53 protein-coding genes (1 of these 53 cut by a window edge) are annotated in these 55,948 nt (G+C 64.0%); 24 read left to right on the top strand and 29 right to left on the bottom strand.

From position 1 onward, the window contains the following. The 3 genes from FJW05_RS23825 to FJW05_RS23815 form a co-directional block, all read right to left on the bottom strand. Positions 1–321 carry the start of an LON peptidase substrate-binding domain-containing protein gene (locus FJW05_RS23825; RefSeq protein WP_140636173.1) on the bottom strand. 492 nt of this gene lie to the left of the window's left edge, so 321 of the gene's 813 nt are visible here — the first part of the coding sequence; it begins with the start codon at positions 319–321; its stop codon lies beyond the left edge, outside the window. Between the two features lie 201 nt (positions 322–522). Beyond that, positions 523–912, bottom strand: coding sequence for an SET domain-containing protein-lysine N-methyltransferase (locus FJW05_RS23820; RefSeq protein ID WP_140636171.1), 390 nt, complete (start codon positions 910–912; stop codon positions 523–525). A 103-nt stretch (positions 913–1,015) separates the two neighbouring features. Continuing rightward, a complete protein-coding gene (locus FJW05_RS23815; protein ID WP_140636169.1) occupies positions 1,016–3,127 on the bottom strand; it encodes a S9 family peptidase in 2,112 nt (703 codons plus the stop codon). A 128-nt stretch (positions 3,128–3,255) separates the two neighbouring features. Between FJW05_RS23815 and FJW05_RS23810 the strand changes: the two genes are divergently transcribed. Beyond that, entirely contained in the window at positions 3,256–3,600 is a 345-nt protein-coding gene (locus tag FJW05_RS23810) for an SH3 domain-containing protein (protein WP_246673615.1), read from the top strand. Positions 3,601–4,016: 416 nt separating this feature from the next. Further along, positions 4,017–4,442 carry a MucR family transcriptional regulator gene (locus tag FJW05_RS23805; RefSeq protein ID WP_040991330.1) on the top strand — a complete coding sequence of 142 codons (426 nt, stop codon included), beginning with the start codon at positions 4,017–4,019 and terminating at the stop codon, positions 4,440–4,442. Between the two features lie 80 nt (positions 4,443–4,522). On the opposite strand, the gene FJW05_RS23800 is transcribed toward FJW05_RS23805, so the two are convergent. Continuing rightward, on the bottom strand, positions 4,523–4,951 hold the full coding sequence (locus tag FJW05_RS23800; RefSeq protein WP_140636165.1) for a SufE family protein: 429 nt from the start codon (positions 4,949–4,951) through the stop codon (positions 4,523–4,525). A 172-nt stretch (positions 4,952–5,123) separates the two neighbouring features. Further along, positions 5,124–5,516 (bottom strand): DUF5330 domain-containing protein, encoded by a 393-nt coding sequence (locus FJW05_RS23795; protein ID WP_140636163.1) that lies wholly within the window; start codon positions 5,514–5,516, stop codon positions 5,124–5,126. 555 nt (positions 5,517–6,071) lie between these two features. Between FJW05_RS23795 and FJW05_RS23790 the strand changes: the two genes are divergently transcribed. Next, a complete protein-coding gene (locus tag FJW05_RS23790) occupies positions 6,072–7,808 on the top strand; it encodes a PAS domain-containing sensor histidine kinase (RefSeq protein WP_140636161.1) in 1,737 nt (578 codons plus the stop codon). Continuing rightward, entirely contained in the window at positions 7,783–8,571 is a 789-nt protein-coding gene (locus FJW05_RS23785; RefSeq protein ID WP_140636159.1) for a peptidoglycan-binding protein, read from the top strand. The genes FJW05_RS23790 and FJW05_RS23785 overlap by 26 nt, the downstream gene beginning before the upstream one ends. On the opposite strand, the gene FJW05_RS23780 is transcribed toward FJW05_RS23785, so the two are convergent. Together FJW05_RS23780 and FJW05_RS23775 are read right to left on the bottom strand one after the other, a co-directional pair. After that, positions 8,535–8,882, bottom strand: coding sequence for a type II toxin-antitoxin system RelE/ParE family toxin (locus FJW05_RS23780; protein ID WP_140636158.1), 348 nt, complete (start codon positions 8,880–8,882; stop codon positions 8,535–8,537). The genes FJW05_RS23785 and FJW05_RS23780 overlap by 37 nt on opposite strands. After that, positions 8,875–9,135, bottom strand: a complete 261-nt coding sequence (locus FJW05_RS23775; RefSeq protein WP_181165054.1) for a type II toxin-antitoxin system ParD family antitoxin — start codon at positions 9,133–9,135, stop codon at positions 8,875–8,877. Before FJW05_RS23775 ends, FJW05_RS23780 begins: the two co-directional genes overlap by 8 nt. 141 nt (positions 9,136–9,276) lie before the next feature. Between FJW05_RS23775 and FJW05_RS23770 the strand changes: the two genes are divergently transcribed. Further along, positions 9,277–9,624 (top strand): DUF1491 family protein, encoded by a 348-nt coding sequence (locus FJW05_RS23770; protein WP_140636154.1) that lies wholly within the window; start codon positions 9,277–9,279, stop codon positions 9,622–9,624. Between the two features lie 431 nt (positions 9,625–10,055). Here FJW05_RS23770 and FJW05_RS23765 read toward each other — a convergent pair whose 3' ends face one another. The 7 genes from FJW05_RS23765 to FJW05_RS23725 all read right to left on the bottom strand — a co-directional run bounded on the left by FJW05_RS23765 (position 10,056) and on the right by FJW05_RS23725 (position 16,849). Further along, positions 10,056–10,475, bottom strand: a complete 420-nt coding sequence (locus tag FJW05_RS23765) for a carboxymuconolactone decarboxylase family protein (protein ID WP_140636153.1) — start codon at positions 10,473–10,475, stop codon at positions 10,056–10,058. Beyond that, positions 10,411–10,839, bottom strand: coding sequence for a MerR family transcriptional regulator (locus FJW05_RS23760; protein WP_140636232.1), 429 nt, complete (start codon positions 10,837–10,839; stop codon positions 10,411–10,413). The genes FJW05_RS23765 and FJW05_RS23760 overlap by 65 nt, the downstream gene beginning before the upstream one ends. Before the next feature lie 194 nt (positions 10,840–11,033). Beyond that, positions 11,034–12,038, bottom strand: coding sequence for a DUF2336 domain-containing protein (locus tag FJW05_RS23755; protein ID WP_140636151.1), 1,005 nt, complete (start codon positions 12,036–12,038; stop codon positions 11,034–11,036). Between the two features lie 396 nt (positions 12,039–12,434). Beyond that, on the bottom strand, positions 12,435–12,983 hold the full coding sequence (locus FJW05_RS23745; RefSeq protein WP_140546169.1) for a DUF1254 domain-containing protein: 549 nt from the start codon (positions 12,981–12,983) through the stop codon (positions 12,435–12,437). After that, on the bottom strand, positions 12,976–13,560 hold the full coding sequence (locus FJW05_RS23740) for a DUF1214 domain-containing protein (RefSeq protein WP_140546170.1): 585 nt from the start codon (positions 13,558–13,560) through the stop codon (positions 12,976–12,978). Before FJW05_RS23740 ends, FJW05_RS23745 begins: the two co-directional genes overlap by 8 nt. An 80-nt stretch (positions 13,561–13,640) precedes the next feature. Next, complete coding sequence (locus FJW05_RS23735) at positions 13,641–15,800, bottom strand: penicillin-binding protein 1A (protein WP_140636149.1); 2,160 nt, start codon at positions 15,798–15,800, stop codon at positions 13,641–13,643. A 341-nt stretch (positions 15,801–16,141) separates the two neighbouring features. Next, complete coding sequence (locus FJW05_RS23725) at positions 16,142–16,849, bottom strand: hypothetical protein (protein WP_181165053.1); 708 nt, start codon at positions 16,847–16,849, stop codon at positions 16,142–16,144. A gap of 348 nt (positions 16,850–17,197) precedes the next feature. On the opposite strand from FJW05_RS23725, the gene FJW05_RS23720 reads away from it, so the two are divergent. Together FJW05_RS23720 and FJW05_RS23715 are read left to right on the top strand one after the other, a co-directional pair. Further along, positions 17,198–18,751 carry a trimethylamine methyltransferase family protein gene (locus FJW05_RS23720; RefSeq protein ID WP_140636147.1) on the top strand — a complete coding sequence of 518 codons (1,554 nt, stop codon included), beginning with the start codon at positions 17,198–17,200 and terminating at the stop codon, positions 18,749–18,751. Positions 18,752–18,894: 143 nt separating this feature from the next. Continuing rightward, positions 18,895–19,302: a DUF3168 domain-containing protein gene (locus FJW05_RS23715; protein ID WP_140636145.1), complete on the top strand. Its 408-nt coding sequence runs from the start codon at positions 18,895–18,897 to the stop codon at positions 19,300–19,302. 19 nt (positions 19,303–19,321) lie between these two features. On the opposite strand, the gene FJW05_RS23710 is transcribed toward FJW05_RS23715, so the two are convergent. Beyond that, positions 19,322–19,708 (bottom strand): ester cyclase, encoded by a 387-nt coding sequence (locus FJW05_RS23710; RefSeq protein WP_140636143.1) that lies wholly within the window; start codon positions 19,706–19,708, stop codon positions 19,322–19,324. Between the two features lie 216 nt (positions 19,709–19,924). Between FJW05_RS23710 and FJW05_RS23705 the strand changes: the two genes are divergently transcribed. From FJW05_RS23705 to FJW05_RS23650, 12 genes are all read left to right on the top strand, one after another. Next, entirely contained in the window at positions 19,925–20,224 is a 300-nt protein-coding gene (locus FJW05_RS23705) for a hypothetical protein (protein WP_140636141.1), read from the top strand. A gap of 64 nt (positions 20,225–20,288) precedes the next feature. After that, positions 20,289–20,954, top strand: a complete 666-nt coding sequence (locus FJW05_RS23700) for a response regulator transcription factor (RefSeq protein ID WP_041002188.1) — start codon at positions 20,289–20,291, stop codon at positions 20,952–20,954. Between the two features lie 22 nt (positions 20,955–20,976). Beyond that, entirely contained in the window at positions 20,977–22,365 is a 1,389-nt protein-coding gene (locus FJW05_RS23695) for an ATP-binding protein (protein ID WP_181165052.1), read from the top strand. Between the two features lie 119 nt (positions 22,366–22,484). After that, complete coding sequence (locus FJW05_RS23690; RefSeq protein WP_140546176.1) at positions 22,485–22,922, top strand: hypothetical protein; 438 nt, start codon at positions 22,485–22,487, stop codon at positions 22,920–22,922. A gap of 129 nt (positions 22,923–23,051) precedes the next feature. Further along, a complete protein-coding gene (ccmI, locus tag FJW05_RS23685; RefSeq protein ID WP_140636137.1) occupies positions 23,052–24,185 on the top strand; it encodes a c-type cytochrome biogenesis protein CcmI in 1,134 nt (377 codons plus the stop codon). A gap of 4 nt (positions 24,186–24,189) precedes the next feature. After that, entirely contained in the window at positions 24,190–24,630 is a 441-nt protein-coding gene (ccmE, locus tag FJW05_RS23680) for a cytochrome c maturation protein CcmE (protein ID WP_140546178.1), read from the top strand. A 65-nt stretch (positions 24,631–24,695) separates the two neighbouring features. Then, complete coding sequence (locus FJW05_RS23675) at positions 24,696–26,681, top strand: heme lyase CcmF/NrfE family subunit (protein WP_140636136.1); 1,986 nt, start codon at positions 24,696–24,698, stop codon at positions 26,679–26,681. Further along, positions 26,678–27,142: a cytochrome c-type biogenesis protein gene (locus tag FJW05_RS23670; RefSeq protein WP_140636134.1), complete on the top strand. Its 465-nt coding sequence runs from the start codon at positions 26,678–26,680 to the stop codon at positions 27,140–27,142. Before FJW05_RS23675 ends, FJW05_RS23670 begins: the two co-directional genes overlap by 4 nt. Before the next feature lie 407 nt (positions 27,143–27,549). Continuing rightward, on the top strand, positions 27,550–29,100 hold the full coding sequence (locus tag FJW05_RS23665; protein WP_140636132.1) for a Do family serine endopeptidase: 1,551 nt from the start codon (positions 27,550–27,552) through the stop codon (positions 29,098–29,100). Between the two features lie 199 nt (positions 29,101–29,299). After that, positions 29,300–29,974, top strand: a complete 675-nt coding sequence (locus FJW05_RS23660) for a response regulator transcription factor (RefSeq protein ID WP_140636130.1) — start codon at positions 29,300–29,302, stop codon at positions 29,972–29,974. An 8-nt stretch (positions 29,975–29,982) separates the two neighbouring features. Beyond that, the gene (locus FJW05_RS23655) at positions 29,983–31,464 is read left to right on the top strand and encodes a HAMP domain-containing sensor histidine kinase (protein WP_140636128.1); all 1,482 of its coding nucleotides are present in this window, start codon (positions 29,983–29,985) and stop codon (positions 31,462–31,464) included. A 12-nt stretch (positions 31,465–31,476) separates the two neighbouring features. Next, positions 31,477–34,431, top strand: a complete 2,955-nt coding sequence (locus FJW05_RS23650) for a bifunctional [glutamine synthetase] adenylyltransferase/[glutamine synthetase]-adenylyl-L-tyrosine phosphorylase (protein ID WP_140636126.1) — start codon at positions 31,477–31,479, stop codon at positions 34,429–34,431. 10 nt (positions 34,432–34,441) lie between these two features. On the opposite strand, the gene FJW05_RS23645 is transcribed toward FJW05_RS23650, so the two are convergent. From FJW05_RS23645 to pepN, 4 genes are all read right to left on the bottom strand, one after another. Continuing rightward, positions 34,442–34,879 carry a type II toxin-antitoxin system PemK/MazF family toxin gene (locus tag FJW05_RS23645; RefSeq protein ID WP_140636124.1) on the bottom strand — a complete coding sequence of 146 codons (438 nt, stop codon included), beginning with the start codon at positions 34,877–34,879 and terminating at the stop codon, positions 34,442–34,444. Then, positions 34,876–35,136 (bottom strand): type II toxin-antitoxin system prevent-host-death family antitoxin, encoded by a 261-nt coding sequence (locus FJW05_RS23640; RefSeq protein ID WP_140546510.1) that lies wholly within the window; start codon positions 35,134–35,136, stop codon positions 34,876–34,878. The genes FJW05_RS23645 and FJW05_RS23640 overlap by 4 nt, the downstream gene beginning before the upstream one ends. Positions 35,137–35,216: 80 nt before the next feature. Next, positions 35,217–37,538 carry a PAS domain-containing sensor histidine kinase gene (locus FJW05_RS23635; RefSeq protein WP_140636122.1) on the bottom strand — a complete coding sequence of 774 codons (2,322 nt, stop codon included), beginning with the start codon at positions 37,536–37,538 and terminating at the stop codon, positions 35,217–35,219. 298 nt (positions 37,539–37,836) lie between these two features. Next, a complete protein-coding gene (pepN, locus tag FJW05_RS23630; protein ID WP_140636121.1) occupies positions 37,837–40,482 on the bottom strand; it encodes an aminopeptidase N in 2,646 nt (881 codons plus the stop codon). A gap of 210 nt (positions 40,483–40,692) precedes the next feature. On the opposite strand from pepN, the gene FJW05_RS23625 reads away from it, so the two are divergent. Further along, the gene (locus tag FJW05_RS23625; protein WP_140636119.1) at positions 40,693–41,640 is read left to right on the top strand and encodes a DMT family transporter; all 948 of its coding nucleotides are present in this window, start codon (positions 40,693–40,695) and stop codon (positions 41,638–41,640) included. Between the two features lie 97 nt (positions 41,641–41,737). On the opposite strand, the gene FJW05_RS23620 is transcribed toward FJW05_RS23625, so the two are convergent. The 3 genes from FJW05_RS23620 to FJW05_RS23610 form a co-directional block, all read right to left on the bottom strand. Next, entirely contained in the window at positions 41,738–42,547 is an 810-nt protein-coding gene (locus tag FJW05_RS23620; protein WP_140636117.1) for a helix-turn-helix transcriptional regulator, read from the bottom strand. Positions 42,548–42,775: 228 nt separating this feature from the next. Beyond that, the gene (locus tag FJW05_RS23615; RefSeq protein WP_140636115.1) at positions 42,776–43,702 is read right to left on the bottom strand and encodes a uracil-DNA glycosylase; all 927 of its coding nucleotides are present in this window, start codon (positions 43,700–43,702) and stop codon (positions 42,776–42,778) included. Positions 43,703–43,748: 46 nt separating this feature from the next. Then, complete coding sequence (locus FJW05_RS23610) at positions 43,749–44,405, bottom strand: hypothetical protein (RefSeq protein ID WP_140636113.1); 657 nt, start codon at positions 44,403–44,405, stop codon at positions 43,749–43,751. Between the two features lie 251 nt (positions 44,406–44,656). Between FJW05_RS23610 and FJW05_RS23605 the strand changes: the two genes are divergently transcribed. Then, positions 44,657–46,336, top strand: coding sequence for an electron transfer flavoprotein-ubiquinone oxidoreductase (locus tag FJW05_RS23605; RefSeq protein ID WP_140636111.1), 1,680 nt, complete (start codon positions 44,657–44,659; stop codon positions 46,334–46,336). Between the two features lie 134 nt (positions 46,337–46,470). Continuing rightward, the gene (locus FJW05_RS23600; protein WP_140636109.1) at positions 46,471–47,064 is read left to right on the top strand and encodes a DUF922 domain-containing protein; all 594 of its coding nucleotides are present in this window, start codon (positions 46,471–46,473) and stop codon (positions 47,062–47,064) included. A gap of 506 nt (positions 47,065–47,570) precedes the next feature. On the opposite strand, the gene FJW05_RS23590 is transcribed toward FJW05_RS23600, so the two are convergent. From FJW05_RS23590 to FJW05_RS23570, 6 genes are all read right to left on the bottom strand, one after another. Beyond that, the gene (locus FJW05_RS23590; RefSeq protein WP_140636231.1) at positions 47,571–48,581 is read right to left on the bottom strand and encodes an endonuclease/exonuclease/phosphatase family protein; all 1,011 of its coding nucleotides are present in this window, start codon (positions 48,579–48,581) and stop codon (positions 47,571–47,573) included. A 128-nt stretch (positions 48,582–48,709) separates the two neighbouring features. After that, positions 48,710–50,167: an AMP nucleosidase gene (locus FJW05_RS23585; RefSeq protein ID WP_246673617.1), complete on the bottom strand. Its 1,458-nt coding sequence runs from the start codon at positions 50,165–50,167 to the stop codon at positions 48,710–48,712. A gap of 174 nt (positions 50,168–50,341) precedes the next feature. Further along, positions 50,342–50,536, bottom strand: coding sequence for a hypothetical protein (locus tag FJW05_RS23580; protein ID WP_095766908.1), 195 nt, complete (start codon positions 50,534–50,536; stop codon positions 50,342–50,344). Between the two features lie 66 nt (positions 50,537–50,602). Next, a complete protein-coding gene (locus FJW05_RS27950; protein ID WP_281405785.1) occupies positions 50,603–50,737 on the bottom strand; it encodes a hypothetical protein in 135 nt (44 codons plus the stop codon). A gap of 342 nt (positions 50,738–51,079) precedes the next feature. Then, positions 51,080–51,421 (bottom strand): DUF2147 domain-containing protein, encoded by a 342-nt coding sequence (locus FJW05_RS23575; RefSeq protein ID WP_140636104.1) that lies wholly within the window; start codon positions 51,419–51,421, stop codon positions 51,080–51,082. Positions 51,422–51,489: 68 nt separating this feature from the next. Then, positions 51,490–51,678, bottom strand: a complete 189-nt coding sequence (locus tag FJW05_RS23570; RefSeq protein WP_140636102.1) for a hypothetical protein — start codon at positions 51,676–51,678, stop codon at positions 51,490–51,492. A 178-nt stretch (positions 51,679–51,856) separates the two neighbouring features. On the opposite strand from FJW05_RS23570, the gene FJW05_RS23565 reads away from it, so the two are divergent. Together FJW05_RS23565 and FJW05_RS23560 are read left to right on the top strand one after the other, a co-directional pair. Then, a complete protein-coding gene (locus tag FJW05_RS23565; RefSeq protein WP_027164869.1) occupies positions 51,857–52,123 on the top strand; it encodes a sel1 repeat family protein in 267 nt (88 codons plus the stop codon). 366 nt (positions 52,124–52,489) lie between these two features. Then, positions 52,490–53,611 carry an ABC transporter substrate-binding protein gene (locus FJW05_RS23560; RefSeq protein ID WP_095766910.1) on the top strand — a complete coding sequence of 374 codons (1,122 nt, stop codon included), beginning with the start codon at positions 52,490–52,492 and terminating at the stop codon, positions 53,609–53,611. Between the two features lie 302 nt (positions 53,612–53,913). Here the strand turns inward: FJW05_RS23560 and FJW05_RS23550 are convergent, their stop codons facing one another. Beyond that, complete coding sequence (locus tag FJW05_RS23550) at positions 53,914–55,878, bottom strand: acetyl/propionyl/methylcrotonyl-CoA carboxylase subunit alpha (protein WP_140636099.1); 1,965 nt, start codon at positions 55,876–55,878, stop codon at positions 53,914–53,916. Between the last annotated feature and the right edge of the window lie 70 nt (positions 55,879–55,948).

The raw sequence follows: 55,948 nt of genomic DNA, 5'->3' as shown, positions 1-55,948 counted from the left end.
ATCGCCGGCCATGGCACGTTCAACGGCGCGCCGGGTTTTGTCGCGCGCCACGAACACAGGTGCGACCGTTTGCGGAAACAGCACAAAATCCCGCATGGGAAAAACGGGGACTTCTGTTTGCGTAGGCCCTGAAGGGATCACACCTGACGCCACTCCCGGCGCCGTTCCCTGAATCCTTGCGGCCAGCACATTCCAATCGCGGAGGCCAAGAATCTTGGCGATCAACTCCAGGCTTTCACTGTGGGAAAGAGAAACGGATTTTGCGGCCAGCGCTTCGCTTAGCGTTCGCGCCATAGCCTTGGCGTCGCGGAAATCGCGCATGAAATCATCCTCTGCATAAACGAACGGAAAGCGTCAGGGGCTTGCGTTGCTGACCCGTTCGTTCGGGCAAAGGGGAGCCGAAATTGGCTCGATACATTCACCGTACCCAGGAGGGTGCAAGCAGCAGGTTGTATCTACCGCTCGGGAAGGTGCGCCGAAGGTCTGGTGTTTGTCAATCCTGACCTGGAATTTCAGCGCTCTCTACGGGTGGCGATCGCCCAGGAAGTCGAAGCCGTTCTCGAAAAAATGGTTATAGTCGCAGGTCAGTTCCTCACCGGGCGCGATGTCGCGCAACGCGTAGGCCTCTTCCGGAGAGGAGATATCGCAGTTCGGGTCGTCCGCGTGGTTCATATAGCGGGCGTCGTCCGCCTCGAAGACGATGAATTTGGGATCGCGCCGATCCGGATAGGAATAGCGGTCGAGATAGGACTTCACCGGGCCGGATTCGCCCTCATAGGTCTCTACGGGAATGCGTCGATCGAACCTTGGATCGAGCTTCCAGATCAATGTGCCGCGCGCAATGCGGTGTTTGGCGAAAACGCCGATGCCCTGAATGGGCGATTTGTCGAGATAGACGTCGACGAGCAGCATAGCGAACCTTGCGAATGTATCGGGGCGCGGCCCCAAAATGGCCACGACCAAAAAACGACGGCGCATTGCCTAGCGCGCGAGCCGTGCGATTGCGAGTAGAAAATCAGGCCTTGCCTGTCACTTTCAAGGCATAGGCGTAAATATAGGCGATCTCCTCCAGCCGCGAGAAGCGACCCGAGGCGCCGGCATGGCCGGAATCCATGTTGATCTTGAACAGGACCGGGTTGCCGCCTGCCTTGCGTTCGCGAAGCCGCGCCACCCATTTCGCCGGCTCCCAATAGGTGACGCGCGGATCGGTCAGGCCCGCCAGCGCCAGGATCGGCGGGTAGTCGAGCGCCGCCACATTGTCATAGGGCGAATAGGCCGCGATCGTCGCGTAGTCGGCGGCTGAGGCGATCGGATTGCCCCATTCCGGCCACTCAGGCGGCGTCAGCGGCAGGCTGGCGTCGAGCATGGTGGTGAGCACGTCGACGAACGGCACCTCGGCGACGATGCCGCCGAAGCTTTCCGGGGCCATGTTGGCGATCGCCCCCATCAGCATGCCGCCGGCGGAGCCTCCCTGCGCCACGATGCGGTCGTGCTCAGTGTAGCGCTCGGCAACGAGATGGCGGGCGCAGGCGATGAAATCGGTGAAGGTGTTCATCTTCCTTGTCCGCTTGCCGTCCTCGTACCAACCGTAGCCCTTGTCCTTGCCGCCGCGCACATGCGCGATGGCATAGATGAAGCCGCGGTCGACCAGCGACAGGCAATTGGTATTGAAGGCAGAAGGCACCGTGATTCCGTAGGAGCCGTAGCCGTAGAGCAGGCAGGGCGCCGAGCCGTCGAGGGGTGTGTCGCGATGGTGCAGCAACGAGATCGGCACCAACTCGCCATCGGCGGCGGGGGCCATTAGCCGGCGTGTGACATAGTGCTCCGCATCGTGGCCGGATGGCACTTCCTGCGTCTTCAGGAGCACGCGTTCGCGGCTGCGCATATTATAGTCGAACATTTGCGCGGGCGTCGTCATCGACGAATAGGTGAAGCGCATCACGTCGGTGTCGTATTCGTAGGAGCCGGAGAGACCGAGCGAAAAAGCTTCCTCGTCGAAAGAGATGAAATGCTCCTCGCCGCTGGCGCGCTCGCGCACGACGATGCGCGGCAGGCCTTCCTTGCGCTCGAGCCGGACCATGTGATGCTTGAAGCCGAGCACCGACAGGATCAGCCGGCCGGGCTCGTGCGGCACCAGTTCCTGCCAGTTGGCCCGCACCGGGTTGTCGACTGGCGCGGTCATGATCTTGAAATCCTTGGCGCCGTCGGCATTGGTGAGGACGAAGAAGACGTCGCCGCCTTCTTCCAGATCGTATTGCAGGCCGGTCTCGCGCACCGCCACAAGCTTCGGCTCTGCGGTTGGATCATCGGCGGGCAGCAGGCGGTATTCCGACGTTTCATGATCGTTGATGCCGATCATGATCCAGTCGTTGGCGCGCGTGCCGCCGACATCCATGAAGAAGCCCGGATCGGTCTCCTCATAGATCAACCGGTCGTTTTCGGACCTGTCGCCCAGCGCGTGGAAGAACACTTTCGACGGACGATGGTTGTCGTCGAGACGGGTATAGAAGAAGCCGCCGTCGCCGGCGTCCCAGACCCCGCCACCGCCTGTATCCGGGATCTGGTCGGCAAGTTCTTTGCCGCTCGCAAGATCGCGCACGCGCAGCGTGAAGAACTCCGAACCCTTGTCGTCGAAGCCCCACAGCAGCTTCCCGTGGTCGGCCGAATGATCGACGCCGCCAAGCCGGAAATAGGGCTTGCCCTCGGCTTCCGCATCGCCGTCGAGCAGGATCTCCTCAGTGCCGCCGTCGCGCGGCGTCCGGAAATAGCGCGGCTGCTCGCCGCCCTGCCGGAACGACGATCCGTAGGCATAGCGGCCGTCCTTCATGGGCACTGTCGCGTCATCTTCCTTGATGCGCCCCTTCATCTCCGCAAACAGCCTGGCGCGCAGCTCCGCGGTGCCGGCCATGAGCGCGGCCTGATAGGCGTTCTCGGCATTGAGATGGGCGCGAATGCGGCCGTCGAGCAGGGAAGGGTCGCGAAACACGGCCTGCCAGTTGTCGGCCCGCATCCAGGCATAGTCGTCGCTGCGGGTGATGCCGTGATGCGTGTCGGAAACCGGCTGTTTCTCAGGGGTCGGCGGGCTGGCGGCCGGGAAGGCGGAAGTCAAGGCGGAAGCTCTGGTCATTACGTCTCGCTGCGGAATTTGCTTGAATGACGAATGAACACGCCGCTCAGCGGCGGTTCAACGGGCGCGGTTCAAGGTGGTACAGAAGCTAAGTCGAAGGGGGAAAGATGAAATCCTGCGTTTCTACAATGTCTGTTGCCGTCGTAGCGGCAGGTCTGGGTTTTTCCAGCCAGTCTCATGCAACCGTCTTTGCCGCCTGGCAAGTGGCGGGGGTGCCGTTCGGTGATACGCTCAATGCTCGAAAATATCCGTCCAATACATCGCAGAAACAGGCCGCCTATCCGAACGGCACCGTGCTGCAGATGACCGGCCGCTGCACCGGCGGCGTAAACCTGCTCGATATCGCCCGCCAGCCGCAGTGGAAGCAGCGCCAAGCGATCCGCTATCGCTGGTGCGAGATCTGGCACGACCCGGCGCAGAACGGTCATTTTGTCACCGGCTGGGTCTACGGGAAACATATCGCGCCTTACTGATGGATCTGTCGCGTCGCCTTGCCAGGTCCAGCCGCCAAGGCGGTATCCTTGCGCTTCGCTGTGCCGCAGGATTCGTTGTGCAGGCGAAAGGGCACCCAAGCATTAGCCAAGCATTGAACGTTGTGTCGAGTGGCGATCGGATGTCTAACATGCGGATGACGCCACGTCATGCCATGCTGGTCTGACCAGAAAAATCTCGCGAAGTTACACGGCGCACGAATTTTTGAAGCTGAATCGGCAATAGTTGATGAATATCGACCAATATAAGTCAATATGCGAATTGACTTACTTTCAATGCGGCGTCATTAAGATAACCGACGCGAATCTCAGAGCCTTTCCTGAACGAAATCCGCGCGATGCCCGATCCATAAAAAGGGCGCAGTTATAGAAACAACTCTCGTTGGGGCCTTAGCACTATGGAAATTGTCGAAACACCTTCGAAAAACGGTGACGCGCTGATCGAGCTGACCGCCGATGTCGTCGCCGCCTATGTCAGCAACAATCCGGTGCCGGTTGGGGAACTGCCGAACCTTATCGCCGACGTCCATGCCGCGTTGGGCCGCGTCGGGGGCTCGTCGGAGCAGCCGTCGGCTGAGAAGCAGAAGCCGGCCGTCAATCCGAAGCGCTCGGTCCATGACGACTACATCGTCTGTCTTGAGGACGGCAAGAAGTTCAAGTCGCTGAAGCGGCATCTGATGACCCACTACAATCTCACGCCGGAAGAGTACCGTGAGAAGTGGGGCCTGGACGCCAACTATCCGATGGTCGCCCCCAATTACGCTGCCGCCCGCTCGCAGCTCGCCAAGAAGATGGGTCTGGGCCGCAAGCGCAAGGGCCGTTGATAGGTCTCAGCTCGTCAAGCAGTTCGACGGCGCCCTTGCGGCGCCGTTTTGCTTTCCTGCTGGGAGCGATATCGGCCGGATCAGGCCGTCTGCTTCAGCGCCGCTTCCGCATCGCGCTTGATGCGCTTGACCATCGAACGCAGGCCGTTGGCGCGCTGCGGCGACAGATGCTCGTCAAGGCCGAGCTCCTTAAGGGTCGCTTCGGCGTCCGTGTTCTGGATTTCGCTTGCATGCCTGCCTGAAAACAGCGCCAGCATGATGGCGACGAGGCCGCGCACGATATGGGCGTCCGAATCGCCCTGGAAGCCGATCACCGGATCGGCGCCCGCTCCCTGCCTTGTGGTGAGCCACACCTGGCTCACACAGCCAGGCACCTTGTTCGCAGCCGTGCGCTCCTCCTCAGGGAAAGGCGGCAGGCCCTCGCCGAGCTCGATCACATAGCGATAACGGTCCTCCCACTCGTCGAGCAGGGAAAAGTCGTCGCGGATGGTCTGAATCGAGGTGGCCATTGCCCGCATATAGTGGCCCGACACGGCCGCGTCACGGAAAAAGAAAGACGCCGCGGGCGTCGAGAGGTCAGACGGGCCCGCGGCGTTAGAGCAATCCCAGGAAAAGCACGTAGGCGGTTTTGCGTCAGGAATTACGCTAAATTAAAGTGCCGAGCGAACGGTCGGAAAGAATTCAGTTCTTGGCCGTCAACATCACCGGAATGTTGACCTTGGCCGGCAGCACGATGTCCTCGGCGACGCTGCCGGTGGTCGTGACGGAGCCATCTGCGACCTTCGTTTCGAGCGCGCCTGCCGGCCCGGACTGCTGGTCGTCGATCATGGCTGCGGCGATCTTGGCCGTTTCCTTGGCGCGAACGGTGATGGTGTACATAGCCGATTTGCCGGTCTCGCAGACATCGGGCTTGCGCTCGCAGAGCCCTGCAATGTCGCCGACCGCCTCGCGCGCCGCAAACAGCGCCTGGATCGGCCCGACGCTCTGCTGGCCGTTCTCGCCCGGGCCGACGCCGAGCGGCAGCGCCAGCAGCACCAGCGAAAACCAGAAAGCCATCCTGATCAGAAAGCCCATCTTATTTGCCTCTCATCCGGGATGGAATGATGCATCCATCCGTGACGGATCACGCATCCATCGGCATGACCTCTTTTATGGGCACGATAATGGCACGGTCACGCAAAGGACGGCTTGCATCGAAGCCGCGAATTTTCCTCAAATTTTAGGCAAATTCGAAAGGATCGGTTTTGACATGGGCTTGTGTCGAATCTCATCGACTTCGTTAACTTTATGGTAACCATATATCACATTGTTATTAAACGATTTTATTCCAGGCAGAACTTAGCCGGTTCAAGTTCCGGCCCGTTTTGGCACAGGCCTTGCGGCTAACCCGCCGTTTACCATGGCGCCAACTCGGCATGCTTTGCCGGGCCGGCATCGCAATATTTGCCTTGGCGCGGTCGCCGGCTTCGCCAGCCTTATCCATTCCTTAAACGCTGGATGCGAGTTTCAAGCCAATTGATGAGTCACCTGCCAGGCAGGCGTTTTTCACGACCGGGTACGCGTGCGTTGAGTTCTATTTCAGCCAGATACGTTCAATTGCCTGGCGCGGTTTCCGCCGGCTGCGAACGCATGGTTCACCCGACCGTGACGGGTGAGGCGGAACGCCTGCGCCAGCGCCGCTTCATCGGTGTCATGCTCGCCGCGCCCTTCCTTGCCGCGGGCGCCGCGGTCACGCTGGTCACTTCAAGTCTCGGCGCCGCCGTCACGATAGCCGCGATCTTTGCCGCTTTCGGCCTGTGCTGGTTCGCGGCGCTTCTGGTGGCGGCCACCGGCCATATGGCGCTTGCCGGCCGCATGGCGGTCGTGTTGGGGGGGCTTGCCCTAGCCGGCGCTATCGCCGCGGCGGGCGGATTGGCCTCGCCGGTGGCACTCCTTGCCGTCGCATTGCCGCTTGAAAGCTGGTGGGTCTCAGGGTCGCGGCGCGCCGCGCTGGCGGGCGCGATGGCGGCGCTTGCCGCCATCGTGCTGCAGCCCTTTGCCGGGCAGTTGCTGCCGCTCGGCGAGATCGCCGCCTGGCATTGGCTGCTGCCGCTCGCCTGGGCGCTGACGCTGTTGCCGCGGGCCGCCGCCTTCGCCAACCCGGCCGGCTTGCGGTCGGCGGAGCCTGCCGGCGATCGTCTCGAGGACGTCATCGACGCCGTCGTGCTGCGCCTCGGGCGGCAGGGCGAAGTGGTCGACGCGTCCGCCAAGGCACGTTCGATCCTGAAATTGGCGCCCGAGCTTCTGCTCGGCACCGGCCTGTTCGACCGTATCCATCTTTCCGACCGCGTCGCTTATCTGACCGCTCTGGCCGACATGCGCGAGGGCGCCCCGAAGCGTCGGCTTGATCTGCGCATCCGCTTGCCGCGCGAGGGTTCTGGCGCGGTCGACAATTTCCGCCCGTTCAGCCTCGAGCTGCTGCGCGGCGAAGCCGACCGCGACGTCTTCACCTTGGTTCTGCGCGAAAACGACGATGTTGCAGCACTTCGCGAGGAGCTGGTGGAAGCGAGGGAGGCGGCCGCGACCGCCGAAGTGGCCAAGGGCCGCTTCCTGGCGGTGGTCAGCCACGAGCTGCGCACGCCGCTCAATGCCATCCTCGGCTTTTCCGACATGCTGCTCCATGAGATGTTCGGGCCCTTCAAGGATCCTCGTCAGAAGGAATATGTCGGCCTGGTCAGGGAGTCCGGCCAGCATCTGCTGTCCGTCGTCACCTCGATCCTCGATGTTTCGCGCATCGAGGCGGGCGCCTATGCGACCGAGATGGAGCCGTTCCGCTTTGTCGAGGCCGTCGACATGTGCCGTTCGATGATGCGACCGCTGGCCGACGCCAAGAGCATAGTTCTTGCCACGCAAATTGCCCCGGATGCGGGCGAGATCAATGCCGACCGGCGGGCCGTCCAGCAGATTCTGATCAATCTCGCCTCGAACGCGGTGAAGTTCACGCCCGATGGCGGCAGCGTGGTGATCGGAGCCAAGCGCGTCGGCTCGCACCTGCATTTCTGGGTGAGCGACACCGGTATCGGCATCGCCGAGGAGGACATGGCCAATCTCGGCAAGCCGTTCATGCAGATCCAGAACGACTACACGCGTCGTTTCGAGGGAACCGGACTCGGCCTGTCGCTGGTCAAGGGCCTGGTGGCGCTGCACGAGGGTACGATGTCGATCGAGAGCGCGCCGGGTGAGGGCACCACGGTGACGATCGGCCTGCCGGTGAACGGGCCGAAGCGGCGATCCGGTGCGCCATCCGGCGTGCTGGCCATGCCGGCGGCCAAGCCGAAGGGGGATGCAAATGGGGAGAGGAATGGCTCGCTCCGCAAAACGGCCTAAGGTGGTCGAACCCGAGCGCGGCGTTCTTGCCGAGGGCGCGGTTGCCGTCGGTCAACTGATCGCCAGCAATCCGGTTCTGGTCGGCGGCTCGACCGCTTTTCTGGTGACGCTGTTCTACGTCTCGGCCAACGCGCTCTGGTATCAGCCTTTTCCGCATACCGGCGCCTTCTTCGCCACCCGAAGCATCGAGAACTTCCCGCACACCGTCTCCGACGAACCGGAGACCACCATCAACATCGTGCGCCAGCCGCCGGCGCAGCCGACAGTCAAGCCGGATCCGGTCGTCCAGCAGGTGCAGGGCATCCTGAAGGACCTCGATTTCTATGACGGCGCGGTTGACGGTCTCACCGGGCCGGCCACGCGCAAGGCGATCCAGGCCTACCAGTTGAAAGTCGGGCTGCCGGGGTCGGGCGAGATCGATGGCGCGCTACTCGACCAGCTTGGCGCCCGCCAGACGACGGCGGCCATTCCCCACCCGGCGCCGCGACCGGCCGATGCCGCAGTCGCTGCGGCGGCCAAACCGCAGGTGATCCAGGTCTCTGCTCCGGCCGATGGCACCACGCAGCCGCCCGACGCCCGCATCGTCAAGATCCAGGCCGGCCTCAAGGCGTTCGGCAATGGCGACATGCAGCTCGACGGCAAGGTCGGCGCCCGCACCAAGGCCGCGATCAAGGAATTCCAGGCCTTGTTCGGACTGCCCGAGACCGGCGAGCCGGACGAAGCGGTCTACGCAAAGATGCGCGAGATCGGCCTGACGAACTGAGCGGCAGCGCGCAAAATTGTTATTCGAGCCAAATGCTCCGGGTCCCGCATCCCGTGAACAACAGCTACTGCCAGGATGCCGTAGTCCATGGGCTCGTAGATAACGACATATCGGCCCTCTACGAGGATACGTGCGGTGCTGCTCAACTCTGGCCGGGCGACTCCCATATTGGGATGATTACAGGCGAGTTCCAGCTTATCGAAGATGCGCCCTAGAAGTCTGTCCGCTGCCTGTTCGTTGTCAGCCGCAATGTGGCGCCAGGTATTCTTGAGGTCTTGTTCAGCGCGAGGTGTGAGTCGATAACTAGCCACGTTCCGAGCGCTCGGCCTTCAGGGCGCGAAGAAAGGTGCTGCGATCGACGTCCTTGCCTTCGCCGCTCGCCATCCCTTCGTCGTAAGCCTGCTTGAGCTGTGCGAGCTCGAGCACGCGAAGCTCCTCGCGGCGCTCCCACAACCTGAGGGCCTCCCTGACGATTTCGCTGTTCGAGGCGTAGTCGCCGCTCTCGACCGCGTCCTGCAGACGGGCGGCCTGCTTCGGCGTGAGCGATATGGTGAGGGTGCGCATTGCTTGACTTTTCATTGCTCCTTTATAGCGCGCCCCACAAAGTCTAACAAGATTTGTTAGGCAGGACGTCTTCGACATCCAGGCACTCGCACGCTTAGGTGAATCTCGCTAGACCACATGAATGCCATCCAGGACCTTCCCATGCGCGTGACCACCGATCTCTGGGTCTCGGTCCTTGTGCGCCGCGTGTTCGGCGCCGGCGGCTTCGCCGCTGTCGTCAAGCGCGGCGCGACCGAGGCTGGCGCCGTGTTCGTGTTGTCGCGCGGGCGTCTGGGGGAGGTGACCTTCTACGGGCCGGCGCCGCAGACCAGCTACGATTCGGCCAAGCCCGATGAGCGCTTTTTCACTGTGCTCGGTACGAGCGACGATAGCTCGGCCTTCGATGCGCGGCTGGAGCGGGAGAAGAAATTCGATCCCGACATCTGGGTGGTCGAGATCGAGGGCGGGACCGTTCCCGTCGAGGAGCTTCTTTCCGTGAAGCCCGACTAGTGGCGCTGCACAGGGACTTTGACCGGTCGGCTCTGTTTGCGTTGGCAGGCGGCATGCCTTGGAGATTGGCCAAAACGCCCATCGCGGTCGTCATTCCAGGGCGGAGCAGGAGCGAAGCTCCGTCGCGGAGACCCTGGAATCCATGCCGTTACTTTCGCCAAGGCGTGCAACGGAGCAGAATTCTGCACCGTGGCGGCACTTCCAAGTCACGGAATGGATTCTATGGTCTGCGCGCGTCGCTTCGCTCCTTGCTCCGCCATAGAATGACGAAGTTGGGGCGGCTTCAACCAATCTCCGATCTTGCACCAAGACAAACGCCAACCTTTCAAAATCCCTGTGTCGGGAAACTAGGGCGTTTACCGTTTCATGAGCCGGGAATCGCCATGACAGCAAGATCGCCGGCCGCGGACCAAGGAAGCGCAGAAGGTTCATCACGCCGCTTCCCCGTTCTGGACGGGAAACCGGGCGGCAAAGACTTCTTTGGCCGCAAACAGCCCGTTGAGCGCCGCGGGAAAGCCGGCATAGACCGTCATCTGGATGATGGTTTCGACGATCTCGTCCTTGGTCAGCCCGACATTGAGCCCCGCCTCGATATGGACTTTCAGTTGTGGGGTAGCGGTTCCCATCGCTGTCAGCGCCGCGATGGTCGCGATCTCACGGGCGCGCAGATCGAGGCCGGGGCGGCTGTAGATGTCGCCAAACGAGAACTCGAACACGTAGTTCGCGAAGTCGGGGGCAATGTCAGCCAGGGCGGCAATGACTTTGTGGCCGGCTTCGCCGTCGATTTCAGCGAGCGCCCGCTTGCCGCGTTCCAGCCGGCTTTCGCCGATGTTCGGGGATTGATGCGTCATAGTCCTTCATCCTCTGTTTCACGCCGGCATATCCGGCGATCTTGGTATCGAGGACGAGAAGGCAGGCTTGCAGTTTGGCCACATGCGCACGGACACGCTCACGGTGCCGCTTGAGCAGCGCGCCGCGCTCCGCTTCCGTGTCGGCGCCGCGCTCCCGCAAGGCCGCGTAACGCAGCATTTCCCGAATAGGCATCCCGGTCGTTTTGAGACGGTCGAGAAATTCTATCCAGGTCAGGATTGATGCGTCGTAGTCACGTTGGCCCGATTGGTCCCTGTCGGCGTGGGGAAGCAGCCCGATCCGCTCATAGTAACGGATAGTGTAGGCAGACATTCCCGAACGCTTCGCCAGCTCGCCAATCTTCATCAATGCCATTCTTTCGTCACGACGCGCAGAAAGCTACGGCTTAGAGTGCACTCTAAGTCAAGAGGCGTTGTCACTTTGTCGTGTCGCGGAAATGCCAAGTCTCGCGGCGACATCGGCTCGCTGACTTTCAAGCGAAAACAAACGCTTAAAAGCGCGTCGCCCGGATTCTTTCATCGCGAGGCGCTTTAAACCGATCAGGATGCCTTGAGGCTGGCACTCGCCGCGTCGCTGTTCGATGCCTGATGCTCGACGCCGGACGCGTCGGGAGCATTGTCGCGGATCGCCCGCGAAAGGGTCTCCGCCTTCCAGGCGCGTACCTTGTCGAGCGCCGCCTCGCGGTGCAGCAGCCGGTAGCGGTCGAGGAACAGGCGGATCGCCTGCGGATGCGGGAACTCGCCGGGATAGACCGCGACCGCAATCAGGAAGGCCCTGTCTTCGCTGAGGTCGAGGGCACGCAGCGCCGCAAGCAATGCGGCATAGCCCGATTGCCCGGTCACCGAGCGGGCCGTCGCGAAGTCGATCTCCAGCGCATCGGCTAGCGCGGTCTGGAAAAATGCCGCGTTCCCCGTCAGCGCCGTCTCGCGCAACTTCACATAGGCCGGCTGGCCGAGGAAGGTGTTGACGTCGGCGGCGTCGCCGGTCGGGCGCATCATCGACCGCAGGCGGCGCCGCGCGTTCTCCGCGGCTTCGCCGGAGGTGGGACGGTCGGTGTCCGCCTTGGCCACGGGCTCCGGTTTCGGCGTGAGCTTCGTGACCGTCTCGGGCGGCCGCGTCTTGACCAGCGTTGGTCTTTCCAGCGCGCGGATCAGGTCGGCGATCGTCGGGTTGAGCTCCTTGCGGCGCGCAATGGCGCGCGCGTGCGGCAGCCCGTGCCGGCTGATCAGCGCGATGAGGTCGATATCGCTCAGCGCGTTGGAGCGGGTGAGCAGGGGGGCTGCGATCTCGACCGGCTCTTCAGCCAGACGCCGCACCAATGCCGTCGGTGCGTAATCGCATTCGGAAAGGGCGGCAGCGACGTAGCGGCGCGACTCGATCGAGACCTCGTCGAACAGCGGCAGCGTCAGGTCTTCGAGCTGGGCGATCTCGCGGCGCGAGGGACGCGTCAGCGAGCAGAAGGCTGACACGGCGGCGCGGAACAGCCTTTCGGCCTTTCCCGCTTCGGTCCGGATAGCGATTTGCCTGAAATCGGAAGATGACACGGAGGATACGCCCGATACTCGACACAATCCCGAACCGCGCAAACCGGCCGGGCCGGTTTCGCGTCTTCAGGAAAACTAACATCAAATTAGCCGCGATCCGTTAGCGCTCCGTTAACCCTCTACGCCCCTTAATCAACTTTGGAGGCGTTGCGTTGTGCTCCGGTCAAACCGAGAGGAATGCGCGAACCATGGGCATGGTCCTGTCTTTTGTGCCGCGAGCGGCACCTGTAAATCGAGCAAGTCACGACACCACGACGGCGGCGGCGGTGATCATTTTCCCCGGCGTCCGTTATGAATTGCGTCCGCAGGCCGTCGAGGCGCGGCCCGGCGACAGCGGCTCCGACAGGCCGGGCTCTCCGCCGCCTGCCAAGCCGCATCACTGATCGGGCGCCTTTCTCAGTAGTCCTGCAATTCGCAGGCGCCCTGCTCGAGGAAGCGTGACACGATCGGCTTCCAGCTCCCGTCCGGCACGAAGGCGCGGACGACGAAAATGCCTTCCTCGATCGGCGCCTCGACAAAGATCGCGCCCTGCAGATCCTCCGGAAGGTCACGCCGCACATCGATCATCTGCGCCGGCGTCAACACCACCGCGTCGAGCTTCTCGCCATTGGCGTTGTGGTCGTTGAAGGAATAGATGTTGTGGCCGTTGCGGTCGTAGACCGAGGCCGACCAGAACGGCACGTCGCCCGGCGCCCTGATCCTGACCAGCCCGTCGGCAAGGTTGAAGCGGCAGGCGGCCGCATAAAACAATGGATCCACCGATTTCACCACCGGCGCGCCGCCGGCCTCGGCGTCTAGCCGCGTCATCTTGTAGAGGTCGGATGCCATCGCCAGGCGCGACCAGGCATCGCGTTCGGAAAATTCCGGCACCAGGAACAGCACAACGATATGCACGATGCCGGCGCCGAGCAGGCCGAGGATCAGGGCATGCAGCAGTCTACGCATTGCAGCCCGCCTTCAGGATGCGCGGCAGTGTCACGTCCGAGAGGCCGGTGCTCGAGGCGATCGGCGTGTCGTAGAAGGTCAGCACGAAATACATCTTGCCGGAGCCGCCGGTCAGCAGCCAGTTGCCGGGGGCAGGGCGGCTGCCGACGGAGATGACGACGGAATTGTCCGGCTGGCGCAGCACTTCGTAGGATTGCAGCGCCGACTGCCTCGGCTTGCCTGTGTCGATCACGCCAAGCGACTGGTCGGCGGCATAGAGCGTCCAGAAGCGGGCGGTCGGATAACCGCCTTCGATCGTATAGTTGCATTCGCGTTTCAGCGGCTCGCCGGCATCGTCGCGCTCGGCGACGAAGGCAAGTCCCTCGGCCTGGCCGAGCGCCAGCACGCCCTCGCGAGCCACGCGCGCCTTGGAATAGGGGTCGGCGGCCAGTGTCCCGACCTCCGGGAAAGCGGTCCATTGGCCGATGCGGATCGCGCCGACGCCGTCCTGCGCATTGAGCGCATACCAGACGCTGTAACCGCCAAGCCCGATGGCTATGGCAAGCGAAAGCAGCGTCAGGATGGCGTTCTTGAGCATGAGAGCCGCAAACAGAGGAGGTTGCCCGGGATATCGCGGCGCGGGGTGCCGTGGCAAGCCGGCTTCACGCCAGCGCCGTCCTAAAGCGCCGAAAGCGTCTCCGGCATGGTGGGCGCTTCGATTGCCGGCGCGGCCTGGAACGCCTTGGTCATGTCCCGCAGCGTCTGGCTCGTGCGGCTGGAAAGCACCGGCGGGCGTTCGGCCTCGGCTTGCGCCGCCGCCGCGTCGGCTTCCTTCTTGGCCGCTTCCTCGGCCTTGGCCGCGACCTCCGGATCGACCCAAGGATGATCGAGCCCGGGGATAGGCTTCAGATCGATGTTCTCATGCGCGTAGACCATCAGCCGCTGCCAGACCATCGCCGGCAGCGAGCCGCCGGTCATCTTGTTGGTCGCCGTGAAGTCGTCATTGCCGAGCCAGACGGCGGCTGTGTAATTGCCGGTGAAGCCGACGAACCAGGCGTCGCGGTAGGATTGCGTTGTCCCGGTTTTGCCGGCAACGACGATGTTTGGAAGCTGGGCGCGTCTCGCGGTGCCGATAACCGGCACCGCCGCCAGCATGGTGTTCATGTATTTCAACGCCTTTTCCGACAGCACGCGGTGCGGTGGCGGCGCATCCTTGGCCCAGTCGTAGACCACGTCGCCGGTGCGGGTGACGAGCTGGGTGATGCCGTGGCGCGAGCCGACGAAACCGTTCTGCGCAAAGACGCTGTAGCCCGTCGCCTGGTCCATCACCGTCATGCCGGATGTGCCGAGCACCATGGTCTTGTGCGCTTCCAGCGGCGATTCCACGCCCATCGATTCGGCCATCGCCTTGATCGGGCCGATGCCGAGGTAATCCTTGGCGAGCCGCACCGGCACCGTGTTGATCGACTTGGCGATCGCCGTGAGCAGCGTCACGTTGCCGGCCGATCCGCCGCTGTAATTATGCGGCGACCAGCTGCCCCAGCTGATCGCGCCGCCGGAAACCACCGAGTCCGGCGTGAACCCGTGCTCCATCGCCGTGGCGTAGACATACGGTTTGAAGGATGAACCCGTCTGGCGCAGAGCCTTGGTGGCGCGGTTGAACTGGCTGGTGCCATAGTCCCGTCCGCCGACGATGGCGCGCACCGCGCCGTTGGTCTCGATCACCACCACCGCGCCTTCGGTGACATTGTATTCCTTGCCGAACTGGCGAAGATGGAACTCGACCGACTCCTCGGCCGCCTTCTGGATGTTGGCGTCGAAAGTGGTGTGGGCGACCAGCGAGTGCTGGCCGGGCTTGGCGATCTTCTTGACCTCGTCGAAGGCCCAGTCGAGGAAATAGTCCGGGCTCTTCTGCTCGCCGCGATCGACGACGTCGGCCGGATGCAGACGCGCCTGCAGCACCTGGCCCTCCGTCATGAAGCCGGCATCGACCAGGTTTGACAGCACGACATTGGCGCGGGCACGGGCCGCCGGCAGGTTGATGTGCGGGGCGTATTTGGTCGGCGCCTTGAACAGGCCGGCCAGCATCGCCGCTTCGGCGAGGCTCAGATCCTTGACGCTCTTGCCGAAATAGAAATCCGCCGCCGCCTCGATGCCGAAGGTGCCGCCGCCCATATAGGCACGGTCGAGATAGAGCTGCAGGATCTCTTTCTTGGACAGGTTCGCTTCCAGCCATAGCGACAGGAAAGCTTCCTTGATCTTGCGCTCGAAGGTGCGCTCGTTGGACAGGAACAGGTTCTTGGCGAGCTGCTGGGTGATGCTGGAGCCGCCCTGGACCACGGAGTTGGCGCGCACATTCTCGAAGATCGCGCGCGACAGGCCGAGGACATCGATGCCGTAATGGTCGAAGAAGCGCCGGTCCTCGGTCGCCAGCACCGCCTTGATGACGATGTCGGGCATCTCGTCGACCGGCACGGAATCGCGCTGGATGATGCCGCGCTGGCCGATCTCGTTGCCGTAGCGGTCCAGGAAGGTCACGGCGAAGTCGCCCTGGCTGCGCCAGTCGCCGGTGGTGATGTCGAAGGCGGGCAAAGCGAGCGCGAGCAGCACCACGAAGCCGCCGGCGCCCATGGTGAACCCTTCGCTCAGCACCTCGATGATCGTGCGGCGCCAGCCATGCACCCGGAAACGGCGGGAAAAGATGGTCGCCGCTTCCCAGAATTCGCGGGCCTTGAAGCCGATCTCGTAGAGCGAGGTATCGAACCAAGCGTCGGCGCCGAGCAGCGCCGAAGCGATGCGGCCTCTTCTCCTCTTGCTTGGTTTCGAAGGACTTGCCATTCCGACTTCCGCCCCAACGCGCTTTCGCCCGAAAACAGCATGCGGGCAGTTTCAGGGTGGCACCCTGTCAAACTATTCGACCATTTTATCACTGCTCACAAGGGCAGCGAAGCCACAGCACGAGCTTTGTTGATTAGAGGTGTGCTGGCCGTCAACAGCCGATCGATATCACCGCGCCGCGATGAATCGCATAAAATGCACCACATCCGCCTCGGTCGGTTCCTGGCCGATGAAGGAGCGCAGATAGGCGGCGAGATAGCTGACGCGCGCCTTGCCGCATCGAGGCGTCTCTCACGCGCGGTTGGCCCATTCTTGCCGCGCGAATTCATAGACTTGCACGATCATGGTCCGGGGTGCTCTCGACCCCGTTCATCTGAACGGCCGGCGTCACGAGAGGCAGCTGTGGTGCTTGGGAACCGCACGTCCAGCATATGTTCGACAGCATTCCATCTAGCCTCTTGGTATCGACGAAGGGCGAAGACGCTGACGGCGAATACCAACATGCCAATTCCGGTTGCCGGAACCATACCCAGGACTGCGACGGCTTTCGCCAGCACGCCGGCGAAAACACCTGCGATGACACTGGCGATGACACTCACCATCCCCGCTGTGCTCATGAATGACTGCCAGTGCGAGGAATGAAGGGCTTTGCTGACGAGCAATGCCTCCTCGTCATCGTGACGGGAGTGGATCAAGTATTTCTCCACGCCTGGAGCCGTCTCCACGAAATAGTGTCGGATGCGAGCCATGCCACGTGCGAGGACCATGTCCTCGATTGCGACTTGGACCGCCCGAACGAAGGTGACGATGCCGATGAAATACAGGCAGGGAAGCAGGATCAGGCTGAAAAAAACGAATGGCTGCCCCATGCGCGTTACTTGAGCGACGAATGCCAGCGCGACGGTTGCGCTGGAAACGGCGGTCAGGAAAAGGTCTGCGCGCGAATTGGCTTCCTGGATGGTGGCCGACCGCGCCGTCTGCAACACGAAATGTTCGGTCGTGAGGCATTGCAGGGTTTGATCACTGGTTTTGTCCTCGCCCGTCGCCATTGGATGCCGTCAACTCACTGCCTTGAAATGACGTGGCTTTGTGATGCACGTTGAACTGAAACAATCTGTAATTGTTCCAAAATGCATCCGATTCTTCGTAGAGTCGCGAGACGTGGGTGTCCGACGATCGCTGGCTTGAACGAACAGATGGGAACCTCCGCGCCGGCAGGGTGCATTGCTGCAAGGTCGCTAAGAGCGTCGCCCTGGCGTTGCTCGATGACGGTTTAGCCGGGGAGGGGACCGAGCTTTCCGTACACATTGTCGGGGTCGAACGGCCGGCGCGCGTCATCGCGGCCTCGCCCCTACGACGCCGAAGGCAAGGCGATGCGGCAATGAGGAGGAACCGCCATGATTGAGGAAGCCGCACGCGATCTCAGGCGCGAGCGCCGCCGGGGACGCACCGGGGAGGCCGGCAGCGAGTCGAGCCGCCATCCGAATTACCGGTCGCTGAAGAACCCGTTCCTGCCGCAGCCGATCTTTTCCGACGATGAGGTCGCGGCCATCCACGCTACCGCGCTGCGCGTGCTGGAGGAGCTAGGCATCAAGGTGCTGCTGCCCGAGGCGCGGACGATCTACGGCAAGGCCGGTGCATTGGTCGACGAAGACAGCCAGATGGTCAGGATCGGTCGCGACATGGTCGAAGCCGCGCTCGCCTCGGCGCCGCGCGCGATTCCGGCACTCGGCGGCGACCGCTCCCGCGACCTGACGCTCGAGCTCGGCTCGATGACCTTCCTGGCCGGCTCCGGGGCCCCTAATGTCACCGATCTCGAGCGCGGCCGCCGGCCGGGAACGCTCACCGCCTTCGAGGAATTCATCAAGCTGGTCCAGCATTTCGACGTGCTGCATATGCTCGGGCCTTGCGTCGAGCCGCAGGAACTCGACAACCGCTTCCGCCACTATGCCGTCAACCGGGCGCAGCTGACGCTGTCGGACAAGTTCCCCTTCGTCTTCGCGCGCGGCACGCCGCAGGTCGAGGACGGCTTCGAGATGATCCGCCTGGCGCGCGGCCTTTCGCAGGATGAGTTCCGCGCCGGTGCCTATTGCTACACCGTCATCAACACCAACTCGCCGCGCCAGCTGGACATCCCGATGGCGCAAGGCATCATCGACTTCGCCAAGGCCGGTCAGGTCCTGGTCATCACGCCATTCTGCCTGGCCGGCGCAATGGCGCCGATCACGGTCGCCGGCGCGCTGACCTTGCAGCATGCCGAGGCGCTCGCCGGATTGACGCTGGCCCAGATCGTGCGGCCTGGCGCGCCGGTGGTCTATGGCTCCTTCTCGTCCAATGTCGACATGAAGTCGGGCGCTCCGGCCTTCGGCACGCCGGAGCACATCAAGGCGACGCTTGGGGCGGGGCAGCTAGCTCGCCACATCGGCCTGCCCTGGCGCTCCGGCGGCGGCAGCGCCGCCAATGTCTCCGATGCGCAGGCCGCGCACGAGACCCAGTTCGCGCTGTGGGGCTCGGTGCTGGCCGGCGCCACCGTCTGCATCCACGCCGCCGGCTGGCTGGAAGGCGGTCTCAGCGTTTCCCTGGAAAAGCTGATCACCGACGTCGAGGCGCTGCAGACGGTGGCCGAGCTTTGCGCCACGACGCCGGGCGACGAGGATGCCATTGGCTTTGAAGCGATTGCCGAAGTGCAGCCCGGAGGTCATTTCTTCTCGGCCGCCCACACCATGACGCGCTACCGCAGCGCCTTCTACGAGCCGCTGGTGGCCGACTGGTCGAATTTCGGCAATTGGACGCAGGCCGGCGGCAAGACAGCCACGGAGCGCGCGACCGGCATCTGGAAGCGGATTGTCGCCGACTTCCAGCCGCCGGCCACCGCTGCCGCCGCCGCGGGAGTGCTCGACGAGTTCATTGCCAGGCGCACCGCAGAAGGCGGGGCGGCTCCAGTCTCATGATTTGACGAAAACGTAATAAATTCGAGACCTTCGCCCTTCACGCTATACTCAAATCGATTTGCGATCTGGCATCGGATCGCGAGCGCGGCTACGCTGCCGGAATTGGCTGCGGCGCGGAGACATGTGTTGGCGATGGACGGTAGATGACGGCGCCTGGCGATTTGATGCAGGCCTTGTTCCTGAGGCTGAAGACCGATGCGTCGCTGTCGGCGCTGCTCGGCGGCGCGGGCCTGCTCGAGCAGGCGAGCGACAAGGCCGCCTTTCCGAACGTCACCTACGGCCGCACCAGTGCCTTCGACCTCGAGACCGGCGTCGACAACGACAATGACCAGCTGGTCACCTTGCACGTCTGGTCGAAAGCCCAGGGCGAGGCCGAGACACGCCTCATCATGGACAGCATCAAGGCGAGCCTCGATGGCGCGGCGCTGTCCATCGGCCCGCGCGGCCAGACGGGCCTGTCCCTGGAATTCGCCGAGGCGCGCTATGACGAGGATCTTGCGGTCTATCATGGATTGCTGCGCTTCCGCGCCTTGACGCAGGAAGGCGCCTGAGGAATTGCCGGTCCCCAATTCAGAGCTGCGCCTGGATCGCGGCCTTATCGATGACCGACCAGACCTCCCTTATGCGGCTGTCGTGGAATTCGTAAAAGACATTTTCGGCAAAGCTGACGCGCCTGCCGTGGACCGGCAGGCCGAACAGCACGCCTTTGGGATGGCAGTCGAAATGCAGGCGCGCCGCCACGCGCGGCGGCTCCGAGATCAGAAGCTCTATGTTGAAACGCAGGTCGGGAATGGCCTCGAAATCGCCTTCCAGCATGCGCCGATATCCGGACAGCCCGATCGTCTCGCCATTATACTGCACCTCCTCGCCGACGAACCGGCCGAGATTGCCCCAGTCCTGCTCGTTAAGGCAGGCGATGTAGCCCCGGTAGAGATCGGCAATATCCTCACGCGTCATCGCATCTTCCCATGGCCGGCCGGCATTTCTACACTAGGTAGCGCGGTGCGCGGAATCGGCAGGCCGAAAAGCGTAGCGGACCGACTGATTTTCCGGCTATGAATTTGCACCCGGGCTTGAGGGAGCGTTGGCGTCCATAGGGGGTATGGCGGGCATGGATTTTCGATCGTTCACCGTTCATTTCACGTTCAGCCCATATGCGTTAGAACCGTGATCATGAAAAGGTTTGGCCCTCATCTCCGCAAAGCAGTGCTGGCGCTTGCCGCAGCCGGCCTCTTTGCGTCGCAGGCGATTGCCCTGCCGGTCACCGAGCCGTCGGTCGATCGGCCGGTGGTGCTCGCCGCCAGCGATTGCTACGCCATCGGCCAGCAGGTCGCCGCGCAGAATGGCGGCACGCTGGCCAAGGCCTCGCAGGCGACGCGGGGCGGCCAGCAGGTCTGCGTGATCGTCGTTCTGGTTCCCGGCAAGGAAGGCCAGCGTCCCCGCCGCTCGGAAATCGTCGTTCCGATGGGCTGACCCTGTCGTTTCCCAGGCTGGCGGAATCGGCCTATAGGTCTACCCAACAACAGGCTTCAACCCCATGCGCGTGCTCGTCGTCGAGGATGACAAGGATCTCAACCGGCAACTGGCCGACGCGCTGGTCGACGCCGGCTATGTGGTCGACCGCGCCTATGACGGCGAGGAGGGGCACTTCCTCGGCGACACCGAACCTTACGATGCCGTCGTCCTCGACATCGGCCTGCCGCAGATGGACGGCATCAGCGTCGTCGAGCGCTGGCGTCGCGGCGGCCGCAAGATGCCGGTGCTGATCCTGACCGCGCGCGACCGCTGGAGCGACAAGGTGGCCGGCATCGACGCCGGCGCCGACGATTATGTGACCAAACCCTTCCACATCGAGGAGGTGCTGGCGCGGGTGCGGGCGCTGATCCGCCGCGCGGCCGGCCATGCCTCGTCGGAACTCACCTGCGGGCCGTTGCGCCTGGACACCAAGGCGTCCAAGGCCGACGTCAACGGCGTGCCGCTCAAGCTCACCTCGCACGAGTTCCGGCTGCTCGCCTATCTGATGCACCACATGGGTGAGGTAGTGTCGCGCACCGAGCTGGTCGAGCATCTCTACGACCAGGATTTCGATCGCGATTCCAACACGATAGAAGTGTTTGTCGGCCGGCTTCGCAAGAAGATGGGCATCGACATGATCGAAACTGTGCGTGGCATGGGCTATCGCATGCGTGAGCCGGAGGCGTGACGCGGAACCGCTGAAGCCAACCATGGAAACGCGGCTTTCGAAGCTGCGGCTCTGGCCGCGCTCGCTGACCTTTCGCGTCATCGCCTTTTCCACCATCTGGGCGATCCTGACTCTGGTCGTCATCTTCACCCTCATCACCACGCTTTACCGCCAGGCCAGCGAGCGCGGCTTCGACAGCCTGCTTTCGGCGCATTTGTTCAACCTGATCGGCTCCGTCGGCATTTCCGACAACGGCGCGCTGACCGGCTCGCCCGACCTCGGCGACCTTCGCTTTTCCGAGCCGAATTCCGGCTGGTACTGGTCGGTGGAGCCTGCCTCCGAAGGCGTGCATGGCGAAATCCATTCCTCCTCAATGACGACCTCGCTCCTGTCGCCGAGCGTCGCGGACGTCCCGTTCAATGCGAACTTCCAGCGCAGCTACTCGATGGAGGGCATAAAGGGCGAGCGGCTCGAAGTGTTCGAGAGCGAGTTCGTGCTCGACGCCAAGAACCGCGCCGCGCGTTTCCGCGTCATGGGCAACCACAGCGAACTCGAGCAGGAGATCGCGAGCTTCCAGCGTCGCCTGCTCACCTATCTCTCGCTGTTCGGCGTCGGCATGATCGCCATCAATGCCATCGCCATCCTGCTGGGTCTCCAGCCTTTGCGCCGGGTCCGCAATGCGCTCGCAATGGTGCGCGAGGGCACCGCGCAGCGGCTCGACGGCAGCTTCCCGGCCGAGATTGAGCCGCTGGCCAGCGAGACCAATGCGCTGATCGAGAACAACCGGCGCATCGTCGAGCGCTCGCGCACCCAGGTCGGCAACCTTGCCCATTCGCTGAAGACGCCCTTAGCCGTGCTGATCAATGAGGGCCGCGCGCTCGGCGGCGCCAAGGGCCAGTTGATCGCCGAGCAGGCTACTTCCATGCAGAAACAGGTCGACCACTATCTGCAGCGCGCACGTGTCGCCGCGCAGCGCGACAGCGTCGTTTTCCGCACGCCGGTTTCGCCGCTGGTCGAGCGCATAGTGCGCGTGTTGCGGAAACTCAATCCGCAAATCAGGCTGACGCTGTCGCTGCCGCCGGCGGAGATCGTCTTTGCCGGCGAGCGCGAGGACCTAGAGGAACTGCTCGGCAACCTGCTCGATAATGCGATGAAATGGGCAAAGAGCGCCGTTGCCGTTTCGGTCGCGCTTGCACCGGGAATGAGCAACGTGTTCGAAATCGTTATAGAGGATGATGGCCCGGGCATTCCCGAGGACAGCGCGCGGGAAGTTTTGAAACGTGGCAAGAGACTCGACGAGACGAAGCCGGGAACAGGGCTCGGGCTGGCCATTGTCGCCGACCTCGTCAACGAGTATGGAGGCTCGCTGGCGCTGGAACGGTCTGGCATGGGCGGCTTGAGGGCGGCGGTGGGATTGCGGAGCCTTCAATGATGTTTTTTATCGATTTGCGAGCAGCGGCCGACGGCCAAATTTCCGACAAATATCAACACTATGGGCTCGACATCCTCCCCGATGACGCGGCCCCCCGCTCAAGAGAACCGGTTATTGGCATGAAGATCCGCGTCGTGCTCGTTTCCGCCCTGCTTGCCGTTTCCGGCTGCACGACGCTGGACAGGGGCGGGCCAAGCTCTGCGGTCACACCTGTTTCCACGCCGCCCGCCGGCGGCAAGGTCTCGACCGGCATCGTCTCGGCCATGAATGGCGGGCTTATCGGCGGGTCCGTCGGCTCGGGCCTCAGCGATGCCGAAAAGCGCAAGGGCCTGGAAGCGGAGTATAAGGCGCTGGAATACAACACCAGCGGCCAGAAGGTGACGTGGAAGAGCGACAACTCCTCGCATTATGGCGAGGTCGTTGCTGCCCAGCCTTACAGGGTCGGCTCGCAGGATTGCCGCCAGTACACCCACACCGTCTATACGAGCGGCGCGGGTGTCACCGCGCGCGGCACTGCCTGCCGCAATGCCGACGGCAGCTGGACGCCGCTGACCTAGAAAGGAACCCGGCCGGCCCGGTTATTCGGTCGGATTGACCTCGATCAAGGTCGGACGGCGCGTCTGCCGTCAAAGCGTCGCAGTACGTCCGTGTTGGCAGGGCACGGCTCTGCCTTTATTGGAAGGGCCATGCTGTTCTGGGTCATAGCCGCAATCCTCACGCTGGGCGCCAGCCTGGCCGTGCTGTTGCCGCTTACCGGCGGCATGAAAGGCGCGTCGCCGGCCGGCGATCACGATCTCGAAGTCTATCGCGACCAGCTGTCCGAGCTCGACCGCGACATGGCGCGCGGCCTGATCCAGCCCGGGGAGGCCGAGGAGGCGCGTGCCGAGATCGGCCGGCGCATCCTGCGCCTGGGCGCGACCGTGCAGCCGGACGCGGCAATACTCAAGCCTGCGCGCAGCGCCAGGTGGGTCGCCAGCATAGCCGTGCTAGCGGTTCCCCTGCTGAGCTGGGGGCTCTACGGAATGCTCGGCTCTCCCGATCTGCCTTCGCAGCCGCTGGCCGAACGTCTGGCCAAGAACCCGGCCGATGCCTCGGTCGACGAGCTGGTCGCCCGCGCCGAAGCCCATCTCGCCGCCAATCCTTCGGACGGCAAGGGCTGGGACGTGCTGGCGCCGATCTATCTTCGGCTGCAGCGCTTTCCCGACGCCGTGACTGCCTATCGCAACGCCATCCGCCTCGACGGCGACAGCGCCCCGCGTCAATCCGGTCTCGGCGAAGCGATCGCCAGCGCTGCCGGCGGCATTGTTTCGGCCGACGCTCAAAAAGCCTTCGAGGCAGCCCTGAAGCTCGATCCGGCCAACGCCAAGGCGAATTTCTATCTGGCGGTGGGCCTGGCACAGGAAGGCAAGAAGGCCGATGCCGTCGCCGCCTGGCAAAAGATGCTCGGCCAGCTCGCGCCGGATTCGCCCTGGCGCAGCGCCGTCCGGCAGGCGCTTGCCGAGGCGGGCGGCCCGGCTGTCGCCGATGCGCCGGCCAGCGGCCCCGACGCGCAGCAGGCGGAAGCCGCGCAACAGATGTCGCCGCAGGACCGGCAGGCGATGATCGAGACCATGGTCGCCGGTCTCGACGACAAATTGAAGCAGAATCCCCGCGACGAGGAAGGATGGATGCGGCTCATCCGTTCCTATGTCGTGCTTGGCAAGGCCGACCAGGCGCGCAGTGCGCTCGGCCGCGCTGTCGCCGCCTTTGGCGCGGACAGTGAACAGGCCAGGAAATTCACCGCCTTCGCCGCCTCGCTCGGCGTGACGGCGACGGAGTAAGGCAATGACGCGCAAGCAGAAGCGATTGTCGGTGATCCTGGCGGGGCTGGCTTTCCTCGGTGCCGCTGCCGGCCTCACCTTCTATGCGCTGGGACAGAAGGCCTCCTATTTCTACATGCCGGCCGATCTCGCCACGGCAAGCGTGCCGCCCGGCCAGCGCATTCGGCTCGGCGGTCTCGTCGAGAAGGGCACCATCATGCGCGGGCAGGGCGCAACCGTCGCCTTCTCGGTCACCGACAAGCAGAAATCGGTCAAGGTCACCTATACCGGCATCCTGCCCGACCTGTTCCGCGAGGAGCAGGGCGTCATCACGGAGGGCGCTTTCGGCCCGGACGGCGTCTTCGTCGCCGACAGCGTGCTGGCCAAGCATGACGAGCGCTACATGCCCAAGGAAGTCGCCGACGGCCTGAAGGCCAAGGGTGTCTGGCAGGAAAGCACGAACTGATGAGCAGGTTCCGCAAAAGTGCCATGCGGTTTTGCGATCAGAACCTGCGGGAGAACAGGTAACCAATGGTCGAGACCGGACATTTCGCGCTTGTGCTCGCCTTCGCGCTGTCGCTGGTGCAGATGCTGGTGCCGCTCGTCGGCGCCCGCACCGGCAACCAGCGGCTGATGGCGGTCGGCGGTCCGGTCACGGTCACCGGCTTCGCGTTGACCGCATTGTCCTTCGCCGCCCTTGCGAGCGCCTATGCCGGCTCGGACTTCTCGGTGGCGAGCGTGTGGGAGAATTCCCATTCGCTGCAGCCGATGATCTACAAGATCACCGGCACTTGGGGCAACCACGAAGGCTCGATGCTGCTTTGGGTGCTGATCCTGACCTTCTTCGGCGCGCTCGTCGCAGTCTTCGGCAACAATCTGCCGTCGACGCTCAAGGCCAACGTGCTGGCCGTGCAGGGTATGATCGGCGCCGCCTTCTTCCTGTTCATCCTGGCGACATCCAACCCGTTCATCCGCCTCAATCCGGCGCCGATCGAAGGCCGCGACCTCAATCCGATCCTGCAGGACCTCGGCCTCGCCATCCACCCGCCGATGCTTTACCTCGGCTATGTCGGCTTCTCGATCTGCTTCTCTTTCTCGGTCGCGGCGTTGATCGAAGGGCGTATCGACGCCTCCTGGGCACGCTGGGTGCGGCCCTGGACGCTGGTCGCCTGGATGTTTTTGACCGGCGGCATCGCCATGGGTTCCTATTGGGCTTATTACGAGCTCGGCTGGGGTGGCTTCTGGTTCTGGGATCCGGTCGAGAACGCTTCCTTCATGCCCTGGCTCGCCGGCACCGCGCTGCTCCATTCGGCCATCGTCATGGAGAAACGCTCGGCGCTGAAGATCTGGACACTGCTCTTGGCCATCCTGACGTTCTCGCTGTCGCTGCTCGGCACCTTCCTGGTGCGTTCCGGCGTGCTCACCTCCGTGCACGCCTTCGCCACCGATCCGGCGCGCGGCGTCTTCATCCTGTGCATCCTGACGCTGTTCATCGGCGGCTCGCTGGCGCTGTTTGCGCTGCGCGCCTCGCGGCTGACGGCGGGCGGCCTGTTCCATCCTATCTCGCGTGAGGGCGCGCTGGTGCTGAACAATCTCTTTCTCACCACCGCCACGGCAACGGTGCTGGTCGGCACGCTTTACCCGCTGGCGCTGGAGGCGCTGACCGGAGGCAAGATCTCGGTCGGCGCACCGTTCTTCGACCTGACCTTCGGACCGCTGATGCTGCCGTTGCTGGCGATCGTGCCGTTCGGCCCCTTGCTCGCCTGGAAGCGCGGCGACATCATTGCCGCCTCGCAGCGCCTGATGGCGGCCTTGGCCGTGGCGATCGCCGCGATGCTCGTCACCGGCCTGTTCATCGACGGCGCCTCGGTCTTCGCAGCGCTCGGCGTCGGTCTTGCCGTCTGGCTGGTCGCCGGCGCGCTGACCGACCTTGCCGTCAAATCCGGCTTCGGCTCCGTGGCGCCGGCCGCCATGCTTCGCCGCTTCGCCGGCCTGCCGCGCTCCGTCTTCGGCACGGCATTGGCCCATCTCGGCCTCGGGCTGACTTTGCTCGGCATCGTCGGCACGCTCTGCTTCGGCACGGAGAAAATCCTCAGCATGCATCCCGGCGAGACGGTGGAACTCTCCGGCCATACGCTGCGCTTCGAAGGGCTCTTCCCGCAAAAGGGTCCGAATTTCACCGAGGATCGCGGCCGCTTCATGCTTATGGGCGCCGACGGCAACGCCGATGGCGCGATCGCCTCCGCAAAACGTTTCTACCCGGTGCGCCAGACGATGACGACGGAGTCCGGCATCAGGACGATCGGCTTGAGCCAGCTTTATCTGTCGCTCGGCGACGAGAACAAGGACGGCTCCGTCGTCGTGCGCCTCTGGTGGAAGCCGCTGGTGACGCTGATCTGGGGCGGCGGCCTGGTGATGATGGCGGGTGCCGCCATGTCGCTGCTCGACCGCCGCCTGCGCGTCGGCGCGCCGGCAAAGCGGCGCAAGCCTGCAGTAGCGGCAGCGGCCTTGCCATGAAGGCAAGATTTTCACTCGCCTCGCTGATCCTGCTGCTGGCGCTGTTCTTCGCCGGCGCCGCACAGGCGGTGAAGCCTGACGAGGTGTTGCAGGACCCGGCGCTGGAGGCGAGGGCGCGTGCGCTGTCGGAAGGCCTGCGCTGCATGGTCTGCCAGAACCAGTCGATCGACGAATCCGACGCCGATCTTGCTCGCGACCTGCGAGTCCTCGTGCGCCAGCGCCTCGTCGCCGGGGATACAGACCAGCAGGTAATGGACTATATCGTCTCGCGCTATGGCGAGTTCGTTCTGCTAAAACCGCGCTTCAACCTGCGCAACGCGCTTTTGTGGGGCACGCCGGTGCTTCTGCTTCTGGCCGGCGGCCTGTTCATTGTGCTGGGCAGCCGCTCGCGCCGCCCGGCATCGGACAGCGTTCTCAGCGTCGAGGAACAGGCGACGCTGGATAAGCTGCTTAGCGACTAACATGAATTGCGGACCTCGGAGTTGGCCGAGACCCCTGTGTCGTCGTCATCCACGGGCGAAGCAAGGAGCGAAGCGACGCGCGCAGACCCGAGGATCCATTCCGTGACTTCGAAGCGTCGCGGCCGTCCAGAATTTCTGCTCTGCTGCAACCCTAGCGCGAGGTAACGGCATGGGTTCCAGGATCTTCGCGACGGAGCTTCGCTCCTGCTTCACCCTGGAATGACGAAGTCTCGGGTGTTTCCGCCAAGCCTTCGAAGCGCGGCATGCCTGCGGTCATCGTCGCCGATCCCCAACATTACAAAACTTTCATGTACCGGAAATGGCGCCGTAATGTGCGGCTCTCTAATCCTCTTGCCCGAGGATGCTTCGCCTGAGTGCATCCACGTCGATAGAGGATAGGAAACCCCATGAATAATGCCCCCAATTCATTTGCATCCACCCGAAAGCGCCTGATGGCGGCTGCAGCGTCCCTGGCCGTTATCGGCGCGGTCGGCACGGGCGCGCTTGCCACCGGCACCGCCCCCGTGCTGGCCGATGCCGTGCGCGTCGAAGCCCCGCAGGTGCCGAGCTTCGCCGATGTCGTCGAGCATGTCTCGCCGGCGGTCGTCAGCGTGAAGGTCAAGGCCAAGATCCAGCCGACGGCCGACGATGGTTCCGACGATCAGGACGGTTTCGACAACCTGCCCGACAATCCGCAGCTGCGCCGCTTCTTCAAGGAATTCCGTGGCTTCGGCGACCAGGGTGGCCAGTTCGGCATGCGCCGCTTCGACCACCGCAACCATGGCAATGGCCAGCCGCGTCCGATCGCTCAGGGCTCGGGCTTCTTCATCTCCGAGGACGGCTATCTCGTCACCAACAACCACGTCGTCTCGGAAGGCTCGGATTTCAGCGTCGTCACCAATGACGGCAAGGAACTCGACGCCAAGCTGATCGGCACCGATCCGCGCACCGATCTCGCCGTGCTCAAGGTCGATGGCGGCGGCAACAAATTCACCTATGTCGACTTCGCCGACGATTCCAAGATCCGCATCGGCGACTGGGTGGTCGCCGTCGGCAATCCCTTCGGCCTTGGTGGCACGGTGACCGCCGGCATCGTCTCGGCCCGCGGCCGCGACATCGGCGCCGGCCCCTATGACGACTTCATCCAAATCGACGCTTCGGTCAACCGCGGCAATTCGGGCGGCCCGACCTTCAACCTCAACGGCCAGGTGATCGGCATCAACACCGCCATCTTCTCGCCGTCGGGCGGCAGCGTCGGCATTGCCTTCGACATCCCGGCCTCGACCGCCAAGCAGGTCGTCCAGGACCTGATGAAGAGCGGCTCGGTCCAGCGCGGCTGGCTCGGCGTCGAGATCCAGCCGGTCACCTCCGATATCGCCGAGTCGCTCGGCCTGAAGTCGGACAAGGGCGCGCTGGTCTCAAGCGCCCAGGATGGCGGGCCGGGCAAGAAGGCGGGTATCGTCGCTGGTGACGTCATCACCCAGATCGACGGCAAGGATGTCGCCTCGCCCAAGGAACTTGCCCGCATGATCGGTGCATTCGCGCCGGGCAAATCGGTCGACGTCACCGTCTGGCGCAATGGCAAGGACGAGACGGTCAAGGTCGATCTCGGCACGCTGCCGGCAAGCGACAAGCAGGCCTCGAACGACGACAGCAACAAGCAGTCGGCGCCGGCGGCCAAGGCCGACACGCTTGCCGATCTCGGCCTGACCGTCACCAAGGCGGAAAAAGGCAAGGGCCTCGTGGTCACCGACGTCGATCCCGACAGCGACGCGGCCGACCGCGGCATCCAGCCCGGCGACGTCATCACCTCGATCAATTCGAACGACGTGAACACCACCGACGACGTGTCCAAGGCGATGACGGATGCCGCCAAGGCCGGCCGCAAGGCCGTGCTGATGCAGATCACCCGCGACGACTCGAACCGCTTCGTGGCGCTGCCGGTCGGCAAGGGCTGACATCGACTTTCAGCTTCCCCATGGCGGTATCAACACCCCCGAGCCGCCGTGGGGAAACATGGGGCCGAGCACGTAAGTCAGTCACCGTGTTTCGCTCCTGGCGGCAGCGGGTTTCCCATCACCCGCTGCCGTTTTAACTTGAAGGCAACACGATATGGCTGCCCCTCAACCTTCCAGTGAAATCGCGTATAACGGTCCCATGAAGATTCTCGTCATGGAAGACGATCGCGAGGCGGCGGACTACTTGCAGAAAGCCTTTGCCGAAGCGGGCCACACCGCCCATGTCGCTGGCGACGGCGAGACCGGCTTCGCGCTCGCCGATGCCGGCGACTATGACGTGATGGTGGTCGACCGCCTGATGCCGCGCCGCGACGGCCTGTCGGTGATCGCCGCGCTTCGCTCGCGCGGCAACACCACGCCGGTGCTGATCCTTTCGGCGCTGGGCGAGGTCGACGACCGGGTCACGGGCTTACGCGCCGGCGGCGACGATTACCTCACCAAACCCTACGCCTTTTCCGAATTGCTCGCCCGCGTCGAGGTGCTGAACCGCCGCGCCAGCGCGCGCGAGTCCGAGACGGTCTACCGCGTCGGCGATCTCGAGCTCGACCGGCTGTCGCATTCGGTCAAGCGCGCCGGCCGCGAGATCACGCTGCAGCCGCGCGAGTTCCGCCTGCTCGAATATCTAATGCGCCATGCCGGCCGGGTGGTGACGCGCACCATGCTTCTGGAAAATGTCTGGGACTATCATTTCGATCCGCAGACCAACGTCATCGACGTCCACGTCTCGCGACTGCGCGGCAAGATCGAAAAGGGCTTCGACAAGCCGATCCTGCACACGATCCGCGGCGCCGGCTACATGCTGAAGGGCGGCTAGAACCCGTTATGGCGTTATCCCTGCCGGCCATCATGAAGACGACGGCGGCCCGGCTTTCGGCGCTTTATCTTCTGCTTTTCGCGCTCTGCGCGGTGCTGCTCGTCCTTTACATGACGTCGCTCTCGGCGCGCATGCTGACCGCGCAGACGCAGGAGACCATAAACGACGAGGTGCTGGGCCTGGCCCGCGCCTATCAGCGCGGCGGCCTGCCGGTGCTGGTGCGCGTCGTCGAAGCCCGCTCGCGCCAGCCCGGCGCCAATCTCTATCTGATCGCCGACGCCAACGGCCAGATCCTGACCGGCAATGTGCAGAGCCTGGAGCCCGGGGTCATCGAGACCGAGGGCTGGACGACGGACCCGTTTTCCTACCAGCGCTTTGGCGAGGGCGAGCTCGATCGGCTGCGCAGCGGCGGTTCGGACCAGTCCGCGCCCCAAGCCGGCGACAGCGCCAACATTCCTCAGTCGACAGGGGAAAAGGGCCACAACGCCATCGCGCTGGTGCTGAGGCTGCCCAACCAGATGATCATGCTGGTCGGCCGCGACCTCGGCGAGCCCGAGCGCTTCCGCGCCGTTATCAGCCGCGCGCTGACCCTGGCGCTCGGTATGATGGGTCTTGGCGGCATCCTGATCTGGTTCTTTGTCGGGCGCGCCGCGCTGAAGCGCATCGACAGCGTCTCGGACGCCAGCCGCCGCATCATGGGGGGCGATTTGTCCGGACGGCTGCCGGTCACCGGCGCCGGCGACGAATTCGACCGCCTTTCGGAAAACCTCAATTCGATGCTGGCCAGGATCGCCATGTTGAACGAGGGGCTGAAGCAGGTCTCCGACAACATCGCCCATGATCTGAAGACGCCGCTGACCAGGCTGCGCAACCGCGCCGAGGCGACGCTCGCCGGCAGGCACAAGACGGAGGAGTACCGCGAGGCGCTCGAGGGCACGATCGCGGAGTCCGACCAGCTCATCAAGACGTTCAACGCCATCCTGATGATCTCGCGCCTGGAGGCCGGCTACTCCTCGGAACAGACCGGTCCCGTCGATCTCGCCGAGACGGTGAGCGATGTGGTCGAGCTCTACGAGCCGGTGGCGGAGGAGGCGGGGGTTGCGCTGGAAACGACCGTGTCCGAGGCCTTCACGATCAACGGCAACCGCGAGCTGATCGGCCAGGCGTTGTCCAACGTCGTCGACAACGCCATCAAATATTCGACCGATGCTGCCGAGGCGCCGAAAGTACGGGTGGTGCTGGAGCGCGCCGGCAACGAGATCAAGCTTGCCGTCACCGACAATGGCCACGGCATTCCGGACGACGCCGATCGCGCCCGGGCCACCGAGCGCTTCGTGCGCCTGGAAAAGAGCCGCTCGCAACCGGGCTCGGGCCTCGGCCTCAGCCTGGCCAAGGCGATCATGACTTTCCACAACGGCAGGCTTGATCTTTTACCCGCCAATCCCGGATTGTCCGTGGCCATGAGTTTTCCGTTGCGGGAGACGCATTGACAGCGCGGACAAATGGCGAAGAAGAAAATCGAATCCGAGTTCCGGCTTAGCCCGACAGTGGCGCTCCGCCCCCTCGATGCGGAGCATGCCCGGCGTGAACTGTCGGAAATCGCCGATGCCGCCGAGGAAGAGGGGCTTTCGCGCCTCGCTGCGTTCCTGGCGGGCGAGGGGCCACTGCAGGAGCTGCTGGCGGCCGTCTTCGACCTCTCGCCCTTCCTGCGCGATGTGGCGCGCCGCCGGCCGGCCGTTCTCGACACGCTGTTCGACCGGACGATCGAAGCGCGGCTCGGCGCCGTCGGCGAAGCGATAGGCGGCGCGGCCAGGGTTGATGACGCTTCGGAATCGAGCCTGATGATGGCGCTGCGGCAATGGAAGACCGAAGCGCATTTCCTGATCGCGCTGGCCGACCTTTCAGGCGAAGCGGAGACCGCGGTGACGGTGCGCCGTCTCAGCGATCTCGCGGATGCCTGCACATGCGCCGCCGTCGATTTCCTGCTGCTCGATGCGAACCGGCAAGGCAAGCTCAAGCTGCCGGATCGGGCCGAACCGGCGAAGGATTCGGGCTGGATCCTGCTCGGCATGGGCAAGCTCGGCGCGCATGAGCTGAATTTTTCCTCCGACATCGATCTTGTCGTCTTCTTCGATCCGGAGGCGCCGGCCGTTATCGATCCGCTCGACGCGACCGAGCTGTTCTCGCGCCTCACCCGCCGGCTCGTGCGCATCCTGCAGGACCGCACCGAGCACGGCTATGTGTTTCGCACCGATCTGAGGCTCCGCCCCGATCCGGGCTCGACGCCGCTGGCGATCCCCGTCGAGGCGGCACTTCGCTATTACGAGGCGCGCGGCCAGAACTGGGAACGCGCGGCCATGATCAAGGCGCGGCCGGTTGCCGGCGACCTCGCCGCGGGCGCGGCCTTCCTCAAGGAATTGCAGCCCTATGTCTGGCGCAAATACATGGACTACGCGGCGATTGCCGACGTCCATTCGATCAAGCGCCAGATCCATGCCCACAAGGGCCATGGCGAGATCGCGGTGAAAGGCCACAACGTCAAGCTCGGCCGCGGCGGTATCCGCGAGATCGAGTTCTTCGTCCAGACGCAGCAACTCATCGCCGGCGGCCGCTTCCCGGAGCTACGCGGCCGCGAGACCGTGCCGATGCTCGCAGCGCTCGCCGCGCGCGGCTGGATCACCGTCGACGCGCGCGACGCGCTCACCCGGCAATACTGGTTCCTGCGCAGAGTCGAGCACGCCATCCAGATGGTGGCGGACGAGCAGACGCATATCCTGCCTGAGGAAGACGAGGAGCTGAAACGCATCGCGCTGATGCTGGGCTTTGCCGGCGAGGCGGAATTCACGCAGGCCTTCCGCGCCTCGCTACAGCAGGTCGAGCGTCATTATGCGGCGCTGTTCGAAACCGCGCCCGAGCTTTCGGCCGGCGTCGGCAATCTGGTCTTCACCGGCGATGTCGACGATCCCGACACGCTGCAGACGCTCGATCGCTTGGGCTTCCAGCGGCCGAGCGACATCTGCCGCGTCATCCGCGGCTGGCATTTCGGCCGCTACCGCGTCACCCAGTCGGCGGAGGCGCGCGAGAGGCTGACCGAACTGACGCCGGCGCTGCTGAAGGCCTTCGGCCAGACGCGGCGCGCCGACGAGGCGCTGATGCGCTTCGACGAGTTCCTCGCCGGCCTGCCGGCCGGTATCCAGCTTTTCTCGCTGCTGCAGTCGAACCCGGCGCTGCTCAAACTGATGGCGACCATCATGGGGGCCGCGCCCCGGCTTGCGGCGATCATCACGCGTCGCCCGCATGTCTTTGATGGCCTGCTCGATCCGGCATTGCTCACCGAACTGCCGGATCGCGCCTATCTCTCGGCCCGGCTTGCCGCCTTTATCGAAGGCGACCGCGCCTATGAGGATGTGCTCGACCGGCTGCGCATCTTCGCCTCCGAGCAGAAATTCCTGATCGGCGTTCGCCTGCTTGCCGGCTCGATCGATCCCGCGCGGGCGGGGCGCGCCTTCTCGGATCTCGCCGATCTCACCATCGAAGCGGCGCTTCAAGCGGTGATCGCCGAATTCGCGCTGCGCCATGGCAGCATCGCCGGCGGCAGGGTTGCCCTGCTCGGCATGGGCAAGCTCGGCAGCCGAGAGCTGACCGCCGGCTCGGATGTCGATCTCATCCTGCTCTACGACCATTCAGATGCCGAGGACTCCGACGGCGAGAAGCCGCTGGCGCCTTCGCATTACTATACCCGCATGACGCAGCGCCTGATTGCGGCCGTCTCGGCGCCGACGGCCGAAGGCGTGCTTTACGAGCTGGACCTGCGCCTGCGTCCATCAGGCAACAAGGGGCCGGTCGCCACCCATATCGACGCGTTCAAGAAATATCAGCGCCAGGATGCCTGGACCTGGGAACACTTGGCGCTGGCAAGGGCCCGCGCCATCGGCGGCGACGCCGAACTCTGCGCCGAGCTCGACATGGAAGTGGCGGTGGTACTGGCGCAGCCGCGCGATGCCGCCAAGGTCAAAGCCGAGGCCTCGGAGATGCGGGCGCTGATCGAGAAGGAGAAGGCGCCGCGCGATCTCTGGGACATCAAGCTGATCCCGGGCGGGCTTATCGATCTTGAATTCATCGCCCAGGTCGCGGTCATTACCGGCGCGATCGAACCTGGCCGCCGGGTCACGGCAACTGCCGACATTTTGGCCCGGCTTTCTCCGGACTTCGCCGCAGCCGATATGCGTGAAGAGCTTGGCGAGGCCTATCGGCTCTTTCTGGCGCTGACCCAGATGATCAGGCTTTGCCTAACCGGCGAATTCCAGCGCGACGATGTCCCGCCAGGGCTTTCGGATTTGTTGCTGGCGGTCACCGACCTGCCGGATTTCGCTGTGCTGGAGGCACATCTCAAGGAGACGTCGCGGAAGGTCAGGCAGGACTTCGACCATCTTCTGCGGGGTACAGGAGGGTCCTGAGATCGCGGGGCTAATCGGTGCGTTGCACGCTGCGGAGCTTGCGGCGCGCATGTGCCTGCAGAAGCCGATCGCGCAGATGAGCGTAGAAGCGTGGCGGCAGCATGCCATAGTGGAAGCGGGAGGGACTGCTTCCGGGAATTGGTCTAAGATCGGGGCCCGGCCAAAGGAAATCGTTGGTTTCACTCACCACGACCCATGACGGCATATCGTCGAGCCCAAGGTAAGCCTTGAGAGGCGCAGGCATTTCGACGGCATCGGCAGGATCGGCCGGAAGGGAATGCGTGATCGGAACCACAGTCACGACTTCGCGCCCTTCCACAATCCGGCGTGCGGCGACAATCGCACACGGGCGGTTCTTCCGACCCTCTTCGACGCCTTGCCTGTGCTCGTCCAACCACAGGTAGGAATAGCAGATCACCAGGCCTGGAACAGGCTTGGGCAGGCTCACGGCACCCAGTCTTTGAGCATCTGGTTCAGTTCGTCATGCAGGGGCGGGACCGCGCTTTCGGCGATGGCTTTCAGCGTCTCGTCGTCAAGTTCTTCGACGGGGCGGGCGACCCGCCCCTTGACCAGCACTTCGAACATCGCCGCCGAAAGAAGCACTGTGTGAGTCCGGCCGTTTTTCGTTATCGCGACCGGCGCCCGCTGAGCGGCATCCTGGAAGCGGCCCACATTCTGCTGGAACTCAGTCGATGTCACGCGCATTGAAAAATCACCTCTTATCCAAAATAGATAAAATGGATAACTTTTTCAAGTTTGCTTCAGCCACTGCCGGTCGTTTCTGATCAGGCCGCAACCCTCACCGCCGCCGGCGCCTTCTTCAGGGGAATGCGCACCGACACGATGGTGCCGACGCCTTCGGTCGAGCGGATCTTTAGCGCGCCGCCCTGCAATTCGGCCAGCGAGCGCGAGATGGCGAGCCCGAGGCCCGAGCCTGTGTGGTTCTTGGAGAACTGGTTCTGCACCTGCTCGAACGGCCGGCCGAGCTTGCTCAGCGCTTGCTTGGGGATGCCGCAGCCATTGTCCTCGATGGTGAGCAGCAGCGCGCCCGACGTGTTGCGCGCCCGGACCGTGATCTTGCCGCCCTGTCCGGTGAACTTCACCGCGTTGGAGAGCAGGTTGATGGCGATCTGCTTGATCGCGCGGCGGTCGGCATAGAGCCGCATCGTATCGGCGATGCGCGTCTCGACATTGATCGACTTTTCCGCCGCCTGCAGCGAGATCACCCGCACCGTTTCCTTGATCAGCGGGCAGAGGTCGATCTCCTCGTGGTCGAGTGAGAACTGGCCCGCTTCGATCTTCGACATATCGAGGATGTCGTTGATGACGCCGAGCAGGTATTTGCCGCTGCCGTTGATGTCGGTCGCGTATTCCTCATAGCGCTCCGAGCCGAGCGGTCCGAACAGGCCCTGCTGCATCAGCTCGGAGAAGCCGATGATGGCGTTGAGCGGCGTGCGCAATTCATGCGACATGTTGGCGAGGAATTCCGACTTGGCGCGATTGGCCGCCTCGGCGCGCTCGGTTTCCTTCATGTATTTGCGGTTGAGCTCGACCAGTTCGCTGGCGCGTTCCTCCTCGGCGCGCCGCGCGAGGCTGAGATCGTGGATCGTCGCCATCAGCCGGCGCTCGCTGTCGACCAGCTTTTCCTGATGCAGCTTGATCTGGGTGATGTCGGAGCCGACCGAGACGACGCCGCCGTCGCGGGTCCTGAGCTCGTTGACCTGCAGCCAGCGGCCGTCGGCAAGCTGGCGCTCGAGCGTGATGCCGCCATGCGGCCCGTTGGCATTGGCCAACCTGCGCTCCGAGGCGAAGGCCAGCATGCGCTGCTCCAGCATATCGCGGGTCGCGCCCGGTACCACGTCGCGATCCGACAGCCCGTTGTCCTTCTGGAACTTCGAATTGCACATGATCAACCGTTCGGCGGCATCCCACAGCACGAAGGATTCGTTGATGTTCTCGATCGCTGTCCTGAGCCGCATGTCGGCCGCTTCCGAACGCAGCGCCAGGTGCCGCTGCTCGGTGACGTCGACGGCGATGCCGATCAGCTGGATCTCCGGCGCCTCCGGGTCGATCACCTGGGCGCGGGCTCGCATCCACACCCATTGTCCGTCGGCGTGGCGCATGCGGAAGACCTGGTCGATATGGTCGATCTCGCGTTCGATGATGCGGTTGGCGAGCTCGAACAGGTCGCCGTCTTCCGGGTGGATGATCTCGTCGACCTCGCCGAAGGAGAGCATCGTATCGCAGGGCTCGTAGCCCAGCATGTCGTACATCGAGCGCGACCAGTACATCTTGCCGCGCACCATGTCCCAGTCCCACAAGCCGCAGCGGCCGCGCACCAGCGCCATGTCGATGCGCTGATGCGCTTCGAGATAGATGCGGTCCGCCGCCTGGGCGCGCGCCGCCTGGCCGAAATAGGCGTAGAGGATGACGATCAGCACGCCCGCCGTCAGCACGAACAGCGTGACGTTGAGCGACATCGACTTGCGCCAGCTGTCGAACACCGCTTCCTGCGGCACCAGCACGGCGGCCGCGTGTTTGCGGTCGCCGCCGAGGCTGACGGCGGCAAACCAGTCCTGTCCTGAGATGCTGACATCCATCACGCCGGCACGGTCGCCGAACATGAACAGCGGCTGGCCACCCAGTACGAGGCTGTCGAGTGTGCGGCCCTGCCAGCCCGTGGACAGCGGCGAGACGGCGATGACCTTGAAGTCGGCGTCGGTGATGGCAAGCACATGGGCGCGGCTCATGGCGCCCTGGTGGCTGATGTTCTCCAGGAGACTTGTGGCATTGACGCCGGCCACGCTGGAGTCCGCGGTGATCGCCTGCGCCATCTGGCCGGCGGCCAGCGCCAGCACCGCCTTGGCGTCGCGCTCGATCTCGTCATGCTCGTTCATCAGCGACAGGAAGCGCAATGCCGCGATGACGATGAGGAAAACGACGATCAGCGCCGGGATCGACCGGCGCAGCAGCGGCTCGGCGGCCAAGAGCCGCTGATAAGTGGGTTCGGCGATCAGGCGCGCATTGCCGGCAAGTCCGTCGCTCCTTGCCTTGCGACGCGCAAAAGCCTTCCCTCCGGGCGCGCCCCACGCGTCCGCCTTGGCCATAAATGGCACTCCCCGATTTGCCGCATACTTGGATGATCCGGCTACGCCGCACGCCCCGAATCGCCATTAAAGAATCAAAGCCGATTCGCCTTGTCCAGAGGCGCGGGCGAAAAAGATTAAAAGTTGATTGAAATTCGTCTTTTTCCCTTCTCCCCTTGTGGGAGAAGGTGGATCGGCGCGATGCGCCGAGACGGATGAGGGGTGTTCCAGCGGAGTGAGACGCTGGTTTTCCCTGGAGCACCCCTCATCCGTCGCCTTCGGCGACACCTTCTCGCACAAGGGGAGAAGGCAAAAGGCGCTACGCCAGCGTTCGCTCCACAATATCCCGCAGATCCGCCGACAGGTTCTCAACCTTCGCCATGTCGAGCAGCGCCTGCCTGGCCTTGGCCTGACGTCCAGGCTCCAGCGAGCGCCAGGAGCGTAGCGCCGTGGCCAGCCGCGCCGCCACTTGCGGGTTGCGCTTCTCCACTTCCAGCACCGTCTCGGCGAAGAAACGGTAACCTTCGCCGTCGGGGCGGTGGAAGCCGGTCTGGTTGGCGCTGGAGAAGGTGCCGATCAGCGAACGCACCCGGTTCGGGTTGGCGATCGAGAAAGCCGGATGTTGCATCAGCTCGCGCACCTTCTCGACAGTCCTTGCGCCGGGCACGCCGGCCTGGATCTGGAACCATTTGTCGAGCACCAGCGCGTCGCCGCGATAGCGGGTCTCGAAGGCGGCCAGCGCTTCTTCAGCCTCGGCCGTGCCTGGATGGCGATGCGCCAGCACGGCGAGCGCCGCGGCGCGGTCGGTCATATTGGTGGCGGCGGTGAAGTGCCGCGCGGCGAGGCCCGCGCCGCCCGGCAGCAGCGAAAGATAGTCGAGCAGGGTGTTGCGCAGGGCCCGGCGTCCGGCGCTCGCCGCGTCCGGACTGAACGGCCCGTTGTCGGCAAGCCGGTCATGGAGCGCCGCGAAGGTCTCGCTGTTTGCCTCGGCGATCGCCCGCGCCAGCGCCTCGCGCGCGGCGAAGATGGCGTCTGGATCGATGCCCTTGCCGATGTCGCGGGCGATGTCGGCTTCGCCGGGCAGCGACAGCGCCAGTGCCCGGTAGGCCGGCTCCAGCGCCTCGTCGCCGGCGATCCTGCCGGCAAGCTCGGCGAGCCGTGCCGCGAAGGCCGGCTCCCTGCCGCCGAGGATCTGGCGGAAGGCGACGATCAGCGCATCGGTCAGCAGCGTGTTGAACGCCTGCCAGCGCGCGAAGGCGTCGCTGTCATGCGCCGCAAGGAAGAACTGGTCGTCGGCCTTCTGCTGCACGGAAAGCGTGATCGGCGCCGAGAAGCCGCGATTGAGCGACACCGAAGGCCGTTGCGAAATACCCGAGAAGCGCACCGTGTGCCGGCGCTTGCGGATATGGATGACACCGTCATCCACCGTTGCGCCCTCGACGGCCGTCCAGGTGACGGGCTTGCCGTTGGCGCCGACCAGCCCGAAGGCTAAAGGGATATGCATCAGCCGCTTGCGGCTTTCCGACGGCGTCGGCGGCACCGACTGCTCGATCTCCAGGGTGAACTCCTTCGCCGCCGCATTGTGCGTGGAACTCACCGTCAGGTTCGGGGTGCCGGCCTGGTGATACCAGAGCGCGAATTGCGCGAGGTCTCTGCCGGAGACGTCCTCGAACACCTTGAGGAAATCCTCGATGGTCGCCGCCTCGCCGTCGTGCCGCTCGAAATAGAGGTCCATGCCGGCACGGAAGGTCTCCGCGCCGAGGATGGTGCGGATCATGCGCACCACTTCCGAGCCCTTCTCGTAGACGGTCGCCGTGTAGAAGTTGTTGATCTCGCGGTAGCGGCGCGGCCTGACCGGATGCGCGAGCGGCCCCTGGTCTTCCGGGAACTGGTGCGCGCGCAGCGTGCGCACTTCGGCGATGCGCTTCACCGCCCGCGAGCGCTGGTCGGCCGAGAATTCGTGGTCGCGGTAAACCGTCAGCCCTTCCTTCAGGCAAAGCTGGAACCAGTCGCGGCAAGTGATTCTATTGCCTGTCCAATTGTGGAAATACTCATGCGCGATGATCGCCTCGATATTGGCGAAGTCGGCATCAGTCGCGGTCTCCTCGTCGGCCAGCACATATTTGTCGTTGAAGACGTTGAGCCCCTTGTTCTCCATGGCGCCCATGTTGAAGTCGGAGACGGCGACGATGTTGAAGACGTCGAGGTCGTATTCGCGGCCGAAGGCTTCCTCGTCCCATTTCATCGAGCGTTTCAGCGCGTCCATCGCGTAGCCGGCAAGCCGTTCCTTGCCGGGCTCGACATAGACGCCGAGCTCGACCTCGCGGCCGGACATGGTGGTGAAGCTGCCAGCCACCTTGCCGAGCGCGCCCGCCACCAGCGCAAAAAGGTAGGAGGGTTTGGGGTAGGGGTCGTGCCAGACCGCATAATGGCGTCCGTCGGCGAGCGCGCCGCGTTCGACGGGATTGCCGTTTGAAAGCAAGAGCGGCGCCTCGTTGTGCGGCGCTTCGATGCGCACGGTGTAGACCGACAGGATATCGGGACGGTCGAGAAAATAGGTGATGCGGCGAAAGCCCTCGGCCTCGCATTGCGTGCAATAGACGTTGCTGGAGCGGTAGAGGCCCATCAGCGCCTCGTTGCGCGAAGGCGCGATCTCCGTCTCCAGGCGGAGCTCGAAGCGCTGCGCCGCCGGCGGCTTCAGGATCGTCAGCCGGTCCGGCGTCGCCTCATACTCGCCGGCTGCGAGCACATGACCATCGATGTCGACGCCGAGCAGCGTCAGCCCGTCGCCGTCGAGCACCAGCGGCGCCGAGGCGGCGACGCCCTCGCGTCGCTCGATGGTGAGCAGCGCGGTCACATGGGTCGCGTCCGGCGACAGGCGGAAGTCGAGGCTGGTCCTCGGGATGAGATAGTCGCAGGGGCGATAGTCCTCGAGCTTGAAGACATGGCCGGTATCTGTGCGCATTCGTTGAGCTTTTCCTGTCGAGGCGGCCAGCCGGCCTGGCTGGTCCAAGAATTTTGAGGGTGCGCGCTCTTTACACGAAACGGCCACTCGACAAAACTGCGGCATAATTTGTGTTTCGCAATTCCGGACGGAAAACCGTTACACACTTTTCCTGGAATTGCTCTTGGCCTATTTCGCGGCTTCGTTTCCCGACCATCCTTACGAGGCAAGATGACCGTCGATCATGCCGTCGGCCACAACACGCTGCGCGGCATCACGCTGAAGATCGTCTCGGTGACGGTCTTCGTTGGCATGCAGACCTGCATCAAGGCGGCCGGCGACGTGCCCGCCGGACAGATCGTCTTCTTCCGCTCCTTTTTCGCCATTTTCCCGATCATCGCTTTCCTGGCCTTCAAGGGTGAGCTCGCCACCGCGTTCACGACCAGGCGGCCGTTCAACCATATCGCGCGTGGCGTCGTCGGCGTCGGCGCCATGGGGCTCGGCTTCTTCGCGCTGACCAGGCTGCCGCTGCCGGAGGCTATCACGCTAAACTACGCCCAGCCGCTGCTGGTCGTGGTGTTCTCCTCGGCCTTCCTCGGCGAGACGATCCGCGTCTACCGCTGGAGCGCGGTTGCGGTCGGTCTTGCCGGCGTGCTGATCATCTCCTGGCCCGAGCTGACGCTGCTCAATTCCGGTGAAGGCCTCGACGACCAGGAGCTGCTGGGCGTCATGGCCGCGCTGATCGCCGCCGCGATTTCGGCGGTCGCCATGCTTCTGGTGCGCAATCTCGTGCAGACGGAGAAGACCGCGACCATCGTGCTGTGGTTCTCCTCGACGGCTTCGGTGTTGTCGCTCTTCACGCTGCCCTTCGGCTGGCAGGCCCTGACGCCGATGCAGGCCGCGCTCCTCGTCGTCGCGGGCTTCTGCGGCGGACTCGGCCAGATCCTGATGACGGCGGCCTACCGCCACGCCGAAGCCTCGGTCGTGGCGCCGTTCGAATACACCTCGATGATCCTCGGCGTCGTCGTCGGCTATTTCGTCTTCGGCGACGTCACCTCGCTCAACACGCTAATCGGCGGCGTGATCGTGGTCGCCGCCGGCATTTTCATCATCTGGCGCGAGCGGCAGCTCGGCCTGGAGCGCACGCGCACCAGGACGGTCACGCCGCCGCAGGGGTGAACTGTCCCAAAGAGTAGCTTCGAAGCCGAGTTCCGTCACACTCCTCTCTGGCAGGCAGGACAGAGGGGGTGCTGTCCCTCGGCCTTTCCAATTTGAGCTATTGAGAGTTTCGCTCCTTCGCCAGCCGCACCAGCACCGCCCGGGTCTGCTCATCCGCAGGGAAGAAGGATTCGATCGCCAGCTCCGAGAGCGTGACGTCGAGCGGCGTGCCGAAGACGGTGATCGTGCTGATGAAGGACAGCACCTGATCGCCATGCGCGAGCCGTAGCGGATGGACGATGCCGCTCGGCTCGGCCGGTGCGGGCCGGCTGCTCCTCAGGCCCGACGGATAGGTGCGCAATTCGCGCTCCAGCTCAATCAGCACCGGGTCGCCGGTGGCGTCGTTCTGGTGCTTCAGCCGCTCCAGAAGATGTGCGCGCCACTCCGCCAGATTGACGATGCGCGGCGCCACGCCGCCCGGGTGCAGGCTGAGCCTTAGCACATTGACCGGCGGCGAGAGCAGGGACGGCTCGGAAATATCGGCAAGGAACGGGGCAATCGCGCCATTGGCGCAAACGAGGTTCCAGTGCCGGTCCACCGCCAGTGCCGGAAAAGGCTCGTGGCCCTTGAGCACGGTCTCGACGGCGGCAAGCGCCGGCGCCAGCGTCGCATCGGTCAGCGGCTTTTCGCTGAAGTTCGGCGCGAAGCCGGCGGCAAGCAACAGTTGATTGCGCTGGCGCAGCGGGATCGACAGCTGCTCGGCCAGATGCAGAACCATGTCGCGCGAAGGCTGGGCCCGACCGCTTTCGACGAAGGAGAGATGCCGCTGCGAGATATCGGCCTCCATGGCGAGGTCGAGCTGGCTCATGCGCCGCCGCGTGCGCCATTCGCGGATCAAGCTGCCGGCGGAAGGATCGGATGCGGTCATGGGAGAGGAGTAGGGCGGCGAGGGGCGCAGTTCAATTACCTTGGAGGTTATTGGTGGAGGCGCCGGTGCCGGCCAATCTCCCCCCTTGCGGGGGAGATGTCCGGCAGGACAGAGGGGGGCGCTGTCCCGCCGACATGTCGATCTTGCGGCGCTCCGCGAATTTCAAAGGCAGGCGATCCTTCGCGCCCCCCTCTGCCTTGCCAGGCATCTCCCCCACGAGGGGGGAGATTAGCCAATCGCCTTCAACCGCGCCTTCACCTCGAGAAAATCCCGCCAGGCCAGCTTCTTATGCGCCGGTGTCCTGAGCAGATAAGCCGGATGCAGCGTCGGCATTGCCGGAATGGCGATCCCGGACGCGGTCGTGTGCACGCGCCAGTTGCCGCGCAGGCGCAGGATGCCCTCGCTCGTGTTGAGCAGCGTCTTGGCCGATGGACCGCCGAGATTGATCAGCACCTTGGGATTGACCAGCTCGATCTGCCTTTCGATGAAGGGCCGGCAGATTTCGGTCTCGTGCGGCGTCGGCGTGCGGTTGCCCGGAGGCCGCCACGGAATGACGTTGGCGATATAGGCCGAGTTGCGGTTGAGGCCGATCGCGGCGAGCATGCGGTCGAGCAGCCGGCCGGAGCGGCCGACAAAGGGCAGGCCTTCAAGATCCTCGTCTCTGCCCGGCGCCTCGCCGACCAGCATCAGCTCGGCTTTCGGATTGCCGTCCGCGAAGACGAGATTCTTGGCAGTGAATTTGAGATTGCAGCCGTCGAAGCCGGCCATGTGCTGGCGCAATTCCTCGAGCGTCGAGGCGTTTGCGGCCAGTTGCCGGGCAAGCAGCGCCTGCGCCTCGTCGGGAACGGTGGCGGCCGGCATCCGCGCCGGAGCGTCGGGAATATTGCGCGCGTCGAGGCCGGATGATGGCGTTGCCGGCACGGGCGCCTGGGGCCGCTCCGGGACCTGCCCGGATGCCGGGCGGCTCTCGGGTCTTGGGTCGCGAGGCGGCGCGGCTGGCGCCCGCTCGGCAGGCCTGCGTTCGGCCGACTTCGCCGCCGCTTCGGCAAATCGGTTGACCGGCGCATCTTCAAGCGCCTCGTCGACGCCGGCGCTGGCATAGAAGGCGAGCAGTTCGGCGATCTCGGCAAGTGTGCTGGGGGAGGCGGCAGTCATGGCACCACCATTGTCCGCGCGGCGCCGATTTGCAACCGGGATCAGGTCAGCCCGTCGGTATGCGCGGGTCCTGCACGATATAAAACGTCCAACGCGGCGTATAGTCGGTGACCAGGAAATCGAAGGTCGCCGTCTTCAGCGGGTCGACCTTGCCGTTTTTGAACAGCAGCTGGTCGTAAGGTTCGAACTTACGCTCGAAATCGGCGAAATTGCTCGACCAGATGTTGTCGGGCGTCTTGTTGCGCTGGTCGAAGGACAGGCCGTCGCCGAACACGCTCGGCTGATCGAGGATCTCCTGCAGCTCGAACTGGAACTCCACCCAGGGCAGCGCGCTGTTGTTGAGCACGTCGATGCGCATATACATCACGCCGTTGGCGACCTCGCCTGCCCTGCCGAAGGGCTCGATCGGCTTGGTCGCGCGGATCGTCAGCGTTACCGGCGTTGCCGTGTTGAGCTCCTCCTTGATGATCAGCGGGTCTTCCTTGGTGCCGATGCCCGAAGCGCCGGTGATGCGGAAGCCGCCCAGCTCGTCGGAGAAGGAATAGGCGCCGGTCGCCCAGACCTTCACTGGATCGGCCCAGACTGGCGTGGTCAAAAAGGCCGGCAGGGTCAAAAAGAGGAGCGGAAGAACCGCGCGCCAGGCCATGCCTGGCGTGAAGAGTAAGCGCTTCGAGGGAAAGCCGGCTGGCTCTGGACTGCGCATGGTGCAAAGTATTGCCGATAACCAAGCCGTCGAACAATTAAAAACATGCGGATGCGGCCTGGCCTTCCATCCAATTGGCGTTGGCCTATGCTTGGCCATGGCCTGCGCGGCGGCCGTTTCGTAGGGAAAACCGCGACTTTTTGTCGAAATCGCTGTTGTCACGTCAGCGCCGGTTTCGCGTCGCGAATTGATGCGCTATGCAGCGCATGAGCCAGCACAATGCGAGAACATGGCGAGCCAGTGAGGGACCGATGAGCGAAATCGAACGCGAGAGCATGGAATTCGACGTGGTGATCGTCGGCGCTGGTCCCGCCGGCCTTGCCGCCGCGATCCGTCTGAAGCAGCTCAACCCGGACCTTTCCGTCGTCGTCCTGGAGAAGGGCGGCGAGGTTGGCGCCCATATCCTCTCCGGCGCCGTCGTCGACCCGATCGGCATCGACCGGCTGCTGCCCGGCTGGCGCGAGGAGGAGGGCCATCCGTTCAAGACGCCGGTGACGGAGGACCATTTCCTGGTGCTCGGCCCCGCCGGCTCCTTCCGCCTGCCGAACTTCCTGATGCCGCCGCTGATGAACAACCACGGCAATTACATCGTCTCGCTGGGCAATGTCTGCCGCTGGCTCGCGACCAAGGCCGAGGCGCTGGGCGTCGAGATCTATCCGGGTTTTGCCGCGGCAAGCCTCGTCTACAACGAGGCCGGCGCCGTCACCGGCGTCATCACCGGCGACATGGGCGTCGAGAAGGACGGCACGCATGGCCCGGCCTATGCGCCCGGCATGGCGCTGATGGGCAAATATCTGCTGATCGGCGAAGGCGCGCGGGGCTCCTTGGCCAAGCAGCTCATCGCCAAATACAAGCTTTCGGAAGGCCGCGAGCCCGGCAAATATGGCATCGGCCTCAAGGAACTCTGGCAGGTCAAGCCCGAGAACCACAAGCCGGGTCTCGTGCAGCATTCCTTCGGCTGGCCGCTCGACATGAAGACCGGCGGCGGCTCGTTCCTCTACCATCTCGAGGACAACCAGGTTGCAGTCGGCTTCGTCGTCCACCTGAACTACAAGAACCCGTATCTGTCGCCCTTCGAGGAATTCCAGCGCTTCAAGACCCATCCGGCGATCGCCGGCACCTTCGAGGGGGCCAAGCGCATCGGCTACGGCGCACGCGCCATTACCGAGGGCGGTTGGCAGTCGGTGCCGAAGCTTTCCTTCCCCGGCGGCGTGCTGATGGGTTGCGCGGCAGGCTTCGTCAACGTGCCGCGCATCAAGGGCTCGCACAATGCGGTGCTCTCCGGCATGCTGGCGGCCGAGCATGTGGCCGGGGCGATTGCCGGCGGCCGCGCCAATGACGAGCTCGCTTCCTATGAGGAAGCCTGGCGCGGCACCGACATCGGCAAGGACCTGAAGAAGGTGCGCAACGTCAAGCCGCTGTGGTCGCGCTTCGGCACCATTGTCGGCGTCGGCATCGGCGGTCTCGACATGTGGCTGAACACGCTGTTCGGCTTCTCGCCTTTCGGTACGCTGAAGCACGGCAAGGCCGACTATGCGACGCTCGAGCCCGCCGCCCAGCACCGGAAGATCGCCTATCCGAAGCCGGATGGCGTGCTGACCTTCGACCGGCTGTCCTCGGTGTTCCTGTCGAACACCAACCATGAGGAAAACGAGCCGGTGCACCTGATCGTCGGCGACATGGCGCTGCAGCAGCGTTCCGAGCACGACGTCTTCGCCGGTCCCTCGACCCGCTACTGCCCGGCCGGTGTTTATGAGTGGGTGGACAAGGACGGCAACGCCGCAGCTGACCCGTCGGCCAAGGATGTGCGCTTCGTCATCAACGCGCAGAACTGCGTGCACTGCAAGACCTGCGACATCAAGGATCCGAACCGGAACATCAACTGGGTGCCGCCACAAGGCGGCGAAGGCCCGGTTTACCAGGGCATGTGATCCGCTCCGACCGGGCCGTCTCGACCGCCGCTCCAACAGGCCGGCGAAGGTCGGGTAGCCGCGCCTTATCGGCAGAGACCGTTGAAGCCGGGCGCCGAGTATGGTCTGCTTGGCCTTCAAACGAGGAGGCGGACATGCGGCGCATCAGCCTGGCGATTTTAGCCGCTGCCGGCGTGCTTTCTTGCGCGACTGCCTCCGCCGGCACCAAGCTGACCGTGCATGTGCGCAGTTACGACGTCGCCGGCAGGACCGGGGCTGAACTGATCGAGGCGATGGATGGCCTCGGGCCGCGGCACGGTCATGCCACGCGCGCCATTGCCGAGACCGGCTATACCGTGCATTGGAATCTCGACGTGAAACGGGACAATGGCATCTGCCGGCTGCGTCAGGCCACCGGCACCATCGACCTGACCTACACCTTTCCGCGCCGCACGTCTCCGTCCGGTCCGGTCCTGCGCAAGCGCTGGGAGCGCTTCATGGCCGGCGTGCGCCAGCATGAACATACCCATGGCCGCATCGCAAAGCAGATGATGCGGGCAATCGAGACGGCGCTCGCCGGGCTCGAGCGGCAGGACAACTGGTTCTGCACCGGTCTTCGCTGGGACGCCAGGCGTCGCATCGACACGATCTATACCGACTACGAGGCCAGGCAGAATGCCTTCGACGCGCGCGAGCACCGCGACGGCGGCCATGTCGAAAAACTGGTCAATGCGTTGATCAAGAAATAAGCCCAGAAGCGACTTCTAAACTATCTACTTGGCCGGACGCGCAACTGCAGACGTCCAGTGTATTGGGCTTCTCGGCCTTCAGGTCCGGTCGGCACCCGAAGCATCCCCCAAGGTCGCAATGTAGTGTATTCGGCTGCCGCTCGCGTAGACGGTGAAGCTTTTGTTGCCCCGTCTGTCATTCTTCACTGTAAGCGAGGTCGTGTAGCGCGGTGCGTTTCGTGGCAATGTCGCGGCAGGTGGCAGGTGACTTAAAACTAGCCGCGAGAGAAGCACAGCTAGCTGGCCTTCGGGCAGCGACTTTTCTGGGATGGAGTCTTCCCATTCGTCGGGCGCTCCATGGCGTACAATCTTCCAAACCCGCGCCATATCACCGGCCAATGATTTTGCGGCAAGGATACACAAGTTCGGCTCGTGATGCGACAGGCGGTTGATGCTGGCTATCACCCGGTCAAATCTCGAACTGAGACACTGCACAGGCCGACCGACTTGGAACCTGTCGAGGTAGTCTAGCCACGTGTCCCGGTTGACGAGGTATTCGCCGCCAGCGCCGACTTGTGGTCGTCGTCAGGCGCGTTGCCGTCGGACCGCAGCGTGAATTCGACCAGCACCGGCAGATGGTCGGAGCCGGTGTCCTCCATTCGGGCCGACGAAAGGATCGTCACCCCGCCCTTGCTGAACACCTGGTCGATCGGCAGGCCCGCATAGCGGCGCAGGAAGTCGGGCAGCGTGCGGTGGATCCAAGTCGGACCGATCGAAGGCATTAGCGTCATGCCGCTGAGCCGCGCCACCCGCCGCGCCGCCACACTCCACGGCACGGCATTGCAGTCGCCGGCCATGATGGCGGTTTCTCCGAGCGCGGCCAGCGATTGCGCCAGTTCGCCAATCTGCCAGTATTGCTCCTGCGGCCACGGCCAGCTGAGATGGATCGCGGCGACATCGACCGGAATGCCGCCGAAATCGATCGTGGCGGTGGCCATCGCGCCGCGCGGCTCGCAACCTGGCGCGGTGCCGGCGGCGAAGGGACGGCGCGAGAGCAGCGCGACGCCGAATATGCCGTTGGGATAGTCGCACAGGATGCGATAGGGGTAGGCGCCGGCAATATAGCCGAGCTCCTTCGCCCACATGCCGGACACTTCGTCGAGCGTGATGACGTCCGGATTGGTCCTGCCGATCAGCGACAGCACTTTCTTCGGCGTCGGGTTGTTGAAGCGCAGGTTCATCTGCAACAGGCTGTAGGTGATCCGGTCGGCCGGCTTTGCGACCGCCTGCTGCGCCGACAATCTGGGAAGCGCGCCCGTCGTCGTAGCGAAGCAGGCGATGGCGAAGACCAGAACGGCGACGGCCTGCAGCCGGTAGGGACCGGCAAGCAGCAACAGCGCAAGCAAGGCCGTCAGCAGGCTCAGATGCATGCGGAAATGCGAGAAGGAATCGAAGGCCGGATGCAGCGCGCCGAAGAACCCGGCCAAGAGCGCAGCCGAGCATGCCATCATCGCCAGGACTATCAGCTGAGCTATCATGCTCAAGCGCGCGCCGCCCGTTGTCATTTTCTCCGAAGCCCAGTCTTCCGTTCGGACCGGTTATCGGCCAAATTGCGGCCCAAGCAAGACGACCGATTGCCTCGCCGGTCGCTGGCAGGCGTGCGGCTCTATTGGAACGCGGTTTCGGAAAAGCTTCTGAGCTTGCGCGAATGCAGCCGCTCCATCGGCATTTCGGCCAGCTTCTCCATCGCCTTGATGCCGATGGTGAGATGCTGCGCCACCTGCCGCTTGTAGAACTCGGTCGCCATGCCGGGCAGCTTCAGTTCGCCATGCAGCGGCTTGTCGGAAACGCACAGCAGCGTCCCGTAAGGCACGCGGAAGCGGAAGCCGTTGGCGGCGATGGTGGCCGATTCCATATCGAGCGCGATGGCCCGGGACTGCGACAGGCGCTGCACCGGTCCGCGCTGGTCGCGCAGCTCCCAGTTGCGGTTGTCGATGGTGGCGACGGTGCCGGTGCGCATGATGCGCTTGAGGTCGTAGCCCGACAGTCCCGTCACTTCGGCGACCGCCTCCTGCAGCGCCACCTGGATTTCGGCCAGCGGCGGGATCGGCACCCAGACCGGCAGGTCGTCATCGAGCACATGGTCCTCGCGCACATAGGCATGCGCCAGCACATAGTCGCCCAGCGCCTGCGTGTTGCGCAGCCCGGCGCAGTGGCCAAGCATCACCCAGGCATGCGGCCTCAGCACCGCTATATGGTCGGTGATGGTCTTGGCGTTGGACGGGCCGACGCCGATATTGACCATGGTGATGCCGCCATGGCCCGGCTTCTTCAGGTGGTAGGCCGGCATCTGGGGCAGGCGGTGCGGCGGCGTTCCTTCCGGGACCGTCTCCCCGTTCCTGGTCACGACATTGCCGGGTTCGACGAACTCGACATAGCCGCTGTCGCCATTGGCCATCAACTCGCGGGCGCGCGCGACGAATTCGTCGATGTAGAACTGGTAATTGGTGAACAGCACGAAGTTCTGGAAATGCTGCGGGCTGGTCGCCGTGTAATGCGTCATGCGGTGGAGCGAATAATCAATGCGCTGCGCGGTGAACGGCGCCAGCGGCCGCGGCTCGCCGAACGCCACCTCGAAGGTGCCGTTGGCGATCTGGTCGTCGGTGCCGTCGAGATCGGGCACGTCGAACAGGTCGCGGATCGGCCGCTTGATGCGCTCGGCGGCGGCGCCGTCGACATAGGTGCCTTCCAGGAAGGCGAAATGCAGCGGGATGGGTGTCGTCGATTCCGAGACCGTCACCGTCACGCCGTGATTGCGCATGATGAGCCGAAGCTGCTCGATGAGATAGTTCTCGAACAGTTGCGGCTGCGTGATCGTGGTGGCGAAATGGCCGGGCGTCGGCATATGGCCATAGGCCTGGCGCGAGTCGACCTGGCTGAACGAGGTCGTGGTGACGCCGATCTGCGGATAGAAGGCCCGGTAGCGCTTGCTTTCATCTCCGCCCGCGGCAAGGGCTGAGAAAGAATCGCGCAGGAATTTGGTGTTGCGGTCGTAGAGCGCCTGCAGCGCCGCGACGGCCTTTCTGGCGTCGTGGAAGTCCTGCTTGCCGAAGGGCTCCGGCATGACGACCGAGTCGATGGCTTGGGGGTAGATTCGCTTTTCCATGGCTCAATATAGAGACTCAGGAGAGCGCTTGGGAGGGGTGAGCGGACAGGAACCGCTACCCAGCTGGAGATTTTTTGTTATCGCTCCGATTCAAGGTGTGACGAGATTCAGGTCACCTGAATATCGTCACATCTACCCGCGCTGCAGGCTGATCAGCAGCACGAAGCCTACGCTGGTGTTCTTGTGCGGCGGCGCCTCGATCCTATGGCTTGTATCGGCCCGCATCATCGGCACCGCCAGCACCGGGGCTGCCAGCAGCATCAGGATAAGCATCGCCCGCGGCAGCAGCCGGAGGATCTTCGTTGCATTGTCGGCGATGCGGTTCATTTTGGTGGTATCCCGATTTCCAGCTTGGTCGATTCTAAGCTTTGTCGTTTCAGAGCTCGATTTGGTTCACGAGGCCGACAATGCGGGCACCGGCCGTTCCCACGAGCGAACGGGGTGGCCGGCCTCCGCCACGAGGATGGCGAAGAGCATGCCGAACAGGCTCATCAGCAGGCAAACGATGGTGAAGCGACGGGCAAGCATTTCTCTCTCCTTCAATGCGGGAGAAAATGCCTGACGGCCTCTGAACCGGTTCTGAGACCGGTATTCATCTGCGGTTCAAATTGATTGACGAGGGTCTTGCACGCGTGCCGGTGCCACAGCGCGGCGGAGCGCTGTCGCTCCAAAAAACGGGCCGTGTAGAGCAATTCCAGGAAAAGTGTGGGCGGTTTTCCGTCTGGATTGCGTCAAACAAAGACGCAATTCCAGGAAAAGTGTGAGCGATTTTCCGTCCGGAATTGCGTCAAACAAGGAAATCGGGCGTTTCACCGTTTCGCAAAACGGTGAAACGCCCTTGGCCGTCTCGTATGGTCTGGAGTTTGGCGCTCAGAGCTTGTGCCACGTCTGGCTTTTGCAGATCAGGCCGCCGAACACGCAGCCGCTCATCTTGAGCGCGGTGCCCGAGAGCGTCGCCTTGCCGGAATAGGTCTTGTCGTTTGCCGGGTCGGTGATGCTGCCGGCATATTTGTTGTCGCCGGCCGCCTTCAGCGAGCCGATCGTCTTGCCGGCGTATTTGCCGGTCTTGAGCGTGATCGAGAAAGAACCGCTCCCGCCGATCGCCGCGGTGTCGCCGGCCTGCGTCTTCCAGTTGCCTTCGATCGGGTCGGCGCATGCGGCGCCCGCCATGATCAAGGTGGCCGCCAGGGCCAGAGTCAGCTTTCGAGACATCTTGTCCACCTCCCTATGGGGTTGCGGCGGCTCCAGTCCGCCTTCCTGCCCCTTACGCAAAGGTAAAGCTAATCCAGCCGCCGCCAAAACGAAAGCGGTGCCGCGACGGAAGGTTGCAAGGATTTTCGCCGCGCGGTCGATTGAAAATAAACGCGACCGAAAAACGCTTCGGTTTCCGTGGTTAGCGAAGTCTTGATTCCGCCACCGGCAATTTTCATCGAATTTGACGCAAAATGGCTGAAACGCTGGATTCCCATGCTTAACGGTTTTCCGCGTTTACCTCTTGTTTTAGCTTTGTTTTCCTCAAATTAAGCAAGCCATTTAACGACGGATTCAAGGCCAGCCGTCATCCTCGAAAGCATCGAAAGAGCGGCTCGCCCCGAGGGATACCAAGGGAAAAGGAGGCAGCTCTCGGGAGCCAGACAGGGGATTGAAATGGCACGCTTTGAAATGCTTGAGGACGGCTTCGGCGCCATGGGGGCAACTGCCCAGGCCGACATTCTTTTCGAGCTGGGCATGATGTATGCGACCGGTCGCGATTGCGAGACCGATGTCGTTGCCGCCCACAAATGGTTCAACATCGCCGCGATCAAGGGCTCGGCCCGCGCCGCCGAGCTGCGCTCGGAACTGTCGGCCACCATGTCGAAAGTCGAGATCGCCACGGCGCTGCGCGAAGCCCGCGAATGGATGACGATGCACTGATCCTCAGCGCGCAGCGCTCAGCTCATTGGGACAAGGCCGCGGAAAGACGGCCGGTCAAGAAGAACGAGAACGTGGCGGGTTGAGACAACCGAAGCCACGCGAAAAAACAGGGAAGCGAGCGGGTTTCAGGCGCGGGGGCGTCTGGGGAGCTCGACTGCAAAAGCCGCGACCGACCGAAACAAGGTCGGCGCGGCTTTTTGCATTACGCCTGGCAATCAGGCGCGTGGCCCAAGAAATCCTCGTCGGAATGAACCAAAACCGGCCTCACTGTCCTCTCGACAGTTTCGGCGAAGGGTGAAATTGTCCCGGCTCTGTGGAAGAAGCGCGGCCGGATCGGCACGCGCAAGTGGAGGAGTTCTTATAGTCATGAAAAAATTGGGTATTTTGAGCGCGGCCGCTTTTGGCCTGATGATGAGCGCCCCGGTTGCCTTTGCCGACGACATCACCATTTCGGTGGTCGGCCCCATGACCGGCCAGCTCGCCACCATCGGTGACCAGTTCAAGCAGGGCGCGCAGGCCGCCGCCGACGCGATCAATGCGGCTGGCGGCGTCAACGGCTCCCAGATCAAGCTCGACATCGAGGACGACCAGTGCGATCCGAAGCAGGCGGTCTCGGTCGCCAACCGCATCGTCGCCAACGGCGTCAAGTTCGTCGATGGCCATGCCTGCTCTGGCTCCAGCATTCCGGCCTCGGCCGTCTATGCCGAAGCCGGCACGCTGATGATGAGCCCCGCCTCATCCAACCCCGTGCTGACCGACGCCGCCGCCAAGGCCGGCTGGCCGACCATCATGCGCCTCTATACGCGTGACGACGCTCAGGGCGCCTTCATCGGCCCGTGGATCGCCAAGAAATACGCCGGCAAGAACGTCGTCGTCCTGCACGACAAGAGCGCCTACGGCCAGGGCGTCGCCGACGCCGTGAAGGCGACGATGAATGCCGGCGGTCTCAAGGAAGTCGACTACGAAGGCATCAATGCCGGCGAGAAGGATTATTCGGCCCTCGTCACCAAGCTGAAGGAACTGAAGGCCGACGTCGTCTATTTCGGCGGCTATCACCCCGAGGCGGGTCTGATCCTGCGCCAGGCGGCCGAGCAGAACGTCAAGTTCCAGCTGATCATGCCGGACTCGATCGCTTCGCCGGAATTCTGGCAGGTTGCCGGCCCGGCCGGTGAAGGCACCATGTTCGTCTTCCCGTCGGACCCGCAGGCCAAGCCCGAAGCGAAGGACGCGGTCGCCAAGATCAAGGCCGGCGGCTTCACGCCCGAAGGCTTCACGCTGTTCTCCTATGCGGTGATCCAGGCTGTGGCCGAAGGCGTCAAGCGCGCGGGCACCGACGATCCGGCCAAGGTCGCCGAGGCGCTCAAGGACGGCAAGCCGATCAGCACCGTGGTCGGCGACGTCATCTTCGACGAGAAGGGCGATCTGAAGAACGCCAGCTACGACATCAACCAATGGCACGACGGCAAATACGCGCCGATCAAGCCGTAATCGGTTCTGCAAGAATCAAGGGAATGGCCGGGACGAGCCCGGCCATTTCCGTTTGTGCTGCGGTATTGACGTGCAGGGGAGGCTGGCGCTCTACGGCGCCCCCCTCTGTCCTGCCGGACATCTCCCCCACTTGATCCCACTTGGGGGAGATCGGATGCCGCTGTCGCTTTCGCCAATCGCCAACGCCGCAGGACTGAGCGCCATCGGCGAAGCTGCCAATCTCCCCCCTTGTGGGGGAGATGCCCGGCAGGGGCGCTGTCCCACCATATTTTGCTCGTTAATGAGACAATCGAACAGCCGCTTCAGCCCTGCCCATCCTCCGCAAACCGCACCAGCACCGTGCCGTCGCTGACCTGCGCGCCCTCGGCCGCAATCTCGGCGATCACGCCGTCATGCGGGGCGGCGATCATGTGCTCCATCTTCATCGCTTCGAGGATCAGAAGCGGCTGGCCCTTGATCACGGCATCGCCCGCTGCGGCGCGCACCAGCTTGACCAGCCCCGGCATCGGCGCGCGCAGGCTGCTTGAGGCGGCTCCCGCCTCGTCGGCCTTGGCGAGCGGATCGGGGACCGTGAACGTATAGCCGACCGCGCCCTCGAAGACGGTGACATGGCCGGGCCAGCGGGCCGCATGCGGCATGGTCCTCAAATCATGCGTGTTCACCGCATTATGCGGTGCCTCCAGCGCCACCTGGAAGCGGCCGTCCGAGCGTGCCGAAACCCGCGCCAGGATGTTCTCCTCGCCATAGCGCAAGCGGGTGCGGCGCGAGAGCGGGTGGAAATGGGCATAGCTGGAAAGCGTGGACCAGGGATCGGCGGCGGAAGCGGGCACGCCGGTATCCGTCGCCGCCAGCGCCGCGGCTGCGATCGTCTCGGCGCTCGGCAGGGGAATGGCGGTGAGCGCCGCCTGGTGCCGGCCGATCAGCCCGGTATCGAGATCGCCGGCAGCGAAATCGGCGTCGGCGGCGAGCGCCGCCAGGAAGGCGGTGTTCACGGTCGAGCCGGCCACTTCGGTCAGCGCCAGCATCTCGCGCAGCGTGCCGAGCGCCGAAGCCCGATCCTTGCCGTGCGCTACCAGCTTCGCGATCATCGGATCATAGAAGGGAGAGATCGCATCGCCGGCGCGCACGCCGGTCTCGATGCGTATCGCGGCACCTTCCGGCGCCGCGTCGGGGAATTTGAGATGATGCAGCGTGCCGGTCGCCGGCAGGAACCCTCTCGCTGCGTCCTCGGCATAGAGGCGGGCCTCGAAAGCATGGCCGGACAAAGCGATCTCATTCTGCATCTTCGGCAGCGTTTCGCCGGACGCGACGCGAAGCTGCCATTCGACGAGATCGACGCCGGTGACCATCTCGGTGACGGGATGCTCGACCTGCAGTCGGGTGTTCATCTCCATGAACCAGAAGCGGTCGGCCTTGAGCCCCTGAGAGGCGTCGACGATGAACTCGATTGTGCCGGCGCCCGAATAATTGATCGCCTTGGCAGCCTTCACGGCCGCCTCCGTCATCGCCTTGCGCAGCGCCGGCGTCATGCCGGGGGCGGGCGCTTCCTCGATCACCTTCTGGTGGCGGCGCTGCGCCGAGCAATCGCGTTCGAAAAGATGCACGGCGTTGCCGAAATTGTCGCCGAACACCTGCACTTCGATGTGACGCGGCTTGTCGACATATTTTTCCACCAGCACGCGATCGTCGCCGAACGCCGCCTTTGCCTCGCGACGCGCGCTGGAAAGCGCCTCCGAAAAATCGTCGGGGTGGTCGACGCGCCGCATGCCCTTGCCGCCGCCGCCGGCGCGCGCCTTGATCAGAACGGGATAGCCGATCTCGCGCGCCTTGGACGCAAGCAGCACGATTTCCTGCGCTTCGCCGTGATAACCCGGCACCACCGGCACGCCGGCCTTTTCCATCAGCCGCTTGGCGGCGTCCTTCAATCCCATGGCGCGGATCGAGGCGGCGGAAGGGCCGATGAAGACAAGGCCTGCCGCCGTCGCGTGGTCGACGAAATCGGGGTTTTCCGACAGGAAGCCGTAGCCGGGATGGATGGCCTCGACGCCGGTGGCGAGCGCGGCCGCCACGATCCTGTCGCCGCGCAGATAACTCTCGCCGACGGGCGAGGGGCCGATATGCACGGCTTCGTCGGCCATCTCGACATGGAGCGCGCGGGCATCCGCGTCCGAATAGACGGCGACGGTGCGCACACCGAGCCTGCGGGCGGTTCGGATGACGCGACAGGCGATCTCGCCGCGATTGGCAATCAGGATCTTGCCGAACATGGAGCCTCCGCGAGTAGAGCTTGCTTCGCGTTGAGGAGGCATTCCTTCGCGCCCCCCTCTGTCCTGCCGG

The sequence above is a fragment of the Mesorhizobium sp. B2-9-1 genome, assembly GCF_006439455.1.
GTDB lineage: Bacteria > Pseudomonadota > Alphaproteobacteria > Rhizobiales > Rhizobiaceae > Mesorhizobium.
This window is presented reverse-complemented; position numbering and strand designations above follow the sequence as displayed.

Bases quoted from the DNA above. Each gene is read 5' to 3' on its own strand.
- FJW05_RS23610 (WP_140636113.1), bottom strand. From the start codon at position 44,405: ATGCGCAGTCCAGAGCCAGCCGGCTTTCCCTCGAAGCGCTTACTCTTC.
- FJW05_RS23715 (WP_140636145.1), top strand. From the start codon at position 18,895: ATGACGGCGCCTGGCGATTTGATGCAGGCCTTGTTCCTGAGGCTGAAG.
- FJW05_RS23695 (WP_181165052.1), top strand. From the start codon at position 20,977: ATGGAAACGCGGCTTTCGAAGCTGCGGCTCTGGCCGCGCTCGCTGACC.
- FJW05_RS23785 (WP_140636159.1), top strand. From the start codon at position 7,783: ATGGCTCGCTCCGCAAAACGGCCTAAGGTGGTCGAACCCGAGCGCGGC.
- FJW05_RS23700 (WP_041002188.1), top strand. From the start codon at position 20,289: ATGCGCGTGCTCGTCGTCGAGGATGACAAGGATCTCAACCGGCAACTG.
- FJW05_RS23640 (WP_140546510.1), bottom strand. From the start codon at position 35,136: ATGCGCGTGACATCGACTGAGTTCCAGCAGAATGTGGGCCGCTTCCAG.
- FJW05_RS23580 (WP_095766908.1), bottom strand. From the start codon at position 50,536: ATGAACCGCATCGCCGACAATGCAACGAAGATCCTCCGGCTGCTGCCG.
- FJW05_RS23720 (WP_140636147.1), top strand. From the start codon at position 17,198: ATGATTGAGGAAGCCGCACGCGATCTCAGGCGCGAGCGCCGCCGGGGA.
- FJW05_RS23560 (WP_095766910.1), top strand. From the start codon at position 52,490: ATGAAAAAATTGGGTATTTTGAGCGCGGCCGCTTTTGGCCTGATGATG.
- FJW05_RS23770 (WP_140636154.1), top strand. From the start codon at position 9,277: ATGCGCGTGACCACCGATCTCTGGGTCTCGGTCCTTGTGCGCCGCGTG.
- FJW05_RS23705 (WP_140636141.1), top strand. From the start codon at position 19,925: ATGAAAAGGTTTGGCCCTCATCTCCGCAAAGCAGTGCTGGCGCTTGCC.
- FJW05_RS27950 (WP_281405785.1), bottom strand. From the start codon at position 50,737: ATGCTTGCCCGTCGCTTCACCATCGTTTGCCTGCTGATGAGCCTGTTC.
- FJW05_RS23725 (WP_181165053.1), bottom strand. From the start codon at position 16,849: ATGGCGACGGGCGAGGACAAAACCAGTGATCAAACCCTGCAATGCCTC.
- FJW05_RS23745 (WP_140546169.1), bottom strand. From the start codon at position 12,983: ATGCGTAGACTGCTGCATGCCCTGATCCTCGGCCTGCTCGGCGCCGGC.
- FJW05_RS23620 (WP_140636117.1), bottom strand. From the start codon at position 42,547: ATGACCGCATCCGATCCTTCCGCCGGCAGCTTGATCCGCGAATGGCGC.
- FJW05_RS23625 (WP_140636119.1), top strand. From the start codon at position 40,693: ATGACCGTCGATCATGCCGTCGGCCACAACACGCTGCGCGGCATCACG.
- FJW05_RS23775 (WP_181165054.1), bottom strand. From the start codon at position 9,135: ATGCGCACCCTCACCATATCGCTCACGCCGAAGCAGGCCGCCCGTCTG.
- FJW05_RS23740 (WP_140546170.1), bottom strand. From the start codon at position 13,560: ATGCTCAAGAACGCCATCCTGACGCTGCTTTCGCTTGCCATAGCCATC.
- FJW05_RS23575 (WP_140636104.1), bottom strand. From the start codon at position 51,421: ATGTCTCGAAAGCTGACTCTGGCCCTGGCGGCCACCTTGATCATGGCG.
- FJW05_RS23760 (WP_140636232.1), bottom strand. From the start codon at position 10,839: ATGAAGATTGGCGAGCTGGCGAAGCGTTCGGGAATGTCTGCCTACACT.
- FJW05_RS23550 (WP_140636099.1), bottom strand. From the start codon at position 55,878: ATGTTCGGCAAGATCCTGATTGCCAATCGCGGCGAGATCGCCTGTCGC.
- FJW05_RS23635 (WP_140636122.1), bottom strand. From the start codon at position 37,538: ATGGCCAAGGCGGACGCGTGGGGCGCGCCCGGAGGGAAGGCTTTTGCG.
- FJW05_RS23570 (WP_140636102.1), bottom strand. From the start codon at position 51,678: ATGGGAATCCAGCGTTTCAGCCATTTTGCGTCAAATTCGATGAAAATT.
- ccmI (WP_140636137.1), top strand. From the start codon at position 23,052: ATGCTGTTCTGGGTCATAGCCGCAATCCTCACGCTGGGCGCCAGCCTG.
- FJW05_RS23600 (WP_140636109.1), top strand. From the start codon at position 46,471: ATGCGGCGCATCAGCCTGGCGATTTTAGCCGCTGCCGGCGTGCTTTCT.
- FJW05_RS23615 (WP_140636115.1), bottom strand. From the start codon at position 43,702: ATGACTGCCGCCTCCCCCAGCACACTTGCCGAGATCGCCGAACTGCTC.
- FJW05_RS23805 (WP_040991330.1), top strand. From the start codon at position 4,017: ATGGAAATTGTCGAAACACCTTCGAAAAACGGTGACGCGCTGATCGAG.
- FJW05_RS23675 (WP_140636136.1), top strand. From the start codon at position 24,696: ATGGTCGAGACCGGACATTTCGCGCTTGTGCTCGCCTTCGCGCTGTCG.
- FJW05_RS23790 (WP_140636161.1), top strand. From the start codon at position 6,072: ATGGTTCACCCGACCGTGACGGGTGAGGCGGAACGCCTGCGCCAGCGC.
- FJW05_RS23815 (WP_140636169.1), bottom strand. From the start codon at position 3,127: ATGACCAGAGCTTCCGCCTTGACTTCCGCCTTCCCGGCCGCCAGCCCG.
- FJW05_RS23605 (WP_140636111.1), top strand. From the start codon at position 44,657: ATGAGCGAAATCGAACGCGAGAGCATGGAATTCGACGTGGTGATCGTC.
- FJW05_RS23660 (WP_140636130.1), top strand. From the start codon at position 29,300: ATGAAGATTCTCGTCATGGAAGACGATCGCGAGGCGGCGGACTACTTG.
- FJW05_RS23795 (WP_140636163.1), bottom strand. From the start codon at position 5,516: ATGGGCTTTCTGATCAGGATGGCTTTCTGGTTTTCGCTGGTGCTGCTG.
- FJW05_RS23585 (WP_246673617.1), bottom strand. From the start codon at position 50,167: ATGCCGGAGCCCTTCGGCAAGCAGGACTTCCACGACGCCAGAAAGGCC.
- ccmE (WP_140546178.1), top strand. From the start codon at position 24,190: ATGACGCGCAAGCAGAAGCGATTGTCGGTGATCCTGGCGGGGCTGGCT.
- FJW05_RS23655 (WP_140636128.1), top strand. From the start codon at position 29,983: ATGGCGTTATCCCTGCCGGCCATCATGAAGACGACGGCGGCCCGGCTT.
- FJW05_RS23665 (WP_140636132.1), top strand. From the start codon at position 27,550: ATGAATAATGCCCCCAATTCATTTGCATCCACCCGAAAGCGCCTGATG.
- FJW05_RS23800 (WP_140636165.1), bottom strand. From the start codon at position 4,951: ATGGCCACCTCGATTCAGACCATCCGCGACGACTTTTCCCTGCTCGAC.
- FJW05_RS23690 (WP_140546176.1), top strand. From the start codon at position 22,485: ATGAAGATCCGCGTCGTGCTCGTTTCCGCCCTGCTTGCCGTTTCCGGC.
- FJW05_RS23820 (WP_140636171.1), bottom strand. From the start codon at position 912: ATGCTGCTCGTCGACGTCTATCTCGACAAATCGCCCATTCAGGGCATC.
- FJW05_RS23735 (WP_140636149.1), bottom strand. From the start codon at position 15,800: ATGGCAAGTCCTTCGAAACCAAGCAAGAGGAGAAGAGGCCGCATCGCT.
- FJW05_RS23650 (WP_140636126.1), top strand. From the start codon at position 31,477: ATGGCGAAGAAGAAAATCGAATCCGAGTTCCGGCTTAGCCCGACAGTG.
- FJW05_RS23710 (WP_140636143.1), bottom strand. From the start codon at position 19,708: ATGACGCGTGAGGATATTGCCGATCTCTACCGGGGCTACATCGCCTGC.
- FJW05_RS23590 (WP_140636231.1), bottom strand. From the start codon at position 48,581: ATGATAGCTCAGCTGATAGTCCTGGCGATGATGGCATGCTCGGCTGCG.
- pepN (WP_140636121.1), bottom strand. From the start codon at position 40,482: ATGCGCACAGATACCGGCCATGTCTTCAAGCTCGAGGACTATCGCCCC.
- FJW05_RS23765 (WP_140636153.1), bottom strand. From the start codon at position 10,475: ATGACGCATCAATCCCCGAACATCGGCGAAAGCCGGCTGGAACGCGGC.
- FJW05_RS23670 (WP_140636134.1), top strand. From the start codon at position 26,678: ATGAAGGCAAGATTTTCACTCGCCTCGCTGATCCTGCTGCTGGCGCTG.
- FJW05_RS23565 (WP_027164869.1), top strand. From the start codon at position 51,857: ATGGCACGCTTTGAAATGCTTGAGGACGGCTTCGGCGCCATGGGGGCA.
- FJW05_RS23810 (WP_246673615.1), top strand. From the start codon at position 3,256: ATGTCTGTTGCCGTCGTAGCGGCAGGTCTGGGTTTTTCCAGCCAGTCT.